57 protein-coding genes (1 of these 57 running past the window's edge) are annotated in these 56,834 nt (G+C 53.4%); 33 read left to right on the top strand and 24 right to left on the bottom strand.

Translation table 11 applies throughout. The features are described from left to right. The 7 genes from N6G83_RS27930 to mdtI form a co-directional block, all read left to right on the top strand. Positions 1-81: the end of a PTS system mannose/fructose/N-acetylgalactosamine-transporter subunit IIB gene (locus N6G83_RS27930; RefSeq protein ID WP_024528742.1), read on the top strand. 405 nt of this gene lie to the left of the window's left edge; 81 of the gene's 486 nt are visible here — the last part of the coding sequence; the start codon falls outside the window, past its left edge; its stop codon occupies positions 79-81. Between the two features lie 32 nt (positions 82-113). After that, the gene (locus N6G83_RS27925; RefSeq protein ID WP_021806649.1) at positions 114-860 is read left to right on the top strand and encodes a PTS mannose/fructose/sorbose/N-acetylgalactosamine transporter subunit IIC; all 747 of its coding nucleotides are present in this window, start codon (positions 114-116) and stop codon (positions 858-860) included. Further along, a complete protein-coding gene (locus N6G83_RS27920; protein ID WP_161629439.1) occupies positions 860-1,720 on the top strand; it encodes a PTS system mannose/fructose/sorbose family transporter subunit IID in 861 nt (286 codons plus the stop codon). The genes N6G83_RS27925 and N6G83_RS27920 overlap by 1 nt, the downstream gene beginning before the upstream one ends. A 10-nt stretch (positions 1,721-1,730) precedes the next feature. After that, positions 1,731-2,855, top strand: a complete 1,125-nt coding sequence (dgaE, locus tag N6G83_RS27915) for a D-glucosaminate-6-phosphate ammonia lyase (protein WP_211136465.1) — start codon at positions 1,731-1,733, stop codon at positions 2,853-2,855. Further along, complete coding sequence (gene dagF, locus N6G83_RS27910) at positions 2,842-3,588, top strand: 2-dehydro-3-deoxy-phosphogluconate aldolase (protein ID WP_074028728.1); 747 nt, start codon at positions 2,842-2,844, stop codon at positions 3,586-3,588. Before dgaE ends, dagF begins: the two co-directional genes overlap by 14 nt. Positions 3,589-4,141: 553 nt before the next feature. Continuing rightward, entirely contained in the window at positions 4,142-4,510 is a 369-nt protein-coding gene (mdtJ, locus tag N6G83_RS27905) for a multidrug/spermidine efflux SMR transporter subunit MdtJ (RefSeq protein ID WP_024528744.1), read from the top strand. After that, positions 4,497-4,826, top strand: coding sequence for a multidrug/spermidine efflux SMR transporter subunit MdtI (gene mdtI / locus N6G83_RS27900; RefSeq protein WP_024528745.1), 330 nt, complete (start codon positions 4,497-4,499; stop codon positions 4,824-4,826). The genes mdtJ and mdtI overlap by 14 nt, the downstream gene beginning before the upstream one ends. 63 nt (positions 4,827-4,889) lie before the next feature. On the opposite strand, the gene N6G83_RS27895 is transcribed toward mdtI, so the two are convergent. Continuing rightward, entirely contained in the window at positions 4,890-5,234 is a 345-nt protein-coding gene (locus N6G83_RS27895) for a RidA family protein (protein WP_021181167.1), read from the bottom strand. A 135-nt stretch (positions 5,235-5,369) separates the two neighbouring features. Between N6G83_RS27895 and N6G83_RS27890 the strand changes: the two genes are divergently transcribed. From N6G83_RS27890 to rnd, 5 genes are all read left to right on the top strand, one after another. Next, positions 5,370-7,271 (top strand): ATP-dependent DNA helicase, encoded by a 1,902-nt coding sequence (locus tag N6G83_RS27890; RefSeq protein WP_024528746.1) that lies wholly within the window; start codon positions 5,370-5,372, stop codon positions 7,269-7,271. 72 nt (positions 7,272-7,343) lie between these two features. Then, positions 7,344-8,045, top strand: a complete 702-nt coding sequence (gene tsaB / locus N6G83_RS27885) for a tRNA (adenosine(37)-N6)-threonylcarbamoyltransferase complex dimerization subunit type 1 TsaB (RefSeq protein ID WP_211136670.1) — start codon at positions 7,344-7,346, stop codon at positions 8,043-8,045. Between the two features lie 105 nt (positions 8,046-8,150). Further along, the gene (locus N6G83_RS27880) at positions 8,151-8,741 is read left to right on the top strand and encodes a Slp family lipoprotein (RefSeq protein WP_024528748.1); all 591 of its coding nucleotides are present in this window, start codon (positions 8,151-8,153) and stop codon (positions 8,739-8,741) included. A 230-nt stretch (positions 8,742-8,971) separates the two neighbouring features. Further along, complete coding sequence (gene fadD, locus N6G83_RS27875; protein WP_024528749.1) at positions 8,972-10,660, top strand: long-chain-fatty-acid--CoA ligase FadD; 1,689 nt, start codon at positions 8,972-8,974, stop codon at positions 10,658-10,660. 90 nt (positions 10,661-10,750) lie between these two features. Next, positions 10,751-11,872 (top strand): ribonuclease D, encoded by a 1,122-nt coding sequence (rnd, locus tag N6G83_RS27870; protein ID WP_037434853.1) that lies wholly within the window; start codon positions 10,751-10,753, stop codon positions 11,870-11,872. Positions 11,873-12,106: 234 nt separating this feature from the next. On the opposite strand, the gene minE is transcribed toward rnd, so the two are convergent. The 3 genes from minE to minC are packed head-to-tail and all read right to left on the bottom strand — an operon-like array spanning position 12,107 to position 13,910. Next, positions 12,107-12,376: a cell division topological specificity factor MinE gene (minE, locus tag N6G83_RS27865; protein ID WP_021181173.1), complete on the bottom strand. Its 270-nt coding sequence runs from the start codon at positions 12,374-12,376 to the stop codon at positions 12,107-12,109. Between the two features lie 3 nt (positions 12,377-12,379). Then, positions 12,380-13,192 carry a septum site-determining protein MinD gene (gene minD, locus N6G83_RS27860; protein WP_065685655.1) on the bottom strand — a complete coding sequence of 271 codons (813 nt, stop codon included), beginning with the start codon at positions 13,190-13,192 and terminating at the stop codon, positions 12,380-12,382. A gap of 25 nt (positions 13,193-13,217) precedes the next feature. Further along, positions 13,218-13,910, bottom strand: coding sequence for a septum site-determining protein MinC (gene minC, locus N6G83_RS27855; RefSeq protein WP_024528751.1), 693 nt, complete (start codon positions 13,908-13,910; stop codon positions 13,218-13,220). 135 nt (positions 13,911-14,045) lie between these two features. Between minC and N6G83_RS27850 the strand changes: the two genes are divergently transcribed. The 4 genes from N6G83_RS27850 to N6G83_RS27835 all read left to right on the top strand — a co-directional run bounded on the left by N6G83_RS27850 (position 14,046) and on the right by N6G83_RS27835 (position 16,846). Next, complete coding sequence (locus N6G83_RS27850; protein WP_021806638.1) at positions 14,046-14,318, top strand: YcgL domain-containing protein; 273 nt, start codon at positions 14,046-14,048, stop codon at positions 14,316-14,318. Between the two features lie 87 nt (positions 14,319-14,405). Next, positions 14,406-15,440: a lytic transglycosylase domain-containing protein gene (locus N6G83_RS27845; RefSeq protein WP_024528752.1), complete on the top strand. Its 1,035-nt coding sequence runs from the start codon at positions 14,406-14,408 to the stop codon at positions 15,438-15,440. Between the two features lie 90 nt (positions 15,441-15,530). Continuing rightward, positions 15,531-16,187 carry a fumarylacetoacetate hydrolase family protein gene (locus tag N6G83_RS27840; protein WP_024528753.1) on the top strand — a complete coding sequence of 219 codons (657 nt, stop codon included), beginning with the start codon at positions 15,531-15,533 and terminating at the stop codon, positions 16,185-16,187. Positions 16,188-16,399: 212 nt separating this feature from the next. Further along, positions 16,400-16,846, top strand: a complete 447-nt coding sequence (locus N6G83_RS27835) for a YcgN family cysteine cluster protein (protein ID WP_021181179.1) — start codon at positions 16,400-16,402, stop codon at positions 16,844-16,846. A 207-nt stretch (positions 16,847-17,053) separates the two neighbouring features. Here the strand turns inward: N6G83_RS27835 and N6G83_RS27830 are convergent, their stop codons facing one another. The 4 genes from N6G83_RS27830 to nhaB all read right to left on the bottom strand — a co-directional run bounded on the left by N6G83_RS27830 (position 17,054) and on the right by nhaB (position 21,427). Continuing rightward, positions 17,054-17,491, bottom strand: coding sequence for a universal stress protein (locus tag N6G83_RS27830; RefSeq protein WP_024528755.1), 438 nt, complete (start codon positions 17,489-17,491; stop codon positions 17,054-17,056). A gap of 139 nt (positions 17,492-17,630) precedes the next feature. Then, on the bottom strand, positions 17,631-18,530 hold the full coding sequence (locus N6G83_RS27825; protein WP_024528756.1) for a Kdo hydroxylase family protein: 900 nt from the start codon (positions 18,528-18,530) through the stop codon (positions 17,631-17,633). Positions 18,531-19,199: 669 nt separating this feature from the next. Further along, positions 19,200-19,730 carry a disulfide bond formation protein DsbB gene (gene dsbB / locus N6G83_RS27820; protein ID WP_024528757.1) on the bottom strand — a complete coding sequence of 177 codons (531 nt, stop codon included), beginning with the start codon at positions 19,728-19,730 and terminating at the stop codon, positions 19,200-19,202. A gap of 122 nt (positions 19,731-19,852) precedes the next feature. After that, a complete protein-coding gene (nhaB, locus tag N6G83_RS27815; RefSeq protein ID WP_024528758.1) occupies positions 19,853-21,427 on the bottom strand; it encodes a sodium/proton antiporter NhaB in 1,575 nt (524 codons plus the stop codon). A 243-nt stretch (positions 21,428-21,670) separates the two neighbouring features. Between nhaB and fadR the strand changes: the two genes are divergently transcribed. Further along, positions 21,671-22,390, top strand: coding sequence for a fatty acid metabolism transcriptional regulator FadR (gene fadR / locus N6G83_RS27810; RefSeq protein WP_021181184.1), 720 nt, complete (start codon positions 21,671-21,673; stop codon positions 22,388-22,390). 67 nt (positions 22,391-22,457) lie between these two features. Here fadR and N6G83_RS27805 read toward each other — a convergent pair whose 3' ends face one another. Next, the gene (locus N6G83_RS27805) at positions 22,458-23,993 is read right to left on the bottom strand and encodes a SpoVR family protein (RefSeq protein WP_260524065.1); all 1,536 of its coding nucleotides are present in this window, start codon (positions 23,991-23,993) and stop codon (positions 22,458-22,460) included. A gap of 526 nt (positions 23,994-24,519) precedes the next feature. On the opposite strand from N6G83_RS27805, the gene N6G83_RS27800 reads away from it, so the two are divergent. Together N6G83_RS27800 and dadX are read left to right on the top strand one after the other, a co-directional pair. Then, positions 24,520-25,824 carry a D-amino acid dehydrogenase gene (locus N6G83_RS27800; protein ID WP_024528760.1) on the top strand — a complete coding sequence of 435 codons (1,305 nt, stop codon included), beginning with the start codon at positions 24,520-24,522 and terminating at the stop codon, positions 25,822-25,824. Positions 25,825-25,847: 23 nt separating this feature from the next. After that, positions 25,848-26,924 (top strand): catabolic alanine racemase DadX, encoded by a 1,077-nt coding sequence (dadX, locus tag N6G83_RS27795; protein WP_211136746.1) that lies wholly within the window; start codon positions 25,848-25,850, stop codon positions 26,922-26,924. A gap of 2 nt (positions 26,925-26,926) precedes the next feature. Here the strand turns inward: dadX and N6G83_RS27790 are convergent, their stop codons facing one another. The 3 genes from N6G83_RS27790 to N6G83_RS27780 form a co-directional block, all read right to left on the bottom strand. Then, positions 26,927-28,120, bottom strand: coding sequence for a multidrug effflux MFS transporter (locus tag N6G83_RS27790; RefSeq protein WP_074029261.1), 1,194 nt, complete (start codon positions 28,118-28,120; stop codon positions 26,927-26,929). Between the two features lie 122 nt (positions 28,121-28,242). Next, on the bottom strand, positions 28,243-28,803 hold the full coding sequence (locus N6G83_RS27785) for a 3'-5' exonuclease (RefSeq protein WP_211136745.1): 561 nt from the start codon (positions 28,801-28,803) through the stop codon (positions 28,243-28,245). A 295-nt stretch (positions 28,804-29,098) separates the two neighbouring features. Beyond that, positions 29,099-29,581 (bottom strand): hypothetical protein, encoded by a 483-nt coding sequence (locus N6G83_RS27780; protein ID WP_074029259.1) that lies wholly within the window; start codon positions 29,579-29,581, stop codon positions 29,099-29,101. Positions 29,582-29,905: 324 nt separating this feature from the next. On the opposite strand from N6G83_RS27780, the gene N6G83_RS27775 reads away from it, so the two are divergent. Then, positions 29,906-32,023, top strand: coding sequence for a TonB-dependent siderophore receptor (locus tag N6G83_RS27775; RefSeq protein ID WP_260524064.1), 2,118 nt, complete (start codon positions 29,906-29,908; stop codon positions 32,021-32,023). A 45-nt stretch (positions 32,024-32,068) separates the two neighbouring features. Here the strand turns inward: N6G83_RS27775 and N6G83_RS27770 are convergent, their stop codons facing one another. Next, positions 32,069-32,245: a GhoT/OrtT family toxin gene (locus N6G83_RS27770; RefSeq protein ID WP_024528765.1), complete on the bottom strand. Its 177-nt coding sequence runs from the start codon at positions 32,243-32,245 to the stop codon at positions 32,069-32,071. Positions 32,246-32,604: 359 nt separating this feature from the next. On the opposite strand from N6G83_RS27770, the gene cspA reads away from it, so the two are divergent. The 5 genes from cspA to N6G83_RS27745 all read left to right on the top strand — a co-directional run bounded on the left by cspA (position 32,605) and on the right by N6G83_RS27745 (position 35,810). Further along, the gene (gene cspA, locus N6G83_RS27765; protein ID WP_024485401.1) at positions 32,605-32,817 is read left to right on the top strand and encodes an RNA chaperone/antiterminator CspA; all 213 of its coding nucleotides are present in this window, start codon (positions 32,605-32,607) and stop codon (positions 32,815-32,817) included. 411 nt (positions 32,818-33,228) lie between these two features. Next, positions 33,229-33,789, top strand: a complete 561-nt coding sequence (locus N6G83_RS27760) for a fasciclin domain-containing protein (protein ID WP_024528766.1) — start codon at positions 33,229-33,231, stop codon at positions 33,787-33,789. 60 nt (positions 33,790-33,849) lie between these two features. Beyond that, positions 33,850-34,404 carry a sigma-70 family RNA polymerase sigma factor gene (locus N6G83_RS27755; protein WP_024528767.1) on the top strand — a complete coding sequence of 185 codons (555 nt, stop codon included), beginning with the start codon at positions 33,850-33,852 and terminating at the stop codon, positions 34,402-34,404. Next, positions 34,401-35,063: an anti-sigma factor domain-containing protein gene (locus tag N6G83_RS27750; protein ID WP_199061777.1), complete on the top strand. Its 663-nt coding sequence runs from the start codon at positions 34,401-34,403 to the stop codon at positions 35,061-35,063. The genes N6G83_RS27755 and N6G83_RS27750 overlap by 4 nt, the downstream gene beginning before the upstream one ends. Before the next feature lie 312 nt (positions 35,064-35,375). Continuing rightward, positions 35,376-35,810: a DUF2570 family protein gene (locus N6G83_RS27745; RefSeq protein WP_074029253.1), complete on the top strand. Its 435-nt coding sequence runs from the start codon at positions 35,376-35,378 to the stop codon at positions 35,808-35,810. Positions 35,811-36,038: 228 nt separating this feature from the next. On the opposite strand, the gene N6G83_RS27740 is transcribed toward N6G83_RS27745, so the two are convergent. Further along, positions 36,039-37,307 carry a YeaH/YhbH family protein gene (locus tag N6G83_RS27740; RefSeq protein WP_024485395.1) on the bottom strand — a complete coding sequence of 423 codons (1,269 nt, stop codon included), beginning with the start codon at positions 37,305-37,307 and terminating at the stop codon, positions 36,039-36,041. 103 nt (positions 37,308-37,410) lie between these two features. Next, positions 37,411-39,345, bottom strand: a complete 1,935-nt coding sequence (gene yeaG / locus N6G83_RS27735; protein WP_021806619.1) for a protein kinase YeaG — start codon at positions 39,343-39,345, stop codon at positions 37,411-37,413. A gap of 493 nt (positions 39,346-39,838) precedes the next feature. Between yeaG and N6G83_RS27730 the strand changes: the two genes are divergently transcribed. Then, a complete protein-coding gene (locus tag N6G83_RS27730) occupies positions 39,839-40,543 on the top strand; it encodes a MipA/OmpV family protein (protein ID WP_074029389.1) in 705 nt (234 codons plus the stop codon). Between the two features lie 123 nt (positions 40,544-40,666). Here the strand turns inward: N6G83_RS27730 and N6G83_RS27725 are convergent, their stop codons facing one another. Further along, positions 40,667-41,542, bottom strand: coding sequence for a D-hexose-6-phosphate mutarotase (locus N6G83_RS27725; RefSeq protein WP_211136616.1), 876 nt, complete (start codon positions 41,540-41,542; stop codon positions 40,667-40,669). Positions 41,543-41,625: 83 nt separating this feature from the next. Next, complete coding sequence (gene gapA / locus N6G83_RS27720; RefSeq protein WP_021181204.1) at positions 41,626-42,621, bottom strand: glyceraldehyde-3-phosphate dehydrogenase; 996 nt, start codon at positions 42,619-42,621, stop codon at positions 41,626-41,628. A gap of 347 nt (positions 42,622-42,968) precedes the next feature. On the opposite strand from gapA, the gene msrB reads away from it, so the two are divergent. Together msrB and N6G83_RS27710 are read left to right on the top strand one after the other, a co-directional pair. After that, positions 42,969-43,382 (top strand): peptide-methionine (R)-S-oxide reductase MsrB, encoded by a 414-nt coding sequence (gene msrB, locus N6G83_RS27715; RefSeq protein ID WP_074029247.1) that lies wholly within the window; start codon positions 42,969-42,971, stop codon positions 43,380-43,382. A 64-nt stretch (positions 43,383-43,446) separates the two neighbouring features. After that, positions 43,447-43,719: a YeaC family protein gene (locus tag N6G83_RS27710; RefSeq protein WP_021181206.1), complete on the top strand. Its 273-nt coding sequence runs from the start codon at positions 43,447-43,449 to the stop codon at positions 43,717-43,719. A gap of 41 nt (positions 43,720-43,760) precedes the next feature. Here the strand turns inward: N6G83_RS27710 and N6G83_RS27705 are convergent, their stop codons facing one another. From N6G83_RS27705 to sppA, 4 genes are all read right to left on the bottom strand, one after another. Continuing rightward, positions 43,761-45,041, bottom strand: a complete 1,281-nt coding sequence (locus N6G83_RS27705) for a glycoside hydrolase family 18 protein (RefSeq protein ID WP_024528775.1) — start codon at positions 45,039-45,041, stop codon at positions 43,761-43,763. A gap of 241 nt (positions 45,042-45,282) precedes the next feature. Then, positions 45,283-45,915, bottom strand: coding sequence for a bifunctional nicotinamidase/pyrazinamidase (gene pncA, locus N6G83_RS27700; RefSeq protein WP_024528776.1), 633 nt, complete (start codon positions 45,913-45,915; stop codon positions 45,283-45,285). Between the two features lie 17 nt (positions 45,916-45,932). Then, entirely contained in the window at positions 45,933-46,949 is a 1,017-nt protein-coding gene (ansA, locus tag N6G83_RS27695) for an asparaginase (RefSeq protein WP_024528777.1), read from the bottom strand. A gap of 92 nt (positions 46,950-47,041) precedes the next feature. Then, positions 47,042-48,895 carry a signal peptide peptidase SppA gene (gene sppA, locus N6G83_RS27690; protein WP_211136615.1) on the bottom strand — a complete coding sequence of 618 codons (1,854 nt, stop codon included), beginning with the start codon at positions 48,893-48,895 and terminating at the stop codon, positions 47,042-47,044. A gap of 193 nt (positions 48,896-49,088) precedes the next feature. On the opposite strand from sppA, the gene N6G83_RS27685 reads away from it, so the two are divergent. From N6G83_RS27685 to N6G83_RS27665, 5 genes are all read left to right on the top strand, one after another. Next, positions 49,089-49,640, top strand: a complete 552-nt coding sequence (locus N6G83_RS27685) for an NAD(P)H nitroreductase (RefSeq protein WP_024528779.1) — start codon at positions 49,089-49,091, stop codon at positions 49,638-49,640. A 172-nt stretch (positions 49,641-49,812) separates the two neighbouring features. Beyond that, positions 49,813-50,856 (top strand): selenide, water dikinase SelD, encoded by a 1,044-nt coding sequence (gene selD, locus N6G83_RS27680; RefSeq protein WP_211136614.1) that lies wholly within the window; start codon positions 49,813-49,815, stop codon positions 50,854-50,856. Continuing rightward, positions 50,856-51,974 carry a tRNA 2-selenouridine(34) synthase MnmH gene (gene mnmH, locus N6G83_RS27675; protein WP_024528780.1) on the top strand — a complete coding sequence of 373 codons (1,119 nt, stop codon included), beginning with the start codon at positions 50,856-50,858 and terminating at the stop codon, positions 51,972-51,974. The genes selD and mnmH overlap by 1 nt, the downstream gene beginning before the upstream one ends. Continuing rightward, a complete protein-coding gene (locus N6G83_RS27670) occupies positions 51,974-53,899 on the top strand; it encodes a DNA topoisomerase III (RefSeq protein WP_211136613.1) in 1,926 nt (641 codons plus the stop codon). Before mnmH ends, N6G83_RS27670 begins: the two co-directional genes overlap by 1 nt. After that, the gene (locus N6G83_RS27665) at positions 53,896-54,177 is read left to right on the top strand and encodes a DUF1496 domain-containing protein (RefSeq protein WP_024528782.1); all 282 of its coding nucleotides are present in this window, start codon (positions 53,896-53,898) and stop codon (positions 54,175-54,177) included. Before N6G83_RS27670 ends, N6G83_RS27665 begins: the two co-directional genes overlap by 4 nt. A gap of 72 nt (positions 54,178-54,249) precedes the next feature. Here the strand turns inward: N6G83_RS27665 and N6G83_RS27660 are convergent, their stop codons facing one another. From N6G83_RS27660 to N6G83_RS27650, 3 genes are all read right to left on the bottom strand, one after another. Further along, complete coding sequence (locus tag N6G83_RS27660) at positions 54,250-54,669, bottom strand: pyrimidine (deoxy)nucleoside triphosphate diphosphatase (protein ID WP_074029235.1); 420 nt, start codon at positions 54,667-54,669, stop codon at positions 54,250-54,252. A gap of 44 nt (positions 54,670-54,713) precedes the next feature. Continuing rightward, the gene (gene xthA, locus N6G83_RS27655) at positions 54,714-55,517 is read right to left on the bottom strand and encodes an exodeoxyribonuclease III (RefSeq protein ID WP_211136612.1); all 804 of its coding nucleotides are present in this window, start codon (positions 55,515-55,517) and stop codon (positions 54,714-54,716) included. Between the two features lie 102 nt (positions 55,518-55,619). Beyond that, entirely contained in the window at positions 55,620-56,192 is a 573-nt protein-coding gene (locus N6G83_RS27650) for a TIGR00730 family Rossman fold protein (protein ID WP_024486669.1), read from the bottom strand. Positions 56,193-56,834 lie beyond the last annotated feature (642 nt).

The following is a 56,834-nucleotide window of genomic DNA, read 5'->3' as shown; positions in this document are numbered from 1 at the left end:
CAACGCGGCGTGACGGTATTTTTCCAGACCATCCCGGAAGACAAGCCGCAGGCACTGGCAGATATTTTGAAGAAGTTCTGATATTCGGCATCTGATCGATTAGGAGCAATAACATGGATAACTTGACCGTTGCCATCTGTATGGGGCTGTATTACTGGTTTGCCCGCCTGCGCTTGGGCTACACCCTCTCGGGGATGTTGGTTCAACCCATCGCCATCGCGGTCTTCGTCGGCTTCCTGCTTGGAGATATGAAAACGGCGATGATTATCGGTGCCGGGATGCAGCTGGTGTATCTGGGCGTCACCTCTACGCCGGGCGGCAACGTCCCTTCAGATCCGGCGCTGGCGGCCTGTATCGCGCTGCCGATTGCCGTGAAAGCGGGAATGGATCCCAATCTGGCGATCGCGTTGGCAATCCCGTTTGGGGTGATCGGCGTGTTCGTTGACCAGTTACGACGTACCGTGAACGCCGTCTGGGTGCATATGGCCGATAAGCACGCGGAAGAGGCCAATATCAGCGGGATCATGCGCTGTGCCTTCCTGTATCCGGCACTGCTTGGCCTGGTGATCCGCTTCCCGGTGGTGTTTGCCGCCAACTATTTCGGCCAGGGCGTGGTCGAGAAATTCCTGGCGCTGATGCCACACTGGCTGACCCACTCGTTCGAAATCATGGGCGGCATCCTGCCAGCGCTGGGCTTTGCGATCACCATCATGGTGATCGGCAAGAAAAGCCTGCTGCCTTACTTTATTGCCGGATTCTTCGCGGTGTTGTATCTCAAGGTCGACATCATGGCGATGGCCATCTTCGGTACCTGCGCGGCATTCCTGGTTAAAAACATGGCCAAAGGTGAAGGAGCCTGATCATGAGCAGCGATATCATGCAACACGAGCTGGTGGAAAGAGCACGGCAAACCAACGTGCTGACCAAGCGGGACATCACCAAGGCCTGGTTTATTTACTGGCTGGGAGCCGAAGTCTCCAACTCTTACGAGCGTTTACAGAGCCTGATTTTCTGCGCCTCAATGACGCCGATTATCAAAAAGCTCTATCCGCAGAAAGAAGAGCAGGTTGAGGCGCTGAAACGCCACCTGAACTTCTTCAACAGCGAACAGACTTTCGGGGCAGTGATCCAGGGCGTAGCCATTGCCATGGAGGAGCAGAAGACCCGTGGCGAGCCGATTTCCGATTCGTCCATCACCGGGATTAAAACCGGCCTGATGGGGCCGCTGGCCGGGATTGGTGACTCGGTGGTCTGGGCGGCGATCATGCCGCTGTTGATCGCCATCTTCATACCTTTCGCGGCTAACGGCAGCGCCATGGGCGGCATCATGCCGGTGGTGTTGTATACCGTGATCACCATGGCGATCAGCTACGGCTTGGCCCACAAAGGTTACACGTTGGGAAGGGAGTCAATCATCGGGCTGTTGCAAGGGGGCAAGATAAAAGAGTTGATCTACGGGGCCAACGTGCTCGGGCTGATCATGATGGGGGCGCTGTCTGCCAGCTACGTCAAGATCACCTCGCCACTGAAAATCAGCGCGTTGGAAGGTTCCGAAGTGGTGGTGCAACAGATCCTGGACTCCATCGCCCCCGGCCTGTTGCCGCTGGCTGCGGTGTTTTCAATCTACTTCTATCTGGTCAAAAAAGGGCCGCGCTATACCACCATTCTGCTTTCGGTGGTGGTACTGAGCGTGGTGTGTTCCCTGCTAGGCATTTTGTAATGGAGCAACGATGAATATTTATCAACGGCTCGGGCTGAAACGGGTGATCAATGCCAGCGGCAAGATGACCATCCTTGGTGTTTCTTCGGTGCCGAAAGACGTGATGACGGCCACGGCCGAGGCGGCGTCAGCCTTTGTGGAGATTGATGCGCTGGTGGATCGCGTTGGCGAACTCATCTCTCAGCATACCGGTGCGCAAGACAGTTATGTGACCTCCTGCGCTTCCGCCGGGGTGGCTATTGCGGTCGCGGCAGCCATCACCCAAGGGGAGCCGGAGCGGGTGGCGCAGATGCCGTGCAGTGAAGGTTTGGCGAATGAAATCGTCATGCTGCGTGGCCACAATATTGACTACGGCGCGCCGATCACCACCGCTATCCGGCTAGGAGGAGGTAAGGTGGTAGAGGTGGGGCAAAGCAATCTGGCTGCCCGCTGGCAACTGGCAAAAGCCATCACGGCGCAGACGGCGGCACTGTTTTACGTCAAGTCGCATCACTGTGTGCAAAAGGGCATGGTTGCGCTGAGCGATTTTGTCGCCGTGGCCCGTGATGCCGGGTTGCCGCTGATTGTTGATGCGGCCGCAGAGGAAGATTTGCGGGCTTATGTGGCAGCCGGGGCCAACATGGTGGTGTATAGCGGAGCTAAAGCGTTGGATGCACCGACCTCTGGTTTTGTTACCGGCGACCGGCAATGGATCGCCTGTTGCAAAGCTCAGCATAACGGCATTGCGCGAGCGATGAAGATCGGTAAAGAGAACATGGTGGGGCTGGTGATGGCGTTGGATCATTATCAGCAGCATCAGCCGGACTGGAGCCGCCAATTACCCGCGCTGCGCGAATTGGCACAGCAGATATCCGCGTTGCCCGGCCTACAGGCGGAGATCGAACAGGATGAAGCCGGGCGAGCGATTTATCGGGTGCGGGTAAGCGTGGACGCCTCCAGATCAGGATTAACCGCCTATCAGGTGGAAGAGCAACTGCGCACTGGCGAGGTGGCGATTTACACCCGTCATTACTGGCTGAATCAAGGCATCTTCAGCTTCGATCCACGGGCGCTGCGCGACGACGATTTTGCATTGATTGTGGCGCGGCTGACGGAAATTGTGCAACAGGCCAGGGGGCAACATGCAACAGCTTGATTTTTACCAGGGGCGAGTGGCCATCAACGTGCTGGCCAAAGATATCCCTAACGCATTACAGGTACACCATGCCGCCGAAGGACATGCCGCTATCGGTGTGATCTCGGCGCAGTTTACCAACGTGGAACAGGGTGTGGCCGAGGTGAAGCGCTGGATGGAGCACATCCCGGCGATTTCCGTTGGTTTGGGGGCGGGGTCAGCGGCACAGTTTTATAAGGCGGCAATGATTGCGGCGGCCACCGCGCCCGCACACGTCAACCAAACTTTCACCGGCTGTGGTTTTGCAGCAGGTGCATTGGCGGCCCGTGGCATCAGCAATACCTGCATTAATGCCTTGATCTCGCCGACTGGCACGCCAGGGAAGGTGATCATTTCCACCGGGGTTCACAGCAGCCAGGGCGAGCCTGCCGTGGTGAGTTGTGACAGCGCGGTGCGTATGATCCTCGATCTGGGGGGGCACGCGGCCAAATTCTTCCCGATGGGCGGCTTATCGTCGCTGGCAGAACTGCGCGCATTGGCGGAAAGTTGCGTGCGCAATGGCATGACCATGATCGAACCCACCGGCGGGATCGATACGCGAAACTTCCTGTCAATACTGGAAACCTGCCTTGACGCCGGAGTCGCCAAGGTAATGCCACATGTTTACAGTTCCATCATCGATCCGCACAGTGGAGAGACCCGTGCCGAAGAGGTCGCGTTGCTGCTGGAAGGCATCAAACAGATCCTGCGCTAAGGTGCGTGGTGCCTGAATCTGCCGAACTTGCCGGCTAGCGAAATTCTCACAAGGCTCAGGTGAAAACCCGAGCCTTTTTTTAATTTTTAAAAACATTAAGGCTCTTATTTATAACTCATTTTTTTTAACTAAATGTGAAAACGGCGGTTTGCTTTCTGATTTTCGCTATGGTAAAACTAATGCAGTTGAAAATTTTACATTCATGAGGATATTGGGCAAATCGCACGGTGTGCGGCTGAAGATAGAGAATAATTATGATGAAACTTAATGGAACGCCTCTCAGAACATCTTGTTGCCAACTTTTCCTTTCTGCCATTCTTGCCAGTGAGCATCACTGGTGCAGCGAGCTATAGCGTCTTTCTCCCTTAACCGGTGCTGATGACTGGGTTCGCATCCCGTCGTTTGGTGTTGCCGGGCAAACTTCTTTAATACGTTTGGGTAGGTTTATCCCCAGAGATTTCTATATCTCAAGCGCCGCCGTGCGCCTGTTTGATGAGATAGATTGGGATAAATACGCCTTAGCGTGCGTGATTCGCCGTTTGGGAGAAAAATTATGATTTATTGGATCTTTTTAGGCTTTGCCATTACCGCCGAAATTATCGGCACCCTGTCCATGAAATACGCTAGCGTCAGCGGCGGCATGACCGGACACATCGTCATGTACGTGATGATCACCTTGTCTTACATCATGCTGTCATTAGCGGTAAAACGCGTGGCCCTGGGCGTTGCTTACGCCTTATGGGAAGGGATCGGTATCCTGTTTATTACCCTGTTTAGCGTGATGCTGTTTGATGAGCCAATCTCTGCGCTGAAAGTGCTGGGTCTGGTGGCGTTGATTGCCGGGATCCTGCTGGTGAAATCTGGCACCCGCAAGCCACGAAAACAGGTCAGCCCGCGAGGTGACAACCATGCAACAGCTTGAGTTGTACCATATTGGGTTTCTGGCTTTGGCCATCGTACTGGAGATTGTGGCCAACATCTTTCTGAAGATGTCTAACGGTTTTAGCAAAATTTGGCTGGGGCTGCTGTCTCTGGTATCGGTATTAGGGGCGTTCAGCGCGCTGGCGCAGGCGGTAAAGGGGATCGATCTTTCGGTGGCTTATGCATTGTGGGGCGGTTTCGGTATCGCGGCCACTATCGCCGCCGGTTGGATCCTGTTCGGTCAACGGCTTAATGCCAAAGGCTGGATGGGGTTGGCCCTGTTACTGACGGGGATGGTCATTATCAAACTGGCTTAACAGCCAAATAAAAAACCGCAGGTATCTACTCTTGGTTTAAGGGTATGACCTGCGGTTTTTGTTTTACAGCGCCGCGATGATCTTGATTTCAACTTTGTATTTAGGATTCATCAGACGCGCTTCTACGGTACAACGTACCGGCGCGCTGCCTGCAACAACCCAGGCATCCCAGGCGGCATTCATAGCGGCAAAATCATCGCCGTTGGCCAGGAAAATGGTGGCGTCTAAAATCCGGCTCTTGTCCGAACCCACTCGCTCCAACAGCACATCGATAGCGGCCAAGGTGTTGGCGGTTTGCGCCGTAGCGTCATCGTCAAGATTTTCCGGGACGCTGGTGTAATAAACGGTATCGTTGTGGATCACCGCTTCTGACCAGCGCTGTGCCGGATCAATTCGTTCGATATTCATGCAATTATCTCCTTATCATCAACACCATAAGCGTATCACAGCCGGGAGCGGATGTGTGGGAGTGGATAAAGTCGGTGGTAGCAACGTGGCAGGCTTGGCATAATCACCGCTGAATGATACCGGCAGAGAGATAGCGTGGCAGACGATTTCGCACCAGAAGGCGCACTAGCGCAGGCAATTAAAGGGTTCAAACCCCGTGAACCGCAAAGATTGATGGCAGAGGCGGTAACGGAAGCCATCAATTTCAAACAGGAACTGGTCGTCGAGGCAGGAACCGGCACCGGTAAAACCTACGCCTATCTGGCACCGGCGCTGCGATCAAAGCGCAAGGTGATCATTTCCACCGGCTCCAAGGCCTTGCAGGATCAGCTTTACGCCCGCGATCTGCCCACCGTGGCCAAGGCATTAAAATATAAAGGCAAGCTGGCGCTGCTGAAGGGGCGTTCCAACTATCTGTGCCTGGAACGTCTGGAGCAGCAATCCATGGCCGGTGGCGAACTGGCTGGCCAGACGCTGATCGATCTGGTACGGCTGCGCAGTTGGTCAACCCTGACGGAAGAAGGGGATATCAGCTCGTGCAGCGATGTGGCGGAAGACAGCTTTGTCTGGCCATTGGTGACCAGCACCAACGATAACTGTCTGGGCAGCGATTGCCCACTATATAAAGAGTGCTTCGTGGTCAAGGCCCGACGCCGGGCAATGGATGCCGATGTGGTGGTGGTTAACCATCATCTGTTTCTGGCGGATATGGTGGTCAAGGAGGGCGGTTTTGCCGAACTGATCCCGGAAGCGGACGTGATGATCTTCGACGAAGCGCATCAGATCCCGGATATCGCCAGCCAATACTTCGGCAAGCAGCTGACCAGCCGCCAACTGATGGATCTGGCCAAAGACATTACCATTGCCTACCGCACCGAGGTACGCGATAGCGCACAGTTGCAAAAGAGCGCCGATCGCCTTAGCCAGAGTACGCAGGATTTCCGTTTAGCGCTGGGGGAACCGGGTTTTCGCGGTAACCTTCGTGAGGTGCTTTCTCAACCTAACGTCCAGCGCGCCTTGCTGCTACTCGATGATGCGTTGGAACTGTGTTACGACGTGGTCAAGCTTTCCCTTGGCCGTTCGGCGTTGCTGGATGCCGCCTTCGAGCGTGCTACGCAGTTCCGCACCCGTCTTAAGCGGCTCAAAGAGGTTAACGAACCCGGCTTCAGCTATTGGTATGAATGTAACTCACGCAGTTTTGTGTTGGCGCTGACGCCATTGACGGTATCAGACCGCTTCCGCGAGATGCTGGATGAAAAGCCGGGCAGTTGGATTTTCACCTCGGCAACGCTGTCGGTGAATGAGCAAATGGGTCACTTTACCGACCGCTTGGGGCTGAATAAGGCCAAAACACTATTGTTACCCAGCCCGTTTGACTATGCCAATCAGGCGCTGCTATGCGTACCACGTTTCCTGCCTTCGCCGAATCAACCTGGTGGCGCACGTCAGCTGGCCCGAATGCTGCGGCCAATGATTGAGGCCAACCGGGGCCGCTGTTTCTTCCTCTGCACTTCGCATCAGATGATGCGTGAGCTGGCCGAAGAGTTCCGCGCCACCTTGACGCTGCCGGTGCTGTTGCAAGGAGAAACCAGCAAGGGTCAGCTATTGGCGCAGTTTGTCGAAGCGGGCAACGCGTTACTGGTGGCAACCAGCAGCTTCTGGGAAGGGGTGGACGTGCGCGGTGATGCGCTCTCCTGCGTGATTATCGATAAGCTGCCGTTTACCTCGCCGGACGACCCTTTGCTGAAGGCGCGCATTGAAGATTGCCGTTTACGCGGTGGTGATCCGTTCAACGACGTGCAACTGCCGGATGCGGTGATTACGCTCAAGCAGGGGGTTGGCCGTCTGATCCGCGATACTGACGATCGGGGCGTGCTGGTGATTTGTGATAACCGCCTGGTGATGCGCCCTTATGGTGAGGTGTTCCTCAACAGCCTGCCGCCAACGCCGCGTACCCGCGATCTGGCGCAGGCTATTGCTTTCCTCAAGGGTGAATAGGCGCGACTTCCGGGGTGTGCTACAATGCGCGCCCTGTATGAAACCACTGATATTTCCCGCCTGAGGTTTGGCATGTCCACGCGAATTTTAGCGATCGATACGGCGACGGAAGCATGTTCTGTCGCTATCTGGAATCAAGGCGAAGTTCACGCCCTGTTTGAACTGTGCCCACGCGAGCACACCCAGCGCATTTTGCCGCTGGTGCAGCAGGTGCTGGCCGAATCTGGATTATCCCTTTCACAACTCGATGCCTTGGCCTTTGGCCGTGGCCCCGGTAGCTTTACCGGCGTGCGTATCGGTATTGGTATTGCCCAAGGGTTGGCGCTTGGCGCCGAGCTGCCGATGCTCGGGATTTCCACGTTGCAAACCATGGCGCAAGGTGCCTGGCGCATGACCGGCGCACAACGAGTGTTGGCGGCAATCGATGCCCGCATGGGCGAGGTCTATTGGGGCCAGTTTGAACGTCAGCTTGATGGCCAGTGGCTGGAAAGCGAAGGGGAAGCGGTGCTGTCTCCACAGCAGGCTCTGGAGCGTGCGCAGCATTTGCAAGGCGATTGGGAGCATGTGGGTACCGGCTGGCAAACCTACCCGGATTTGGTTGCCGGTTCCTCGCTGCACGTTACCGACGGGCAAATGCTGTTGCCGCAGGCCGAAGATATGCTGCCTCTGGCGCTACAGGCTTGGCAACAGGGCCTGGCGGTCAGCGTGGAAAATGCTGAGCCGACCTATTTGCGTAATGAAGTGACATGGAAGAAGCTACCGGGACGCGAATAGTTTCCTATAGTTAATCTACAGTTGTCGCCGATAGAAAACAGCTCCGCCTGCAACTTGCGCTAAGGTGTGTTGTCGAAGTTACAGCTAAATCAGGAGATTGCGATGATGTTAACCCGTACTTTGAGTAAAAAGCTGTTAACGCTGGCAATCGCAGGCAGCGTGTTGGCGCTCTCTGGCTGTGTGACTATTCCGGATGCCATCCAAGGCACCAGCCCCACGCCGGTCGATCAACTGTCGATGGTGCAAAACGCGCCGAAACAGTTTACCGGTGCAGAAGCACGCTTCGGCGGTACCGTCGTTGCGGTGGCTAATGAACGTGGGCGTACCATTCTGGAGATTGCGGCGGTGCCGCTGGATTCTGGCGCTCGCCCGATATTGGGGGAACCTTCGCAAGGCCGTTTGCTGGCTTCGATTAACGGTTTCCTCGATCCGGTCGACTTCAGAGGGCAACTGGTCACCGTGGTTGGGCCGATCACCGGCCTACGGGACGGCAAGATTGGCATGACGCCTTACCGCTTTGTCACCATGGATGCGACCGGCTTCAAGCGTTGGCGCATTGCCCAGCAGATTGTGATGCCACCACAGCCTATGGGGCCGTGGGGCTGGCATAATGGCCCGTGGGGCCCAGGCTGGGGCGGGGGGTATGGCTGGTATAATCCAGGTCCGGCGCAGGTACAAACATTCGTTACGGAGTAAGGGCGCAGGTTTCAGGTCTCGGCAAGTAGGATAGTTTTTACACTTTAGGGCGGCTTAATGGCCGCCTTAACTTTTTTTGTTGTGCGGTTGCGTCGGCAATTAGTGACGCACATCGCAACCTGAATATTGTTTAAAACCCAAACTGGTACGCTGAGTTAAAATATTGTTAAAGTTTGGCTGCAATTTTGGGGGCTGCGATGATAATTAGTAATGATTTCAGGAGTAATAGCTTGGAAAAGGTCTGGTTAAAACGTTACCCGGCGGATGTTCCGGCAGAAATCGATGCCGATCAATACACATCCCTGATCGAAATGTTTGAGAATGCGGTTGCCCGTTATGCGGATCAACCCGCCTTTATCAACATGGGTGAGGTGATGACCTTCCGCAAGCTGGAAGAGCGTAGCCGAGCGTTTGCTGCCTACCTGCAAAATGAGTTGGGGCTGAAAAAAGGCGACCGTGTGGCACTGATGATGCCCAACCTGTTGCAGTATCCGATCGCCCTGTTCGGCATCTTGCGGGCGGGGATGGTGGTGGTCAACGTCAACCCGCTGTATACCCCCCGTGAGTTGGAACATCAGTTGAACGACAGCGGTGCCAGCGCGATTGTCATCGTCTCCAACTTTGCCCACACCTTGGAAAAGGTGGTGTTCAAAACGCAGGTTAAACACGTTATTCTGACCCGTATGGGCGATCAGCTCTCCGCAGCCAAGGGGACGCTGGTCAACTTTGTGGTGAAGTACATCAAGCGGCTGGTGCCCAAGTATGACCTGCCGGATGCCATCTCGTTTCGTAGCGCGTTGCAGCGTGGACGCCGTCTGCAATACGTGAAGCCAGATATTATCAATACCGATCTGGCGTTCCTGCAGTATACCGGCGGCACTACCGGCGTGGCGAAAGGCGCGATGCTGACCCACCGCAACATGCAGGCCAACCTGGTACAGGCCAAGGCGGCTTATGTGCCGTTACTGCGTGAAGGGCAAGAGTTGGTGGTCACCGCCTTGCCGCTGTATCACATCTTTGCGTTGACGGTGAACTGCCTACTGTTTATCGAGTTAGGTGGCCGTAGTCTGCTGATCACCAACCCACGTGATATTCCGGGCTTGGTGAAGGAACTGGCAAAATACCCGTTCAGCGCCATGACTGGGGTAAATACCCTGTTTAATGCGCTATTGAACAATGAAGATTTCCAGAAACTCGACTTTTCCACGTTGCGGCTTTCTGTCGGCGGAGGGATGTCGGTGCAGAGATCGGTGGCGGAAAAGTGGGAAAAGCTGACCGGGCATCATTTGCTGGAAGGTTATGGGCTGACGGAGTGTTCTCCGCTGGTTGCTGGCAACCCGCATGACTTGAAGCATTACAGCGGTAGCATCGGCCTGCCGGTGCCATCTACGGATATCCGGTTGGTGGATGATGACGGCAAAGATGTACCGCTCGGTCAACCCGGTGAACTTTGGGTTAAAGGGCCGCAAGTTATGTTAGGCTATTGGCAACGCCCTGAGGCGACGGACGAAGTGTTGCGCGATGGTTGGTTGGCGACTGGGGATGTCGTTACCGTGGATGATGAGGGCTTTATCCGCATCGTTGACCGTAAGAAAGATATGATCCTGGTTTCTGGTTTTAACGTCTATCCGAACGAGATCGAAGAGGTCGTCAGTCAGCATCCGAAAGTGTTGGAATGTGCGGCCATCGGGGTGCCCAGCGATGCCTCGGGTGAGGCGGTGAAGATTTGTGTGGTGAAGAAAGATGGTTCACTCACCAAAGAAGAGTTGCTAACCCATTGCCGTCGGCACCTGACAGGGTATAAAGTGCCAAAAATTGTTGAGTTCCGTGACGAACTGCCGAAGTCGAACGTCGGCAAGATCTTACGACGGGAACTGCGTGACGAACAGAAAAAGCCCAAGGCTGCCGATGCCGCCTAGGCCAATCGTTACTGCTCCTTTTCAACAGCGCCGGTGAATAGCCGGCGTTGTTGTGTTTGAATCATGAAAAACCACCAAGAGAATGATGTTTTGAATTATCAGTTGATCACTACCGACGCCGGATTGCAGCAGGTCTGCGAGCAGGCAAGAAACTACGCCCAGGTGGCGCTGGATACCGAGTTTGTCCGCACGCGTACCTATTATCCGCAGTTAGGCCTGATCCAGCTATACGATGGTGAACAACTTTCCCTGATCGATCCGCTTCCCATCAAGCAGTGGCAACCCTTTATCGACCTGCTGGCCGATACCGCCGTAGTGAAATTTCTACACGCTGGTAGCGAGGATCTGGAGGTGTTTCTGAACGCCTTCAAGACGCTGCCGACACCGATGGTCGACACCCAAATCCTGGCGGCCTTCAGCGGCCATACGCTGTCCTGTGGCTTTGCCAAGCTGGTGACGGAGTATATGCAGGTCGATCTCGATAAGAGTGAATCGCGTACCGACTGGCTGGCACGACCACTGACCGAGCGCCAATGCGTTTATGCCGCGGCTGATGTGTTCTATCTGTTGCCGATGGCCAAGCAACTGGTGCAGGAGACCGAGGAGGCGGGTTGGACCGCTGCAGCCGATAACGAGTGCTGCTTGCTCTGCCAACGGCGCAGTGAGGCGCTAGCGCCGGAATTGGCCTATCGTGAAATCACCAATGCCTGGCAGTTACGTCCGCGCCAGTTGGCTTGCCTGCAAAAACTGGCTGAATGGCGTTTGCGTCAGGCGCGCGAACGCGATCTGGCGGTGAACTTTGTAGTGCGTGAAGAGAACCTATGGGCCGTGGCGCGCTATATGCCGGGCTCGCTCGGTGAACTGGAGGCGCTGGGGTTGAGTGGCCCGGAGATCCGCTATCATGGCAAAACCCTGGTGGCGCTGGTGGCGCAAGCGAATGCTCTGGATGAATCAGCCTTGCCGGCACCGTTGAGCAACCTGGTCGATCATCCTGGCTATAAGAAAGTGTTCAAGGAGATTAAGGCTGCCATTACGTTGGTGAGTGAGCAGAGTGGCCTTAGCGTCGAACTGCTGGCTTCGCGGCGGCAGATTAACCAGTTGCTGAATTGGCACTGGAAATTGAAAGAGAGTGACTCGCTGCCTGAGTTAATCAGTGGCTGGCGTGGCGAGCTATTAGCCGCGCCGTTGCAGGCGATCCTACAGGATTATTAATCGTTAAATATCAGGCGGGGCAGTTTAAAACAAACTGTTCCGTTTCATCTCGCTAAAAATAAAGCGAAGAAAATCTTGATCGCCAGCATTCACCATAAAGAAAGTGGTGTCAAAAAGAACTGAGAGTTGTCTCAATAGCGCGGAGTTTTTATTTTTACGAGCGCGTTTATAACTGGACGAATATACAGTGACCTCCTGTATAAAAATATACAGGAGGCACTCATTGCATCGCAATCATTTAGGCGTTTCTTCCGATTCCGGTAGCGTCACGTTAAGTTCAAGTACCGAAATATCGTCCCCTTTCTGCTCGAATTGCACGTGCAGCATTTCGGGGTCGATCTGAATGTATTTACAAATTACCGCAAGAATATCGCGCTTTAAATCGGGCAGATAGTGGGGTTCGCTGTCCCCACGACGACGTTCTGCGACGATAATCTGCAGCCGTTCCTTGGCTACACTGGCTGTTGATTTTTTGCGGGACAGAAAGAAGTCTAACAGAGCCATGGTTTATCCCCCAAAAAGGCGTTTCAGGAAGCCCTTTTTCTCTTCTTCGATGAAGCGGAACGGGCGTTCTTCCCCTAACAGGCGGTGAACGGTATCGTCATAGGCCTTACCGGCATCGGACTCACTATCAAGAATAACAGGTTCGCCCTGGTTAGAGGCACGTAATACCGACTGATCTTCCGGGATCACGCCAAGCAGTGGAATACGCAGGATTTCCAGCACGTCTTCCATGCTCAACATGTCGCCACGGCTGACGCGGCCCGGGTTGTAACGGGTTAGCAGCAGATGTTCCTTGATCGGGGATTCCCCTCTCTCGGCACGGCGTGATTTGGAAGCCAGAATGCCCAGGATACGGTCGGAGTCACGTACTGAAGACACTTCCGGGTTGGTGGTGATGATGGCTTCATCGGCAAAATACAGCGCCATCAAGGCACCGGATTCGATCCCTGCAGGTGAGTCACAAACCACAAATTCGAAGGCCATCTCGTCGAGATCGCTGAGGATTTTTTCCACGCCTTCACGAGTCAGTGCGTCTTTGTCACGGGTTTGCGAAGCGGGCAGAATATAGAGGTTGTCGGTGCGCTTGTCTTTGATTAACGCCTGGTTCAGCGTGGCGTCACCTTGGATAACGTTCACGAAATCGTAAACTACCCTGCGTTCACATCCCATGATGAGGTCAAGATTACGCAGACCGATATCAAAGTCGATCACCACGGTTTTCTTGCCATTCTGGGCCAAGCCGGTCGCAATGGCCGCACTTGATGTGGTCTTGCCAACGCCCCCTTTACCCGATGTAACAACAATAATGCGTGCCATGAAATGGATTCCTTGTCAAAAGGGCTTAATTTAAAGGTTGTATGGTTAAAGCATTATCCAACAGGCTGAGCCTTGCTGCCTGCCCGAGGTACTCGGACGGGATCTGATCGCTCAACCAGTACTGCCCTGCGATAGAGACTAGCTCAGCACCCAGGTGCGTGCAAAAAATCTGACACTGGGTATCGCCAGAGGCGCCAGCCAGTGCACGGCCACGCATGCTACCGTAAATATGAATATTGCCGTCGGCAATCAGTTCGGCACCGGCGCTGACGCTGTTGGTGACGATCAAATCGCTGTTACGGGCGTAAATCTGTTGACCTGAACGGACAGGAGTACTGATGATGCGTGTTTTGGCTGGGGCATTATCAGGCACTGGTGCGATCACCGGAGCCTGCGGGGCCGCCTTCTGGCCTTTACCTTCATTGAGCAGTGGCAAACCGGCGCGGGCGATGGACCGTTTCTGCCGCTCATCTTTGCAACCGCTGATGCCGACCACGCGCAGCCCAGCCGCAGTGACAGCCCGTTGAATTTCTTTCCAGTCTGCGTCGCCGTTCAGCGTAGCAACATTAATAACAACAGGGGCATTTTTGAGAAAAGCTGGCGCTTGTTCCACCTTTTCTTGCAGTGCCTGGCGTATTACCTCGGGTTCGCAATTATGTAAATGAACCACCGATAGGGTAAAACTGCTGCCTTTTAGCTCAATTGGCGATTGTGACATCTATCCTGACTCAGTCTCAGCAACTTAAATCCCCGGAATACCACTCGGGGTGCGATATTCCGAAGTACTATAAGCATGTTATAGTCAGAGTTATATCCAGGCAAGACGCTGCCTCAATTAAATAGAGTTTTAAAAATGTTTTGTGTCATCTATAGAAGTGCCAAGCGCGATCAGACTTATCTTTATGTCGAAAAAAAAGACGATTTCTCTCGGGTGCCGGAAGATCTGATGAAAAGTTTTGGCACTCCGCAGTATGCCATGATGCTGTCGCTCGACGGGCGTAAGAAATTGGCCTCAGCGGATATCGAGAAGGTGAAAGAAGCCCTAAAACAGGAAGGGTTTTATCTGCAGTTCCCACCGCCGGTGGAAAACCTATTAAACCTTCATTTGTCTGACGCCAACAAATAATCTGGCGTCGATTTTCAACCCTGTGTTAACGCCAGCTTTTAAGCATCATCTGCATCTGGCGGCAGGTCGTCACAGGTAGGGAAAATCATGAAGAAGATGTCGATGATGCTAACGCTGCTCCTTTTGGCTGGCTGCGTTAAACAGGTGGGGGCGGCTCCTGCGTCTGCACCTGTTGCACCGCCTGCCGGGAGTACGCTGGCGGAAACCGGGCGTGATCCCGCGGAGTTCCCGGCCTATGTGGAACAACTGAAGCGGCGGGCCATCAAGCAGGGTATCCCAGCGGCTACCGTTGAGAACGCGTTTGCCAACGCGCATTTTGTCGATCGGGTGATTAATGCCGATCGTAATCAGTTGGAAAAGAAAATTACGCTGGATGATTACCTCAGCCGAGTGTTGCCCACGTGGAAGATCCAGCGGGGCCGCGAGATGCGTCAGCAATATCAGCCACGGCTGGCACGAGTGACGGCACGTTATGGCGTCCCGGAGCAATATATTGTCGCGCTATGGGGTATGGAAAGCGCCTTTGGCAAGATACAGGGTAAGGAAGACGTTGTTTCTGCGTTGGCGACGCTGGCGTTTGAAGGCCGCCGTGAAGCGTTCTTTACCAAACAGTTGATGGCAGCCTTACAGATTATTGAGCAGGGCCACGTTGATGCGGGCAACCTGAAAGGGTCTTGGGCGGGGGCGATGGGGCAGAGCCAGTTTATGCCGACCTCGTTTTTGACCTATGCCGCAGATGGGGACGGTGACGGTAAAATCGATATCTGGAATAATCTCGACGATGTGTTTGCCTCCACCGCCAACTACCTGGCTACCGAAGGCTGGCAGCCTGGGGTTGGTTGGGGCCGTGAAGTCAAACTGCCCGCGCAATTCAATGCTGAACAACTAGGGTTGAAAGATTCCCAGGGGCATCGCGAGGAACAGTGGGCGGCTAAAGGGGTGGTGTTAGCGGATGGATCACCTTTACCAGCCTCAGGCTTGCGTAGCTGGGTGATTGCTCCAGATGATATGCAAGGACGCGCATTCCTGGTTTATGATAACTTCCGTACTCTCATGCACTGGAATCGTTCGTATTATTTCGCGATCAGCGTGGGAATGATGGCCGACGGTATCGGTCAATAGGTCGGTAACTACCAGGTGCCTGGCATGGCACCCCGTACGTATCATGGGCTGAGATTATCTGGCCCTTACACTGTGGTTGGGAGAGGCGGTATGTATCAACATAGAGACTGGCAAGGAGCGTTGCTTGATTTCCCGGTAAGCAAAGTGGTTTGCGTAGGCAGCAACTACAGCGATCACATCAAGGAGATGGGGAGTGTCACCCCGCCTGAGCCGGTGTTGTTTATCAAACCTGAAACGGCATTGTGTGATATTCGTCAACCGGTAGCGATCCCCAAGGGGCTGGGGTCGATTCATCATGAAGTCGAGTTGGCGGTGCTGATTGGCACCCCGTTAAAGCAGGCCAATGAAGATCGTGTGGCCCGTGCCATTGCGGGCTATGGCGTGGCGCTGGATTTGACCTTGCGCGATCTGCAGGCCGGCTTCAAGAAGGCGGGGCAACCTTGGGAAAAAGCCAAGGGGTTTGATGGCTCTTGCCCAATCTCCGGCTTTATTCCTGTGGCTGAATTTGGCGATCCGCAAAATACCGAGTTGTCTTTGTCGATCAATGACGAACTGCGCCAGCAGGGCAATACCCGCGATATGATCAATCCTATCTTGCCGCTGATCGCCTATATGAGCCGTTTCTTTACGCTGCGTGCGGGCGACATCATTCTGACCGGTACTCCTCAAGGGGTCGGGCCAATGGTTTCCGGCGATATGCTGAAAATTTCGCTTAACGGTAAAACCCTCAGTACCCGAGTGATTTAATCCCGCTCTGTCTTTCTGCCTGTCGGGCTTTCTGGGTGCTGCAGGCAGAAACCTCTTTGGTGCCTTACACTGTAATTATCCATGTTGGATGTCGTTGCAGCTGGCAGGGGCAGCCGGGGAAACATTTCCTTTTGCGCTGAGTGTCTATATAGTGTGCCCCCTTGAACCTGCTTGCAGGTGGTTTGTTCATTTACCTATTTTCGGAAGTCGATATGTCACAACTCCCTTTTTGGCAACAGAAGACGCTGGACGAAATGTCTGAGGCAGAGTGGGAATCGCTGTGCGACGGATGTGGGCAATGCTGTCTGAACAAGCTGATCGATGAAGATACCGATGAGATTTACTTCACCAACGTGGCCTGCGATCAGCTCAATATCAAATCCTGCCAATGCCGCAACTACGAGCGCCGCTTTGAGCTGGAAGAAGACTGCATCAAGCTGACGCGCGAAAACCTCACCACGTTCGACTGGCTGCCGCCAACCTGCGCCTATCGCCTTATTGGCGAGGGTAAACCCTTGTTCGACTGGCACCCGTTGGTCAGCGGATCAAAAGCGGCAATGCACGGTGAGCGCATTACCGTACGCCATATCGCGGTGCGTGAAAGCGAAGTCGTGGATTGGCAGGACCATATTCTTAACAAACCTAGCTGGGCTAGGTGAGTAATGGTATGTCGAAATAAACTAACTAGCTGTATCGAATAGTGTTACAAGTGAGAGTAGAACGCCGACACGCCGTGAACCTGTCCACGGGGGGCTTGGGGGGGCGAATCGCGCATCCCTGCGCTCAACGGGCGGCTAACCTGCAATGACGCCCATCTGTCTCAAGCTTGTGGTGTCGCGGTATTAAAAGCGGTCTGGGCAGTAGGCTTATCGCACCACCAAGACCGAGGTTTTGGCATACCTGACGACCGATGATGCCGTTGTGCCAAGCAAGAAGGTAGTGATACTTGGCCTGCGCGAACCGACAACGATCAGATCGGCGCTGATCTCATCTGCAAAATTTAAAATCCGATCCCGTGGCGCGCCGATCTCTACCGAACAGTGCACTCGACCTTCCGGGATATCAAACGCCGTAACGGCTTTCTTTAACTCCGCTAGCGCAATTTGTATCCGCTCATCATCGCTGGGCAGCAACCGCTCGGGGTGCGACAGACCATACTCATAATATGAGAGCATGGGGGAAAGTACGGCGAGGAAATGGATATGCGGGTAGTCGATGCTTGCCAGTGAATTAATAGTGGGAATGACTTTCTGTGTTAACTCGATTTCTGCCAAATCAATGGGCGCTAAGATAGTCTTGTACATACAACCTCCATAATGAGTAGGTGATGTGCATACTACTGCGTGATTAATCTACCAAATTTGCTGCAACATTGGGGTGACACAGATCGAAGTTATGGCCGATCCACCGAATAACCCGCGGATCGGCTGAAAAGCCAGGTTTCTATATCAATGGCTTGTGTAACATGTCTTGCAAGACGTTCAACGGGGCATGGTGCGGGTTTTTCATGGCGCTCACTGGTAAAATAAAGGTTTGTTCCAGCATATATTGCCCGGCCATGGCGGCATGCGGGGTTTGATCGGAAAAACAGATCCAGCTGCTTCCAGGGGGGAATTCAACCGCCTGCTGGGGGCCGCTTTCCTGATAGTCTTTATCTGCCTTCATCGCATCGTGCATTTGCAGCATCAGGTGATCGTAGTGGCTACGTCGTGTTTTGGTAATGCCAACTTTATTTTGCAACCAACTGGAGAAGGGCGAATAACGTTTCAGGCGTGGCAGAAAACGTTGTGCCAATTCCGGGAACGGCTCCCCAACGCGCCACTGGCGGCTTTCACCATGAGGGTTGATGTTGGTGAATATGCGTAAAATACGGTTGCCATAATTGGGGCGCGAAGGGAACGCATCCACATGCAGGCGGCGGTCGTCCTTGCGCCATGAGGTCGTGGCTGTCCAGGCGGATATCGGATGCAGGCGCAGGCTGTTGGTGGGCATTTGCACTGCGTGCCGATATTCGGGCAGGACGGAATTGACTAAATGCTGGCAGGCTTGATAGTGCCGAGCCAGTAATTTATGTACCGCTTCGCGTTTGGCCTCAAGCGCAACCCCCGTCAGCTTTTGCTGTTCTGGCTGGTAGCTAATATTTTTGCGTTTAGGATCGACCAACTCTGGGGTGAGTAAGGTTTTTTCCGCGTCGGTCAGATTAAAGGCCAGATGAGGGAAATAGAGCACCTTGCCGCTTTCCAATTCGGCTACTGCATCCAGATTGGCACAGGAGGTGGCATTCCAGTCTAAATAGGGCAGCGTTGTGATGGCCGATTGCAGATTGATTTTATTTTCTGACATAGTGTTCCCTTGCTCAAAATACCCTGTCTATCTTATTGGCTGCGACTGTTCAGTGGGTGAGCGCCTGCGGCATGGTAGACGTAGGCGTTTATCATGCAGAGCATAGCCGAAATAGCCCCCTAATCGGGCAGCCAAGTTAAACGAAAGTTAAACGAGAGGGTAAATAAATCAGGGCGGATGAGGGGAGTGGCTTATATATGTCATCATTTTATTAATATCCGCCCTAAAGTATTAATATGGTGAATGAAAACGGCCAATCAGTGATTAAGTGTAGTCAATATATCTGTGCTTGAAAGGGCGGAATTGTCAAAGATTGGGCGAGATATCGGCGGGGAGCCACAACAAAACTTAATGTTATGTAAATTACGCCGTAATCGCCTGGGGGATGCTTCTTTTTAAACAAAATCTTAGGTAGCTTGTCGGCACCTCCGCCCTGTGATGAGAATGTGATGATGAAGATGGTGCGCCTGTTTGCCGTGGCTGGAGTACTGATTGTGCTCGTGTATTACTTTACCCATACTTGAAGTTGTTTGCTTACCACACGCGATACGATTGATGATCCTAACGGGTGCAGCGTCATGCAGTTCCCTATGCTGTGAGCCCGGAGATAGGTTGTCAGCGGCCATAAAAAACGGCGCCCTCAGGCGCCGTTTTTGCGATGTTAAACCGTTAGCGGCCAAACAGATCGCGTTTACGTTGGCGGACAAATTGGCTGAGCAGAACCACAATCCCGATCAGCAAATAGGCAGCAAAAATCCCCACCAGCCACTGTGGCATTTCCAACGACAGGAACTGCCACTGACGCACCGAGCAGTCACCCGAAGCGTGGAACACCGCCGGTGCCCATTTGTCTAGCGGCAGCCAGGATGGGAAGCTGACAAAGAAATCACAGGTATTAAACGGCGATGGATGCAGCTGGATCATCGTGTGTTTCCAGGCTAACTGCAGGCCTTCCCAGGCGCTGTAAATCCACAGCAGGATCGCCACATAGCGTAGCGGCGACTTTGGTGCCAATGCACCAAGCAGCGACGCTCCCAAAATCCCGAACAGCGCGACACGTTCGTAGATACACATTACGCAAGGCTGTAGCAGCATCACGTGCTGAAAATAGAGGGCCGCCAACTCCAGTACCAATGCAGTCAGAGCCATCAACAGCCAAGCACCGCGCCCCTGTGAGCAGCGGTTAAAGAATTGCAACATATCTATATTCTTCCATGCAGTAAGCAATTGAACCGGCAGTGTAAACCAATTCATCCCCGCTGCCAGCTATCTAACGACGATTCAGTGAAAAATATCGTCGCTTGCAGGGTCGGTCATAGCGGCTAATGTGCAGCGATTGGGGCCGTCGCGTCAAGTGGTAGCGGCGTTAACCAGTGCCATTGGGTAAACAGGTCCGTTAACGGTGCCAGGGTATGCTGCACACACAGCAGGCCAACCAGAGTCAACACCAACGTGTAAGGCAACGCCATCCAGACCATGCGGCCATAAGACAGGCGTACCAACGGCGCCAGGGCAGAAGTCAACAGGAACAGGAAAGCAGCCTGCCCGTTGGGTGTAGCCACCGATGGCAGATTGGTACCGGTGTTAATCGCTACCGCCAACAGTTCGAACTGTTGCAGTGAAATCGCTCCATCCGCCAGTGCCGCCCGCGCTTCGTTAATGTATACCGTACCGACAAAAACGTTATCAGAAACGGAAGAGAGCAGGCCGTTGAACAGATAAAACAGGGAAAGCTGTGAGCTCGGCGGTGCCTGTAACACATAGTGGATCACCGGAGTAAACAGCTGCTGTTCAATGATCACCGCCACGACGGTGAAGAACACCGTCAGCAACGCGGTAAAAGGCAGGGCTTCCTGAAAAGCTTTGCCGATCGCATGCTCATCGGTTACGCCGCACAGCGAGGTCGCCAAAATGATCACTGAAAGGCCAATCAGGCCCACTTCCGCCAGGTGGAAGGCCAAGGCAATGACCAGCCAGAGGCCGATTAACGCCTGTACCACCAACTTCATCTTTTCCTGGCGGCTACGCTTGGCCGTTGCCTGGCGATCGAACTCTTTCAGTACGCTACGCACCTGTTCCGGCAGTTTGGTGCCGTAGCCAAATACCGCAAAACGTTCAACCAGCAGGCAAACCAACAGACCGCAAACGAACACCGGCAGCGTGACGGGGGTCATGCGCAGGAAAAATTCGCCGAAGCCCCATCCGGCACTTTTGGCGATGATCAGGTTCTGCGGCTCGCCCACCATGGTCATCACGCCCCCGAGCGCGGTGCCTACGCCTGCATGCATCAGCAGGCTGCGCAGAAATCCTCGGAACTGTTCTAGCGTCTGTTTATGGTCAGCATCTTCCAGGCGGCTATCGTCACTAATATCGGTCTTCTGATTGGAGGCAACGTTATGGTAGATCGAATAAAAACCCGTGCCGACGCTAATCACTACCGCCACCACGGTCAGAGCATCCAGGAAGGCAGAGAGCAGTGCCGCGGCAACGCAGAAGGATAGCGATAGCAGCATCTTTGAGCGGATGTTCAGCAGCAGTTTGGTAAACACAAACAGCAACAACTGCTTCATAAAGTAGATGCCTGCCACCATAAACACCAGCAGCAATAACACCTCAAGATTACTGGCAATTTCCGCGCTCACGTGTGCGGGGCTGGTCATGCCGACCAACACTGCCTCAATGGCCAGTAGTCCACCGGGCTGTAACGGGTAGCATTTCAGAGCCATCGCCAGAGTAAATATAAACTCGATAACCAGTAACCAGCCTGCCACGAAAGGGCTGACCAGAAAAAACACCAAGGGATTGATCACCAGAAAACTGATGATGGCCAGTTTGTACCAGTCGGGGGACGCCCCGAGAAAGTTCTTTACCAAAGCCGAGCGTATTGTCATATCCATGCTTGTTTTTGCGAAACCTTAAAGTGAGTTGGCTCGTCATACCCTAACAACGGCAGTGGGCCTGATGCAAATTAGGATGTCCCAATAGACTGAAATTTCGGCGAAGTGGTTTTTTTCATCTTTTTGCCAGCTTATGCACACTTTCGTTTATTGTTTTTGGCTCGCGCTATGTGATGCCCCGGCGATCTGGTATGATCTGCCGATTACAATTACTGATTATCGTCGTTACGGAACATCAAACACATGGTTATAAAGGCGCAGAGTCCTGCCGGTTTCGCGGAAGAGTATATTATTGAAAGTATTTGGAATAACCGCTTCCCTCCCGGCTCTATTTTGCCCGCGGAACGTGAGCTTTCAGAACTGATTGGCGTCACGCGCACCACATTACGTGAGGTTCTACAGCGATTGGCCCGTGATGGCTGGCTGACTATTCAGCACGGTAAACCGACCAAGGTGAACAATTTCTGGGAAACCTCCGGCCTTAATATTCTGGAAACCCTGGCCCGGCTCGATCACAACAGCGTACCGCAGCTGATCGATAATCTACTGTCGGTACGGACCAATATTGCCTCGATCTTTATTCGTGCGGCGGTGCGTAACCACCCGGAGCAGGCGCAGGAAGTGTTGGCTAAAGCGGCGCTGGTTGACGATCAGGCGGATGCCTTCAACCAGCTCGACTATGAAATTTTCCGTGGTTTGGCCTTTGCTTCGGGCAACCCGATTTATGGTTTGATCCTCAATGGCTTGAAAGGGCTATATACCCGCGTTGGTCGTTATTACTTCTCCAACCCGGAAGCGCGCAAACTCGCACTGACCTTCTACAACAAGCTGTCTAGCCTGTGTCATGAGAAGATGTACGATCAGGTGATGGATTGCGTGCGTAACTACGGTAAAGAGAGCGGGGCTATTTGGCAGAGCATGCAGGGCACTATGCCAAGCGATTTGACCGAAGCGCGTCGTTAATTCGCGTCATTCACGAAATCAGATAGTTGAAGGGGCGCTGCATGCGCCCCTTTGTCATATTGCTACTTTATAATGCGTTGGGTCTTGGTGGGCAGCGGTCCAGCAATTCTACGCTGCCATCTTCGTTTTGCTGCTCCAGAATAATGTCGAACCCCCACAGACGATGAAGGTGTTTCATCACTTCTCTGCGGCTTTTATCTAATGGCGCCCGGTCCTGCGGAATGTAGCGCAGCGTTAATGAACGATCGCCACGCAGATCTACATTCCAGATCTGAATATTGGGCTCGTGGTTACTCAGGTTGTACTGAGCCGACAACTCCTGACGTATCGCCCGGTAGCCCGCTTCGTTGTGGATCGCTGAAATCTCCAGGTAATTGTTGCGGTCGTCATCCAGCACGGTAAACAAGCGGAAATCACGCATCACCTTCGGTGACAGGAACAGGCTGATAAAGCTCTCATCCTTGAAGTCACGCATGGCGAAGTGCAGGGTATCCAACCAGTCTTTGCCGGCGATATCCGGGAACCAATAGCGATCTTCTTCGGTCGGCGACTGACAGATCCGCTTGATGTCCTGGAACATGGCAAAGCCCAGCGCGTACGGGTTGATGCCGCTGTAGTATTGGCTGTTGTACGGTGGCTGGTAGACCACATTGGTATGGCTGTGCAAGAACTCGAGCATAAAGCGATCCGTCACGCGCCCTTCGTCATACAGGTGGTTAAGGATGCTGTAGTGCCAGAAGGTGGCCCAGCCCTCGTTCATCACCTGCGTTTGTTTTTGCGGGTAGAAATACTGGCTTACCTTGCGCACGATACGCAGCACTTCACGCTGCCAGGATTCCAGCAGCGGGGCGTTCTTCTCCATAAAGTAGAGAATGTTTTCCTGCGGCTCCCGTGGAAAACGCACGGCCTGTTCCGGCAGGGCTTCGCGATCGACTCGCGGCAGGGTTTTCCACAGCGAGTTGACCTGGCTTTGCAGATACTCCTCACGGCTCTTTTGGCGGGCTTTTTCTTCCACCAGCGAGATTTTTTGTGGCCGTTTGTAGCGATCGACCCCGTAATTCATCAGCGCATGGCAAGAGTCCAGCAGCTTTTCTACTTCTTCCACGCCATAGCGTTCCTCACACTCACTGATGTAATGGCGGGCAAACAGCAGATAATCGACGATCGAACTGGCGTCGGTCCAACTGCGGAATAGATAGTTATTTTTGAAAAACGAGTTGTGCCCATAGCAGGCATGAGCCATAACCAGTGCCTGCATGGTGATGGTGTTTTCTTCCATCAGATAGGCAATACACGGGTTGGAGTTGATCACGATCTCATAGGCCAACCCCTGCTGGCCATGTTTATAGCGCTGCTCGGTTTCGATGAACTTTTTACCGAATGACCAGTGGGTATAGTTGATCGGCATCCCGACGCTGGAATAGGCATCCATCATCTGCTCGGAGGTGATGACCTCGATCTGATGCGGATAGGTGTCGAGCCGGTAATGTTTGGCAACCCGGTCAATCTGTTCCAGATATACCTGCAACAGGTCGAATGTCCAGTCCGGTCCATCGCTCAGACGTTTATCTTCCTTAACCTTTTTCTGTGTCGAAGTAGTCATCAGCGCACCCTCGTTATGAACGGCGTCGGCTCTTTTGGCAGACCCTTTAACAATGATAGTCCAAGTCGTAATAAATCGTTTGAAATCATCTGTGCTGGGCATTGATAACCACTTGCGGCAGCTTCGCTCAAACCGGCTTTGCGGCCTGTGGCGGCACTCAATCAGGCATTCGAACCGTGAAGCAGAGGAAACTGATGTGCAATGGAGGTGGTTGGAATTATTAGCCTGAAATATTTAATTAAACAGATTTATATTCTTAATGTTGCGAGTCGTCATTCCAGGTGCCACTGGAGATTTTCGCCGATGTCTTGTGGGGATGCAGAGCCTGTTTTATCGTCAAAATGCGCTTTAACAGTATCTTATCGTTATTTTTTGACCGCTATTGCCAAAGACGGGCGCATCGACGATAAAATAATTGTGAATGTTGTCACGATTAATAAACGAGTTGTTGAGTAGTTTTTTCCACTGAGTTAATTTCCTGTTATTGGTAGATTGTGCTTTATCGATCCTTGGGCTGGAGTCAGCGATGAGAGTGGTTATTTTAGGTAGCGGAGTGGTAGGGGTTGCCAGTGCGTGGTACTTGGCAAAAGCGGGCCATGAGGTGACGGTGATCGACCGTCAACCCGGGCCAGCCTTGGAAACCAGTGCGGCCAATGCCGGGCAAATATCTCCGGGTTACGCCGCACCTTGGGCAGCACCTGGGGTACCGTTGAAGGCGATTAAATGGATGTTCCAACGTCACGCGCCGTTGGCAGTTCGCCTAGACGGCAGCAGTTTCCAACTGCGTTGGATGTGGCAGATGCTGAAAAACTGCGATACCGCCCACTATATGACCAACAAAGGCCGTATGGTGCGTCTGGCGGAATACAGCCGCGACTGCATTAAAGCTCTGCGTCAGGAAACCGGTATCCAGTACGAAGGCCGTCAAGGTGGCACACTGCAACTGTTCCGCACCCAGCAGCAGTTTGACAGCGCGGCCAAGGACATTGCCGTGCTGGAAGATGCCGGGGTGCCTTACAAACTGCTGGAGGCCAGCCAGTTGGCGACGGTCGAACCGGCGTTGTCGCAGGTTGCTCACAAGCTTACTGGCGGCTTACAACTCCCGAATGATGAAACCGGGGACTGCCAACTGTTCACCCAGCAGTTGGCCAAGCTGGCTCAGCAGGCTGGAGTCAACTTCCTGTTTAACCGCAACGTTGAACGTTTGCTGGTGGAAGGAGATAAAATTACCGGCGTGCAGTGTGATGGTGAAATCATGACTGCCGATAGCTATGTTGTGGCGTTCGGCGCCTATTCTACCGCGCTACTGCGCGATCTGGTGTCCATTCCGGTTTATCCGTTGAAAGGTTACTCATTAACCATCCCGATCGCCGATGAAGCGGCCGCGCCATTCTCTACCGTGCTGGACGAAACCTATAAAATTGCCATTACTCGCTTCGATAAGCGCATCCGTGTGGGCGGTATGGCGGAAATTGTTGGCTTCAATACCCAGTTGGAGCAGAAGCGGCGTGAAACGCTGGAAATGGTGGTACGCGATCTGTACCCGAACGGTGGACGGGTTGAAGAGGCCACATTCTGGACGGGGCTGCGCCCGATGACGCCAGATGGCACGCCTATCGTGGGGCGCACCCCGCTGAAAAATCTCTATTTAAATACCGGCCATGGCACCTTGGGTTGGACGATGGCCTGCGGCTCCGGGCAGTTGCTTGCCGACTTGATCTCTGGTATCACCCCGGCCATTGCTTCAGACGATCTGGCGGTGGCGCGTTACCGCGCAGACTTTCGGCAGGGACCTGTTGTTCCCTTGAATGACGTGCACCCGGCACGCTGAACCCCAATCTGATAGGAGAGCCCATGCCTCGCCCGATTACCGCTACGCTGCATTTGGCCGCGTTGACCAATAACCTGCAGGTAGTTCGTCGTTTTGCTCCGTCGGCTAAAATCTGGGCCGTTGTTAAGGCCAATGCTTATGGCCACGGTTTGCAGCATGTCTGGCGCAGCCTGGGCGAGAATAGCGATGGTTTTGCCATGCTCGATCTGGCCGAGGCAGTGTTACTACGCGAATCTGGCTGGCAGGGGCCGATTCTGTTGCTGGAGGGTTTTTTCCAGCCCGCCGACCTGATGCTGATCGATCGTTACCGGTTAACCACTGCGGTGAACAGCGACTGGCAACTACAGGCGATTGCCGAAGCGCGTTTACAGGCCCCACTGGATGTTTATCTCAAGTTGAACAGTGGTATGAACCGCCTAGGGTTTGCCCCAGAGCGCTTGCACAGCGCATGGTTAACCGCAAAGGAGCTGCGTAATATTGGTTCGATAACGCTGATGAGCCACTTTGCCACCGCCGACGGTGCTGAAGGCGTAACGGAGCAAATGGCCGTGATTGACCGCGCCACTGCTGCGGTTGATCTGCCGCGTTGTCTGGCCAACTCGGCGGCCACCTTGTGGCACCCGCAGACGCAGGGGGAATGGGTGAGGCCGGGGGTTATACTTTATGGCGCATCGCCCAGCGGCAACTGGCAGGACATCGCCGACACCGGTTTGCAACCGGCGATGACGCTGAGCAGCAAAATCATTGGCATCCAACAGCTGCAAGCGGGAGATCGGGTGGGGTATGGCTGGCGTTATGCTGCCAGTGGAGCACAGCGTATCGGCGTCGTAGCCTGTGGTTACGCGGACGGCTATCCTCGCCATGCTCCTACCGGCACTCCGGTTTGGGTGGACGGTATTCTGACGCATACGGTAGGTTCAGTTTCCATGGATATGATGACGGTGGATTTGACGCCGTGCCCGCAGGCAACCATTGGCACTGACGTCGAACTGTGGGGGAGGAAATTGCCCGTCGATGATGTGGCTGCCGCAGCCGGAACCTTGGGTTACGAGCTGCTGACAGCCTTGGCGGCACGAGTGCCTATTGTTATTGAGAAATAGCTTCAGGCGATCTTTTTCAACTGCCCTTTGATTTGCTTGCTGCGCTGCCGTGCGTGTAGCGCCAGCAGGCAACCTACCAACATCACTAACGCCAGCGACAGTTTGGGCTGCAGCGGTAACGCCATGGCGATCAGGCCCAATGCGGCACCTCCTGCCATCTGAATAAAGCCTACCAGTGCTGAAGCCACACCTGCTTCGTTAGAGTAAGGCTCTAACGCATAGCTGGTTGACGGCCCCATGACAAAAGCCAATCCGGCGCAGGCGCAGGCCACGGGCAGGATATAAGCCAACCAATGGCTTTGTGCAGCTTCACCCAGCAGTGCCACGCCCAACACTAAAGCTAGACAGCCTAACCCCATCAGTATGCCGCCGGTCGCCAGACAGAAAGGGCGGCCAATCTTGTGAATGATGCGGTTGGCGACAAAGCTGACCAGCATGATCCAGAAACCGTTGGCACCAAATACCAAAGAGAACTGCAACGGTGTTAACCCGGCGGTACCCATCAGCACGTTAGGTGCTAATGACACATAGGTCAGCGCCATCCCCATCGCCCCGGCATTAACTATGGCAAAGGTAATAAAACGGCGATCGCCAAGAATGCGCAGATACTGTCTTACAGGCAGCCCTTTGACTGCTACGGTAGTGGCGGGGCGGGTTTCTGGTAGGAAGAAGATGACCAGCAATAACACCGCCGCGGCGTAACCGACCAGGAACCAGAATGGGGCGCGCCAGCCGAAAGCTTCTGCCAGCAAGCCACCTAGCAGCGGGGCCAGTGCAGGAATGATATTCAACGTGCCGTTGAGGAAACCGAAAGCTCGTGCGGCGTCATCGCCATTCATCCGATCGCGCACGCCACTGAATGCGACAACGGCGGTGCAGCAAACGGCTACGCCTTGGATCAGGCGCGAAGCGACAAAAATTTCCGCCGTTGTCGCCAGCGCGGCCATGGCTGCGCCCACCATGTAAATGAGGATCCCGGCGATGGCCACCGGCTTACGGCCGTAATTATCTACCAGCGGACCGGCGATCACCTGACCAAGACCCAATACCAGAATAAACAGCGAAATAGTGGATTGGATCAAGGCTTCACTGCTGTTAAGGCCTAGGGCAATGGCAGGAATGGTGGGCAGATAGAGATCGATTCCCAGAGGGCCGAGCAACACCAGGCTAAGCAGGAGAAAGAGAAATTTTTGCATAACAAAAATGGCACATCCGAATGACAAAGAGGACTAGAGTAGAGATCCCAACCGCAAATGGGAAGCGATAACGTATTGATGACAGGCAGGAAACCGTTTGCGCTTGATTTTCCCTGGCGCGATCATTTTGCCGCGGGCTGGCGGTAATAAAGCGCTGAAATGGTATCCGCAACGTAGCGTGCCTGGTGTTTGGCATCATCCAGCGCCCGGTGTGGTGTGCCTTCAAACGGACGCTGTTTCTTGGGATTGAAACCATGCAGCTCTGCCAGAGTAATGATAGTGCGGGCATCTTGGGTATCCCAGAACTTCCAGGGGCAAGGCATTGCCAACTGGTAGTAGGCATGTTCCAGGATCGAACAGTCAAACTCTTTGCCATTACCCCAGACTTTCACCGTGTCGGTGCTGTGCATATGAATAAAACGGCTCAGGTTGGTCAAGACCCGCTTGAGACTTTCGCTGCCTCCGAAGGCCAGTTTACGAGCTTCGTCTGACTGTTTTGCCCACCAGGTCACGGTATCCAGACTGATTGTCCGGCCCGGTTGTTCCTGCTGGCTGTTTACTGCCGCTTCAAATTCTGCCCCTAACTCACCGGTCTTGGGGTTAAAAAACACGCCGGCAACCACCAGGATCACCGCGCTCGGGGTAATATCCAGCGTTTCAATATCTAGCATCAAATGGTTCATGGGGTCTCCAGGCTGAACAAGATCGTGATGGTACTGCATACAGTCTGGCAGAATATCCAGTTACTTTGAAATAGGCGAAAACGGTCTGTTCACGGTATGATGACTTTAGTCATGTTGCAGAGTTGGTAGCTAGCGTTGAGAACACTTATTTTTATTCTATGTATGATCGGCTATCTGCTGGTATTAGGCTATTTTGGCGTTTACGTTACCGATAAAATCTGCGAAAACGCCCAAAACTTAAGTAAACTCTGCCGCATGGTGGATATCTCTGAACCTCACATCCCGCAGCCACCCGTCACCCCAGATAGTCGCGGGTGAGTAATAGTGTCAATATCGCCGCTATCCCGACTAACACAGCCCATTGGCGCCAACCAAAGCGCGCCAACCATTCCTGTTGCACCTTGTTAGCGTTGAATTGCCTGACGGACAGAGTACCAGCCAGCAACAGCGTCATGACGACCCAAACCAGGCTCAGGCTGGTGACGGAGAACTCAGTGTGCAAAATATTGGCGTAATACAGGCGCATGACCATAAAGTAGATCAGCAATACCCAACTGAAGCCGCTGCGTTTCTTCAGGATCTGACTGAGCAGAAAAGCGATAAACAGGCTATGAGCCATGGAGATTAACGGTGATTCAAAGGGGTGGCGAACGCAAGTGTTGTAAACCGCCAGATAGAGATTAAAGACCAGTAACACATACACCGTATAAACATACCAGCCATAGACCACTTTCAGTCTTCTGGAGGGGGCTGAAATGGGATTTACTGTTTGAGTCATGCACTCTCCTTGAGTTATCCAGATTTATAGCACTTAACAGCTAAATGAAAACTAAACGCCTCAACAGCATAACCTGCTGAGAAAAAGGTTTTTTCTATGATGAAGCCCCATTTATAAGCCAATAAACCCGCCTGAAACGCCCATCACCAGAGTGCATTTTGCTACTTGAATTCATTGTTGGTAAAGATAATAATTATCATTGTTATTAGTATTTGTTATTTAACAACATCAGAGCACCGTAACCTCTGTACATCAAACTGGCCAGCGTTGCCGGCGCGGTAAGTTTTCGGTGCAATTTCAATGGATCCCATGGGGAATACAGGTATGCCTGCGTTTTTTCCTGCCAGTCGCTCTTATCTTTACTGCTCGTTAGCGATTTTCCTGCCACTGACCTCTTTTGCTGAAGATACCCTCGTGGTAACGGCCAAACCCGCCGATACGGCGGAAACGGCGACGCATGGCTATGAGGCCAGTACCAGCCAGGGGGCCACTAAAACGGATCGGCCTCTGGTACTCACTGCACAATCCGTCTCCGTAGTAACACGTCAACAGATGAGCGACCAAGGGGCTTTGACGGTTAACGATGCGCTGAAATATACCCCAGGCGTTTTTACTAACTTCTCTGGTGGCGCGACGCGTTACGATACTATTGCTCTGCGCGGATTTCACGGTGGCGACGTCAATAACACCTTCCTGAACGGCTTACGCCTGCTTAGCGACGGCGGCAGTTATAACGCTTTGCAGATCGACCCTTGGTTCCTGGAACGCATCGACGTGATTAAGGGCCCGTCCTCCGTGATGTATGGGCAAAGTATCCCTGGCGGGTTGGTGGCGATGACCAGCAAACGGCCGCAGTTTGCGAGTGAAAATCACGTCAATGTGATGGCCGGGAACAACAATACCAAAGGCGGTGCGTTTGATTCGACTGGGGCATTGAACGATCAGTGGGCATACCGTTTGACCGGCATTACCCGCACCAGCGACACCATGTATGACCATCAGCGTGAAGAGCGCTATGCGATTTCGCCTTCGTTGCTGTGGCAACCGGATGAAAATACCTCTTTGCTGCTGCAGGCCAATCTGCAAAAAGACCCTTCCGGTGGCTACCACAGCGCGGTGCCGTCAGACGGCAGTATTTATACCACCAGTGGGGACAAGCTGGGCCGGGGATTTTTTGACGGCGAAAGCAGCCGCAATGTGTTCAAACGTTGGCAGCAAATCTACAGTTATGACTTCTCACATAGTTTTAATGACGTCTGGTCATTCCGTCAAAATGCCAGCTACACCCACTCCAACGTGGAGCTGGAGCAGGTTTACCAGATTGGCTGGAACGCCGACCGCAGCGAGTTGAACCGTTGGTACAGCGGCTCCAATACGTCATTGGATGCTTATGCGGTGGATAACCAACTGGCGGCGGAATTCGTAACTGGCGCGTTGGAACATAAGGTGATGCTGGGGCTGGATTATCAGCGTTTTACCAATAACCTGTGGGAAGAGTCTGGTTCGGCCACGCCGTTGAATCCGTTCACCGGCGTCTCCGGCGGGCCAGGTATCACTATTCTCAGTCATACCGATTCTAAACGGCGTTATGAGCAGACCGGAGTCTATCTGCAGGATGAAGTCAGCCTCTACAACTGGTATCTCAATCTTTCCGGGCGCGTTGACCGTTTGGAAACCAGGAATACCGTGCTGAATACCGATTCTACCGATGCCCGTACTGACGACCACTTTACGGGCCGCGCCTCTCTGCTGTACCACTTTGACAGCGGTTTCTCGCCGTATATGAGCTACAGCTCTGCGGTGACGCCAGCGGTCCTGGCCGATAAAGAGGGGCATCTGCTCAAACCGACCACCAGCGAGCAATATGAGGCTGGGCTGAAGTATCAACCTCCTGGCAGCAGCTCGATCTATAGCATTGCCCTCTATGACCTGACGCAGAATGACGTAGCCAACCGCGTGGTGAAGGATAGCTACTATGTGCCTGCCGGTAAGGTACATTCACAAGGGATTGAACTGGAGGCCCGTAGCCAGGTGAGCGAGCGCCTGAACGTCATTGCGGGTTACAGCTATAACCAAGTGAAATTCAAAGACGCCGTTGACGGTAACGATGGCAATACGCCATACCTGGCACCTAATCAGATGGCCTCTTTATGGGGGCAGTATCAGGCGGGGCTGGGTATCAATCTGGGGGCTGGCGTACGTTATATTGGCAAACAGTGGGCGGATAATGAGAATACCCTGCGTATTCCTTCGGTCACGCTGCTGGATGCTTCGGTGCGCATGGATCTGGCCAGCGTAAAACCGTCGTTGAAAGGGGCTTATGTGCAGTTGAACGCCAATAACATGACAGACCGGGAATATGTTGCTGGCTGCTATGGCACTGGCTACTGCTATTGGGGAGCGGGGCGTTCGGTTATCGCTACTGTGGGCTATGACTTTTAACGGCTAAACCATACTCATCCCGCTGAACGTTAGCGGGATGAGGCGCTAAAACAGCGAAAACAGCAGCACCACGGGCAGGCTGAGTGGCCAGGTCAGGCCGATGATCAGCGCGCTAAGCAGGCGGATGGGGAGGGTATCGCGGCTGACCAGAAAAGTGATAATCATCGAAACCAACAGGCCAATAAAATAAACGTATTGCGTGACTTCCCACAGCGATAACATGAAAACCATCCCGGTAATTTTTACCGCTCATTCTAGGCGGCTCCCCACAAGTAATCAATGTGTTAATGTGGTGTAAAAGGGTGGGAAGGGCGGCTTGTCGCACGGGAGAAAGAGCGCCTTATCGAAATTAATTATAAATAGCCCTTGCTAATAACTCTGGGTTATGAGTAAATAGCGTCATCGGTTTGAAGTACAGACCTTATGAAAGCAGTTTTAGTAAAGTAGTTCTCAGTATTAGCGATATCCGACAGATACCTCTTCTTCCGCGAATTTCCTTCTAGTGCCCCCATAAGTTTCCACTGAATTGCAGACCTCATTCGCCATTATGGCGGCCTAAAAAAACAATGAAGGAAGTATCTATGTCTAATAAAATGACTGGTTTAGTAAAATGGTTTGACGCTGGTAAAGGTTTTGGTTTCATTTCTCCTGCTGATGGCAGCAAAGACGTGTTCGTACACTTCTCTGCAATCCAGGGTAATGATTACAAGACGCTTGATGAAGGCCAGCAGGTTGAATTCAGCATCGAAAATGGCGCCAAAGGCCCATCAGCGGTTAACGTTACAGCAATGTAATGTGACTCGGTAGTGTGGTTGAAACTTGCAATAGCGATGATGGTTTAGGCCGGAGCAGACAAGCGAATTAACACTACCACATCAATCCCGGCCTGGTGCCGGGGTTGAATATATCCTCCTTGCCATGAGGGTAGACAGAAAAGCCAATTTCACCAAAGTTTGCTTTTCTGTTGTGAAAAGGCCGTGCTTAGGCCGTGCAATGCTGGAGTGTTCGATGGACGCTTGCGCCGCATCATGACAGCCGGGAAAGCGACCGGCACTACTTTTAACCCTGGCGTTTACGCCGGGGTTTTTTACATCCATTTTCCCCGCACGAAAAATATTTCCAGATTACTGCATCCAATATTCTCGTTCACTACGTATATGGCTATGTGAGGACATCTTCCCACATCACCCTTCGAGGATATGACCATGAAAAAGCTTCTCTGTACTGCCCTGTGTTCATCACTGTTGCTCAGTAGCGTCTCAATGGCTGCCATGATGTCCGATACGGTAATGGTGGGCGGTGCCGCCATGTACCCCAGCAAAAATATTGTCGAGAATGCCCTCAACTCCAAAGATCACACTACACTGGTCGCTGCGGTAAAGGCTGCTGGCCTGGTTGATACTCTGCAAGGCGCCGGTCCGTTTACGGTGTTTGCTCCGACCAATGAAGCCTTTGCCAAACTGCCAGCCGGAACGGTCGATACCTTGCTCAAACCTGAGAACAAGGCGGCACTGACCGGAGTGCTGACCTACCATGTGGTTGCTGGCCGCTATGATATGAAACAGTTGGAGAAGAAAATCAAGGAAGGGCACGGCACAGCCGAGCTAAAAACGGTGAATGGCCAACCGCTGTGGATTATGAATAACGGCCCCCACAATATTCAGCTCAAAGATGGTCAAGGTCATATTGCCAACATCAGCACCTATGATGTTTATCAGAAAAATGGCGTGATCAACGTTATCGATAGCGTACTGTTGCCAAAATAAATCCCGTCTATACTAGGTGCAGGCTGCCAAAAGGCTGCCCGCACCTTGATAGGACAGGACATGACCAAAGCACTTCCCGAACAGCATGTCGAATTGATGCAGGCCGTTGCGCTTGGCGACCGCAACGCGTTTGAACAACTCTATCGGCAAACCTCGCCCCGATTGTTTGCCGTTGCTCTGCGTTTACTGCGTCGCCAGTCCTGGGCCGAAGAGGTGTTACACGAAAGCTTTATCAGCGTATGGAATCGCGCTGCCAGCTATGACCCCAATCTCAGCTCCCCTTTGACCTGGCTGACGCACATTGTGCGCAACAAGGCTATTGATTGGCTGCGCGGTGCCGGTGGCCGGGCGGGTCAAACGGAAGAGGAGTGGCTGGATGACCTGGGGGCGAGCACGGAAGAACCTGTCAGTCAGTTGCTGCTGGGTGAGGAGGCTGGAAAACTGGCCGAGTGCCTGAACCATCTGAACGTTGAACAACGGCAGAGCATTGTGTTGGCTTACTACCAAGGCATGTCTCATGGTGAGGTTTCGGCACATCTGCAACAACCGCTTGGCACGATCAAAAGCTGGATCCGCCGGGCGTTGGATCATTTGAAAAACTGTGTGGGCCTATGAAAAGCAAAGGTGAGTATGACTCGGCTTTAGCAGCGGAATATGCCTTGGGCACGTTGCGCGGGCCCGCGCGGTTGAAATTTGAACAGCGTATCCAGCGGGAGCCGACGCTGGCCGCCTTGGTTGCACGTTGGCAAACGCTGCTGGCTCCGTTGGATCTGGCGCTGACCCCAGTATTGCCACCAGAACGCGTGTGGAAAAAAATCCAGCTTAGTTTGCCCATTGAGGTAGTACCGCGACGTAAACGCTGGGATTATCTTGGTTGGGCGCTGGCAGCCGGTTTGGCCGCGTTGTTGCTGGTGCCGCGCTTTATCACACAGCCGCCGGATTTTGCTCCGGCAGTGGTGCTCAATGCGGGTCAGCAGGGCACAGGGCAATGGATTGTCAGCATGGACAGTGGCAAACGCCATCTGAGACTGACCCCGCTTAACCCGCAAACGCTAGCCGTAGCCAATAGCCTGCAACTGTGGGCGATCCCGCCGGGTGAAAAGCCGCGTTCCTTAGGGTTGGTTGCCGCAGAGAAGCCGACCGAGCTGGCAGTGAACTCGATGACGCTGGCGCAGGGCATGACCATTGCCATCAGCCTCGAGCCTGCGGGTGGCTCACCTACAGGGCTTCCTACCGGTCCGGTGCTGTACAGCGGCCAGTTAACTTCGCTCTGATCTGATTGATATTCCTGCCGATGATTTTTCACTGACGGTGACAATAATCGGTGGGTTTTTCTCATCGCGAATGCCAACTATTAGCAGATGGTGAGTTGTGGCATGGCTGGTACAACCCCTTCGAGTATCCCCAATCCTTCTTCTTAGCGATACTGTTCATCCAAGCAGTGGCTTGGATTGGTCAGGGGTTTCTCAAATGCAGACAAGTGAACAAAATGCTGGCGGTCGCTCTCTTTACTGGAAATTTGCCAAGGCTCAAGAGCTGCGGGATTTGGTGAATCGCCAGTTGGCCGAGTGCGAGGTATCTCTATCATGAACCTGGCAGGGCTAATCCAGTTTTCCAAAGGCCATTGGCAGCTACTGATGATCTTAGGTTTCGCAGCCCTGTTGTTTGGCATGAGTCAGCGTATTGATGCGTTGAATGCCGACATAGGCCAGTACCGGAAAGATAATGAGGAGTTGGGCAGTGCATTGAATAGAAGAGATGAAACCATCAATGCGCTGAAAGGTGCAGCGGATGCCGATCGTCGTGCTACCGAACAACAGCTCCAGATTGAACAGCAAAAGAGAGTGAAAGCCGATGCTGAAAATAGAACGTTACGCAAAGCGCTGGAGGATAACGACTGCGGTCATCAGCGGTTGCCTGCTGATGCTCTCGATATCCTGCGCGGAGCAACCAAAACCGGTGCCACCGGCTCCACAACTGATCTACGTATACCCGCCAGCGGCATTGCTACAGCAGTGTGAGAAGACACCGTTTACCGGGGAGACTTTCGGGGATGCTGTCATGGCCTTGCAGGTGAGCCAGAATGAGCTTGATATCTGTGCCTCACGTATCGAAGCGTTGATCAAATGGCAGTGCTGCTGAATTTATAGCGGTTGAGCATGTTAGAACTTGGCGGAAGGGTGAGGATGCCGTGCCACTGGGAGCTAAAACGGCCAGCTAACTCTCGTTGCTGGCCGTTTTCTATTAGATCACGCGGTCTGCTTGTGGAACAGTTCCCTGAACACCGGATAGATATCATCCGGCTCGCGGATATGCTGCATGGCAAAGTTTTCAAACGTCGCCTGCAGATGCTCATATTCACGCCACAGCGTCTGGTGAGCACGGCGGGTAATTTCGATATAGCTGTAGTAACGCACCATCGGCAGAATGTTTTTTGACAACAGTTCATGGCACAGTGGTGAATCATCAGCCCAGTTATCCCCGTCCGAAGCCTGAGCGGCATAGATATTCCACTGTGCAGGATCGTAACGCTCCTCGACCACTTCGTTCATCAGCTTCAGGGCGCTGGAAACGATGGTGCCGCCGGTTTCCTGTGAGTAGAAGAACTCCTGCTCATCCACTTCCTTCGCCTGGGTATGGTGACGAATATAGACCACCTCAACGTTTTTATAGGTTCGGCTGAGGAACAGATACAGCAGAATATAAAAGCGTTTGGCCATATCTTTGGTTGCCTGATCCATTGAGCCAGAAACATCCATCAGGCAGAACATGACCGCTTGGCTTGAGGGTTCAGGCCGACGTTCGTAGTTCTTGTAGCGCAGGTCGAAGGTGTCGATAAACGGCACGCTGTCGATTTTCTTGCGCAACTCGGCAATCTCCTTACGCATGCGCTCTTCTTCCAGCAGTTGCACCGGTTCGGTGTTTTCCAACTGGGCAAGGCTGTCTTCAAGCTCATGCAGAGCACGTCGTTTACCGGCGGTCATGGCGGTTCGTCGCGCCAGCGAGTTTTGCAGCGAACGCACCACGCTGATATTAGCCGGCACGCCGTTGGCGGTGTAGCCAGCACGGTGGGTTTTGTATTCGGTCAGCTGTTTGTACTGATTTTTCTTCAGGTTGGGCAGCGCCAGATCCTCGAACAACAGGTCGAGATACTCATCTTTGGAGATCTGGAAGACAAACTCATCCTGGCCATCCCCATCCTGGCTGGCATTGCCTTGGCCGCCGCCACCTCCGCCGCCGCCTTGTGGGCGTTCAACGCGGTCATTTTGTACGAAGTGATCGTTACCTGGATGAACGCGATGGCGTTTACCGCCACGCCCTTGATGGAACATTGGCTCGTTGATATCGCCACCGGGGATCGAAACCGATTCCCCGCTGTCCACGTCGGTGACCGAACGCTTGTTGATGGCTTCGGCAATCGACTGTTTGATTTGCGACTTATAGCGACGCAAGAAGCGCTGGCGGTTCACCATGCTCTTGTTTTTGCCATTCAGCCGTCGGTCAATGAAATACGCCATACATCCCCCAAACAACGTTGCCAACTTTCTCTACCTTGGGGATTTCAGGCGACAACCCGAAATCCCCAGGTATAGGCTATCTATGACGTCAGCGGTCGTCGGTTTATGAAGATTTTCTCACCCGCAGATACCATTCGCACAGTAGACGAACCTGCTTGCGGGTGTAACCTTTCTCCATCATCCGGTCAACGAAGTCATCGTGTTTTTTCTGCTCATCCGTTGAGGTTTTAGCATTAAAGGAAATGACAGGCAGCAGCTCTTCGGTGTTCGAGAACATTTTCTTCTCGATGACCGTACGCAGCTTCTCGTAACTGGTCCAGTTCGGGTTCCGGCCGCTGTTATTGGCACGGGCACGCAGGACAAAGTTGACGATTTCGTTGCGGAAATCTTTCGGGTTGCTGATACCCGCTGGTTTCTCGATTTTCTCCAGTTCAGCATTCAATGACTCACGGTCAAACAGCTGGCCGGTATCCGGATCACGGTACTCCTGATCTTGGATCCAGAAGTCTGCATAGGTCACGTAGCGGTCAAAAATATTCTGGCCGTATTCCGAGTAGGATTCCAGATAGGCGGTCTGGATCTCTTTGCCGATAAACTCGGCGTATTTCGGGATCAGGTAGCCTTTCAGGTGCTCCAGGTATTTCTCCGCCAGATCCTGCGGGAACTGCTCACGTTCGATCTGCTGTTCCAGTATATAGAACAGGTGTACCGGGTTAGCCGCGACTTCGGCATGGTCAAAGTTGAACACCCGAGACAGAATTTTGAAGGCGAAACGGGTCGAAAGGCCGTTCATACCTTCATCCACCCCGGCATAGTCACGATATTCCTGATACGACTTGGCCTTCGGATCGGTGTCTTTCAGGCTTTCACCATCGTAGACACGCATCTTCGAATAGATGCTGGAGTTGTCTGGCTCTTTCATACGCGACAGTACGGTAAAGCGAGCCAGCGTTTCCAACGTGCCAGGGGCGCAAGGCGCGTGGGTTAGTTCGCTGTTATCCAGCAGTTTGTCGTAGATTTTAATCTCTTCCGACACCCGCAGGCAGTAAGGCACCTTGACGATGTAAACACGGTCGAGGAAGGCCTCGTTATTTTTGTTGTTGCGGAAGGTCACCCATTCCGATTCGTTAGAGTGCGCCAGGATAATACCGCTGAACGGCAGGGCAGAGATCCCCTCGGTACCGTTGTAGTTACCCTCCTGGGTGGCGGTCAACAGAGGATGTAGCACCTTGATCGGCGCTTTGAACATCTCTACGAACTCCATGATCCCCTGGTTGGCACGGCACAGTGCGCCGGAGTAGCCATAGGCATCCGGATCGTTCTGCGCATGGTTTTCCAACTTACGGATATCCACTTTACCGACCAACGCAGAAATATCCTGGTTGTTCTCGTCGCCCGGTTCGGTTTTGGCGATGGCAATTTGTTCAAGTATTGAAGGACGAACCTTCACCACTTTGAATTTGGTGATGTCACCGCCGAACTCATGCAGGCGTTTCGCGGCCCACGGCGACATAATGGTGCCAAGATAGCGCGTCGGGATGTTGTATTCTTTTTCCAGAATAGTGGCATCCTCCTGCGGGTTGAACAGGCACAGCGGATGGTCGTTGACCGGGCTGCGCTCGCCGTTGGCGCTCAGGGTGTAAATCGGCACACGCTGCATCAAGGCTTTCAGCCGTTCTGCCAGCGAGGATTTACCGCCACCCACCGGGCCCAACAGATAAAGGATTTGTTTCTTCTCTTCGAGGCCCTGGGCAGCGTGTTTCAGGTAAGAAACTATCTGTTCGATAGCTTCTTCCATGCCGTAGAACTCCTCGAATGCCGGATAGCGTGCGATCACGCGGTTGGAGAACAGGCGAGACATACGCGACTCAAGCGCGGTATCGACCATGACTGGTTCACCGATAGCCATGAGTAGACGTTCTGCCGCATTGGCATAGGCACTGCGATCTTGCCGGCAGATGGAAAGAAATTCCTGCAGTGTGAACTCTTCGTCCTTGGCAGCTTCGTAGCGCTGGCGATAGTGGTCAAATATGTTCATGGCGATGCCCGTCCTTTCGTTATTAGCACAGGTTAAAAAAGGAGCTGGTGTTGGTATTCTGGCTCCCGAAAGCGTGAAGCTATGACTGAGTACAGCAACCCGTATGCCAACTTGGTGCGCTTATTCTCGCGAGTTGCGCTGTATTGCCACTGGGCTCAGCCTAAATTCACCTTCTGATTTTAAGCTTAGTTGCATACTGGAAAATTTCCTGCAAGAGAAAGGGTCTTTTTTAAGTCATTTCAATGACTCAGTTATGGCGAGGGGCGGCAAATGCCTTGTCTGGCGCGGGTTGCGGCAAAAAACGTCATCTTTTTGCCATCAATAATTCATCTTTGGGTTCTAAGTTATTCGATCTTGGTTGTTTTCTATTGTAAAGATCCGGCAGGCTCCTCGGTTTTCACATAAACTATAGCGGTTAATTACATCTTGTTATCTATGGAAAAAGCCAGTGAAGATATCTAAACTCAAAACGCTAGCAATTATCGCTTCCGCAATGGTTTGTGCGCACAGTGCTCAGGCAGGAAGCTGGTCACTCGGTGCTTCAGCGCTGGTCAGCCCCGATCCTTATCGTGGTTATCAGGATCGTGTCTATCCCGTTCCTATCATCAATTACGATGGCGATGATTTTTACTTCCATACGCTGTTGGCCGGTTACAACCTGTGGAAAGATCAGCAAAATCAGCTGAGCCTGATCGCCTATTACTCACCGTTGCACTATAAGCCAGGCGACAGTGACGACGATCGCATGAAGCAGTTGGACAAGCGCCGTAGCACCATGATGGCCGGTGTGGCCTTTACACATAGGGCTGATTGGGGAACGATCCGTACGGCCTTCTCTGGCGATACGCTGAACAACAGTAACGGCCTGGTGGGCGATATTGCCTATCTCTATAAGTTCCAGGTGGACTCCTGGAGTTTTGCTCCGGGCATCGGGGTAAACTGGAACAGCTCAAACCAGAACAAATACTACTATGGCATCAATGGCGATGAGTCACGCCGTAGTACCTTCAATACATACAAGCCGAGCGATAGCTGGTCGCCATACGTCGAATTGACCACCAACTATAATATCAACGCCAACTGGAATGCCTTCTTCACGGGGCGTTATACGCGCCTGGACAGCGAAGTTAAAGACAGCCCAATGGTTGATAAATCTTATACCGGCATGCTGTGGACGGGTGTGACATACACCTTCTAAGCGTACGGTGCATTATCTTGGTGCAGTGAGTGCATCGAAAAGGGGCGGAAACGCTCCTTTTGCACATCTGTGGTGCGGTCGATGATGACGAGAAGAGGGGCGAAATGACTCGCCCCAGTTTGATCAGCTATTTTTAATGCTGCGGATTTTCATCGCCAAGCGGGCAGGTTGCTCCCCAGAAGCGATCAGCGGCTTGCTCACGCGCCCGGTTTCCACACAAACCATGGTTTTGTAACCGTCGTTTGGCATGTCGCCCATGCTGCAGGAAAGCTCGACGCCTGGGTTCCAGGCGATCACATCGCTCATATGGTGATGATTGACCTCGATAGTCCTTTGCAATACCGGATCTTTGATCAGGCTGCAAGGCGTTGCCTGGGTGTAGATGCGATCGGTTTGCCCGGTAAACTCCAGCTCGCCAACCTGACGTGCCTCGATCCCCTTCGCCACCTTATCGATATAATGCTCGCCCAAACCGGCAACTTTCACCTTGTCGATGTCGCCGATCTGGAAATAGCTGTGCAGAGCAGCGGTAGCCTGGTAATCACCGTGTGATTCCAGCTCCATCTCGCACTCTTCACCCAGCTTGAAGCGGGCGATCAGGGTGAAAGCATGTGGCCACAATTTGCGGGTTTGTTCGTTGTCTTGCAGCGTGAAGGTCAGGATCACGCCGTTTTCGTCTTCATCGTGCGCGGTGAGCTGCCATGGCTGATTACGGGCAAAACCGTGGGATGGACTACCTGCCGGGCCAAACCACGGCCAGCAGATCGGGACGCCGCCGCGGATCGCCACGCCATTTTTGAATGGCGTATTGTTGCTCAGCCAAAACACCGGCTTATCACCGCTTGGTTGCCAGGCCAGCAGATGGGCCCCTTGCAGAGTAATGGCCGCACGGACTTTCGGGTGAGAAACCACCACCACTGGCAGTTCGTCCAGTTGGCGTTGGCTGATAAAAGGGGTGATTTGTTCGCTAACGGGTAGGGTGAAGATTTTTTCGTTCATGTTGTTGCCTTCTTTTCGCCGCAAAAACAAATAAAAAGGGCGACACAAGTGTCGCCCTTGATAATCAACTGCGCATCAAGCCATTACTTGGAGATGTGAGCGATCAGGTCCAGTACTTTGTTTGAGTAGCCAGTTTCGTTATCGTACCAAGAAACCAGTTTCACAAAGGTGTCGCTCAGCGCGATACCGGCTTTAGCATCGAACACAGAAGTCAGTTTCTCGCCGTTGAAATCGGTAGAAACCACTTCGTCTTCGGTGTAGCCCAGCACGCCTTTCAGCTCGCCTTCTGAAGCGGCTTTGATAGCAGCACAGATTTCTTTGTAAGAAGCTGGTTTAGCCAGACGAGCAGTCAGGTCAACCACAGATACGTTCGGAGTAGGAACGCGGAACGCCATACCGGTCAGTTTGCCGTTCAGTTCTGGGATTACTTTACCTACTGCTTTAGCAGCACCGGTAGAAGAAGGGATGATGTTCTGGGATGCGCCGCGGCCGCCGCGCCAGTCTTTGTGAGACGGGCCATCAACGGTTTTCTGAGTTGCGGTGGTGGCATGCACAGTGGTCATCAGAGCTTCAACGATGCCGAACTTGTCGTTGATGACTTTGGCCAGTGGTGCCAGGCAGTTGGTGGTACAAGAAGCGTTGGAAACGATTTCTTGGCCAGCGTAAGACTTGTGGTTCACGCCCATAACGAACATAGGGGTGTCATCTTTAGATGGGCCAGTCAGAACAACTTTCTTAGCACCTGCAGCGATGTGTTTACGTGCAGTTTCGTCAGTCAGGAACAGGCCAGTTGCTTCAGCAACGACGTCAACGTTGACTTCGTTCCACTTCAGGTTAGCCGGATCTCTTTCTGAGGTACAACGGATGGTTTTGCCGTTAACAACCAGGTGGCCGTCTTTAACTTCTACAGTACCGTCGAAACGGCCGTGAGTAGAGTCATACTTCAGCATGTAAGCCATGTACTCTGCGTCTAACAGGTCGTTGATTGCAACGATTTCGATGTCAGAACGTTCCTGAGCAGCACGGAAAACAATGCGACCGATACGGCCAAAACCGTTGATACCTACTTTGATAGTCATATATTCCACCAGCTATTTGTTAGTGAATAAAAGGTTGGTTGTAAAATTACAAAAACCTTACCGAGCGTCAAGCGGAATCGTGTCAATTCTTGCTGCAAGTCAAACCAGAAGGCCGGTTTTGCACACAAATCGCACATTCCATTCACGTTTGTCCTCCCATCGATATGGGGGCAAACCGCCAAGTATAAAGTCAGCACGTGCAAGATATGTGATCGAAGTCACATATGGCGGCAGCGTAACCTTTATGCCGTACAGTTTAGGCTAAAAAGGCCTGCAGCGTTGTTAATTTTTTGTTATTATTACTCATTGTTTTCGTTGACATTATCCACATTGCGGGAATAGCACAAATGGCTAAAGAGACAACCCCTAAGACACCGCTCACGGAACTGAATGATATCCAACGTTATGTGACGCAAGAGCGTGGCACCGAAGCCCCCTATAGCGGTAAATTACTGCATAACCAGCGTGAGGGCGTTTACCATTGCCTGTGCTGTAACGCGCCACTGTTCTTCTCCGCCAGCAAGTTTGATTCTGGCTGCGGCTGGCCCAGCTTCTATCAGCCGGTCTCGGACGATGCTATTCGTTATCTTGATGATAATTCACATAATATGCATCGAGTTGAGATCCGCTGTGGTAACTGCGACGCGCATTTGGGACACGTGTTTCCCGATGGTCCGCAGCCGACTGGCGAACGTTACTGTGTCAACTCCGCGTCACTGAATTTCACCGACGACGAGAATGGCGAGCAAACGGCAGGTTAAGCTGTAACTAAACCAACAAAATCGATTCAGCTAATTATTCATCCTTGGGTGAGGACATGCTCTGATGGAAGTAAAAGATCTGATTGCGGCCATGACGCCGGAAATCTACCAGCGGCTGGTTCTGGCTGTGGAACTGGGCAAGTGGCCGGATGGTGTGGCATTGACGCCAGAGCAGAAAGAACACAGCCTGCAGGCGGTGATGCTGTGGCAGTCGATGAACAATGCGGACCCACAGCATATGAGCATTGGCACCGATGGGCAAATCGTGATGAAAAGCAAACAGGAGCTGAAGCAGCAGTTTATGGCCGAGCCGTTGGCCAAGCTGAAGCCGCAGTGACCTGTTGCTGATAGGGCGATGTTGTCATCGCCCTGAAGGTTTTATTGCTTCTTCGGGCTCAAGCCTAAGCTTTCCGCCAGTTGATGGGCCAAGCGGTTGTTATCGTCCGCGCCATACTCCCAGAACATCGCCCCTCCCAATCCTTTGCTCTTGATGTACTCGGCCTTGATGGCTACCGAGCGTGGGTTTTCATAGCTTATTGCGAACAGCGGCTTGCCTGCGGCTGACTTCATCATCAGATAGGGCACCTTGGCCTCGTTATCCCAATGCGCGGTGAAGCGCCGTTGTGGGTCTTTCAGCATCTTGTTCACGATATCGTTGTACTTGATGTAGCTGTCTTTATCCAAATCCACGCCCAGCGACTTGAAGACGTCTTTTTCACGTGTGGTGAAATAGGGCTGGGTGACGGGATGCTTGGCCGCATCTGCCACATCCCAATCAATACCTGGCTCGGTGGCACGTTTAGGTACCCGGCCATAGAAACCGATCCCCAGATTGAGTTGAGCAGGCTTCAGCCCGGCGGCCAGATAGTTGTTAACCACAAAGTCGGCGCTGTACTTGTCGGCGGCGGCCACGGTTGGCCACTCCTTGGAGTCATAGAGATTGGAGTTGAAATACTGGGTACCGTACGCCATGTCGTAGGTCATCAGATTGATGTAATCCAGATAGGGCGCGATAGCCTTAACGTCGACCCATTCCTGCGGACTTTTGACGTTGGCCCCCACGGCGATGGTCAGCAGTTTATCTTTACCCAGCGCCTGATGCAGTTCGCTCAGCAGGGAGGTGAAGTTGGTCCGGTCGGCCGGTTGGCTTTCCACCAATCCCCAGGCACCGTTAACCGGGTATTCCCAATCCAGATCGATACCATCTAGCTGATACTTGGCAATCACTTCCTGCACCGAACGGATAAACACCGCCCGGCTTTCCGGTGTGGCTGCCGCGCCGGAGAACCCACGGGCTCCCCAGCCGCCAACGGACAGCAAAACCTTCAACGCCGGGTTTTGTTGGCGCAATACGGGTAAGCGCTTTAAGTCTGCTTCGACTTTTGGTGAGAGATAGATTTGGTGCAGGTGGGAGGGATCTTTCAGTGCCGGGTTGGTTTCTTCTTTTTCAGCGTTATAAATCAGGCCAAAAGAGTAGTTGAGGTGGGTGATCTGGCTGACGTCCAACTGGTTGATATCACCGCCCGGCCCGGCGGTCACGTCGCCACCGCCGTTAAAGTAGCCAACAGAAAGATAAGGTGCGGCGTGCGCGATGCCTGCGCCAGCAATACCGAGTTGCACCGCTACCAGCAAGGGCAGCAGTTTACGGGTTAAAGCCATGTTGTCTCCTTTGGTCAGCAAGGCCGACCTGAACCGCCTGGGGCGGTATCAATAAAGCCGGGCTCGGTAGGCCCCGGATGCGTATAACTTATTGATGCCAATGCATCAGCGGCCATCACAACAAAAGAGACGAGAGGGGACAAGGTGAGCGCGTAGAAGAATGGTGAGAATGTGAGCAGCGTCGAAAATAAAACGTTTGGCGGGGATATGGGGCGCCAAGGTCAAGCAGCCCCCAAAACCGTTAACGCTGAGTAAACTGTGACAGTGTAACTAATTGTGCGCCAGCCGACTGCATTTCGGCTAACGCCTGTTCGCTGTCGTCGGGACGCAAATTGACACCTCGGCAGCCATCGGTAATGACCTGAGTCTGATAACCCAAACGCAAGGCATCTAACACGCTGAACTTGACACAATAATCGGTGGCTAGCCCCATCACGGCGAGATGAGTGATGCCGCGCTCCTTCAGCCAGCCATCGAGTGCCGTTTGCGCCCGGAGCCCGTTATCAAAAAAAGCACTATAGCTATCGATATCCGGGTTCTCACCCTTACGGAATATCGCTGCGATGTGCTGCTTATCAAGCTGAGGGTGAAGCTCTGCGCCAGGGCTGCCCTGAACGCAGTGCACTGGCCACCAAATCTGGGGCAGCCCTTCAAGTTCCCCAAGCGTGCCAATCTGTGCGTTGGAGTTAATGGCGAAGCTGCGATGATCCATCGGGTGCCAGTCCTGGCTGGCGACCACCGTTTCGTTACGGGCCAGGCTGGCTGCGATAGCCTGATTGGCGACGGCAATGGTGGCATCACCTTCTGCAACGCCTAAAGCGCCGCCGGGGCAAAAGTCGTTTTGCAAATCAATCAGCAGCAGTGCTGTTTTCATCAGAATTCCTACTTCGGTTAGCCCGCAGCGCTCAGTTCGCCACGCAGGTCTTGTTGCATCAGGCTGCGGATCTCTTCTGGGGTTAACGGCTGGCTCAACAGATAATGCAGCTTGGTCAGCGCGGCTTCCACCGTCATATCAAAACCGCTGATCACACCAGCATGGGCCAGGGCATTACCGGTCGCATAGCCCTCCATATTGACCCGTCCAGAGATACATTGTGTCAGGTTGACCACTACGATGCCACGCTCGGAGGCGTCACGCAATTCATCCACCAGTTCGGCCTTTTGCGGCGCGTTACCGACGCCGTAAGAGCGCAGGATCAGTGCTTTGACCGGTTGCAGCAGGAAGTTACGTACCACGGCACCGGAAATCCCCGGATAAATCGTCACCACGCCGATGGGCTGTGGCGTGATGTTATGCACGATCAATTCCCCGTTGCACACTGGAGAGGCGATGCCGGTCTGGCGGCGTATGTGGATACCTGCTTCCAGTAAGGGCGGGAGATTAGGGGAGGCGAAGGCATCAAAGCCGTCGGCATGTGCCTTGGTCGTGCGGTTGCCACGAAACAGCTTGTTGTTGAAGAACAGGCTGACCTCGTTCACTGGATGATTGGCGGCCAGATAGAGGGCATTCAACAGATTGGTTTGGCCGTCGGAGCGCAATTCTGCCAGCGGGATTTGCGATCCGGTGACGATCACCGGCTTATCCAGGTTCTCCAGCATGAAGGACAGGGCTGAAGCGGTAAACGCCATGGTGTCGGTGCCGTGCAGAATAACAAAGCCGTCATAGCGGGTGTAATTCTGTTTGATGTCGTCGGCGATATGCTGCCAGTCTTCGGGGGTCATATCCGAAGAGTCGATCAACGGGGCATATTCATGAATGGTGAAATCCGGCATTTCTGGCCGATGGAACTCGGGCATCAGCGCCAACTGGCGCTGAAGGTGGCCGGAAACCGGGATGTAGCCCTGTTCGGAACGCTGCATACCGATAGTGCCGCCGGTATAGGCGACGTAAATGGATTTCTTTTGCATGGCTTTGATCTTGTGGCTGTCAGATAGGCTGAATTATAGGGAGATGGCAGGAGAAAAAAAGCCCGGCGGATGCCGGGCTAGAGATTTATTTGTTAACGGACCTCTCCGCAAGTCAGGCATATGGCATAACGATGCTGCGGATCGTTCAGGTTATTAAACAGGCCAGGCTGTTCTTTCACCGCCAGCGCCACCGATGCTAACGGAGCGGGCAGCATTGACTGGATCGCCGCAGGCAGCATGGCATGGATAGAAACGCCAAACTGGCTGAGCAGCATATCCGTCATGCTAGGAGCATCGATAAACCAGTTGAGTTGCCACTGTGGCAGCTTGGCCAGCTCTGCCGCTTTCTTCACTGCGTCGTCAAAGTCACCCAGTTGGTCGACCAGGCCATTTTTCTTGGCGTCGCTACCGATCCAGACATGACCCTGAGCAATTTGATCGACCTGCTCCGGCGTCATTTTCCGAGAGGTTGCCACCAGGTTGATGAAGTTCTTGTAACCGTTCTCGATGTTTAACTGCATCATCTGTGAGAACTCTGGTGGCAGGGCTTTGGTCACGGCTAGATCGGCCAGTGGCGACGTCGCGACGCCGTCAGTATGTACTCCAACGCTGTCCAGCGTGTTCTCATAGGTGTTGATCACGCCAAAGATACCAATGGAGCCGGTGAGGGTGCTCGGGCTGGCAATAATATAATCTGCCGGTGTCGACACCCAGTAACCGCCAGACGCGGCCATTCCGCCCATGGAAACTACCACTGGCTTACCTGCGGCGCGAACCGCGGCCAGCTCGGAGCGGATCACTTCTGAAGCGCTGACGCTACCGCCAGGGCTATTGACGCGCAGGATAACGGCTTTGATTTTTGGATCCAGACGTGCCTGACGCAGTTGTGAGGCCGTGGTATCGCCACCGACCGATCCTGGCGTCTGTGGGCCATCCATGATCGCGCCATTGATAAAGATAACGGCGATCTCACCGCCCTGATCCGGTGCCGGTTGCGGCTGGTAATCGTAGATGCTGACCGCATTGAAGTCATTGCTCTGCTTGTCCCAACCGAAGGTTTTCACCAACTGTGTTTCTATCGCAGTACGTGAGGCCAGCTCATCGACCAGTTTGCTGTTCAGCGCGAATTGCGCGGTGTCGCCACCCGCTGCCTTTAAGCCACTGAGAATATCTGCTGCGCCTGGGAACAACTGATCTGGCGTGAGTTGACGATTAGCCGCCACCGTATCCAAGTAGTTTTGCCACAGCCCGCCGACCCAGCGGCTATCGGCTTCCCGCGCTGCCGGTGACATATCGTCACGGATCAGCGGTTCTACGGCAGATTTATAGGTGCCCACGCGGAAAATATTGGTGGTGACCTTCAGCTTTTCCAACAGGGATTTGTAGTAAAGGTTGTTGGTGGCGAAACCATGCAGATCGACGGCACCCTGAGGTGACAGATAGATCTTGTTGGCATAGCTGGCCAGGTAGTATTGCGTCTGGTTATAGCTGTCGCCGATGGCATAGATCGGTTTACCGCTGTCGCGGAACTCGCGCAGTGCCTTACCGATGTATTGCAGGGAGGGTTGATCTGCCCCGGCAAAATCATTCAGCTGCAACACCATGCCGGTGATGTTTTTATCATCTTTGGCTTTGCGAATGGTATCCACCAGGTCAAACAGTGAGTTTTCCTGCAGACGGTTGCTGGAGGCGCCCAACAGTTCGCGGCCCCACTGACGAACCCGGTTGTTCACCGAAGGTTGATCGACCACCACGCCGCTGAGATCGACCAGCAGTGCGCCATGCGGGGTTGCTACCGAAGAGTTGCCTTGGAGTGAGAGATAAATACCGACCCCGACCAGGATCAAGAAAATCAGGAACAAGTTCAGGATAAGTTCCCTGACAAAATTCAGCAGACGCCATGTCCATCTGAAAATACCTGCAATAATTCGCCCCAATGTGCGCATGTGCTCTCCAACAAGAGTCTAGAATGTTCCGCTATCCTAATGAGCGGCCGAAGAAATGTCAGCTTTAAATCACCTGCCATTTATCCCCATGCAGCTTGAATGGCAACGGGTATAGACAGTATTACAGAGGCTGTAACTCTATGTAGAGCTATGTTAACGTGATTTATACGAAAATTGTTATCAGGAGTTAATGATGGATGCACTGGATCTTTTACTCAATCGCCGTTCTGCGTCACGCCTGACCGCCCCGGCACCCACAGGTGAAGTGCGTCAGAATATCATCAACGCCGGGCTGCGCGCACCGGATCACGGGACGTTGCAACCGTGGCGTTTTATCCTGATCGAGGATCAGGGTCTGCAACGCTTCAGTGAATTACTGCAAGCGGCCGCCAGACACGATGAGCTGGATGAGAGTGCAGTAGAAAAGGCCAAACAGGCACCTTTTCGTGCGCCACTGATTATCACGGTGGTTGCTCATTGCAGTGAGCATCCTAAAGTGCCTCGCTGGGAGCAGATTGTCTCTGCCGGCTGCGCGGTGCAGGCGATGCAAATGGCCGCCTTGGCGCAGGGCTTTAATGGCATCTGGCGCAGCGGTGCCTGGACAGAGCATCCGTTGGTGCGCGAAGCCTTCGCCTGCCGCGAGCAGGACGAGATCGTCGGTTTCCTCTATCTGGGCACGCCGCAGTTAAAAGGTTCCACTAAAGTGGTCGCTCCGGACAGTACGCCTTTCGTCCGCTACTTCTAATCCGCCATGCGGGAACTCGCTCGAGAATGCGCGATAACCCGCAGTTTTGTACTGTTTCTGAGCAGGTCGTACGCATAATGCCAACCTGCTCTTATCAATCCCCTCGGCAAGCGCTACCCTATATCCCATTGTGATATCCTTACGTTCGTTTGTTACCCAGAGGGAGTGGACTATGACATCGCCGGCCATTCGTTTGACCCAGTACAGCCACGGCGCTGGCTGCGGCTGTAAAATCTCACCCAAAGTGCTTGAAACGATACTGCATAGTGAGCAGGAAAAGTTTATCGATCCCCATCTGCTGGTGGGTAATGAAACGCGTGATGATGCTGCGGTGTATGACATCGGTAACGGCGTGGGCATTATCAGCACCACTGATTTCTTTATGCCGATCGTCGACGATCCCTTTGATTTTGGCCGTATTGCGGCAGCCAACGCCATCAGCGACGTGTATGCCATGGGCGGTAAACCGATCATGGCCATCGCTATTCTCGGCTGGCCGATTGCCAAGTTGCCCGCAGAGGTTGCCCAACAGGTGATCGACGGTGGCCGCTATGCTTGCCAGCAGGCGGGGATTGCATTGGCGGGTGGCCATTCGATCGATGCTCCTGAGCCGATTTTTGGCTTGGCCGTAACAGGTATCGTCAAAACCGAGCTGGTGAAGAAAAACAGTGCGGCGCAGGTCGGCACCAAGCTATTTCTGACCAAACCACTGGGCATTGGCGTACTGACCACCGCAGAGAAGAAAAGCAAACTGCTGGCCGAACACCAAGGCTTGGCTACTGAGGTCATGTGCCAGTTGAACAAGCCCGGGGCAGACTTTGCCGAAGTGGCAGGCGTAACGGCGATGACCGATGTTACCGGCTTTGGCCTGCTTGGCCACCTTAGCGAGATGTGCCAGGGTTCCGATCTGCAGGCAACCGTATGGTTCGAATGCGTGCCGAAACTGCCGGATGTGGAACGTTATATCAGCGAAGGCTGCGTGCCGGGAGGTACCGGGCGTAACTTTGAAAGCTATGGTCACCTGGTGGGGGCCATGAGCGATCTGCAACGTCAATTGCTGTGCGATCCGCAAACCTCCGGCGGTTTGCTGCTGGCGGTCTTGCCGGAAGCCGAAGCTGAAGTGCAGGCGATAGCGGCTCGCCATGGCATCACGCTGAACGCGATTGGTGAATTGCAGGCCGCACAGGCGGGCAAACCACTGATCGAGGTTGTCTAGTGTCAACGGTGCAGACTCGACAGGATACGCAAGACTACCAGCGCCTTTTTCTACAGGATGTGCCGCTGATTGACGTGCGCGCGCCGATAGAGTTTACGCAGGGAGCATTCCCCTGTTCAGTTAACCTGCCGCTGATGAGCGACAGTGAACGTCAGGCGGTAGGCACCTGCTACAAACAGCAGGGTCAACAAGCTGCAATCGCTCTTGGACACAGCCTGGTCAACGGTAAACTGCGTGAGCAGCGCACGCAGGCCTGGATCGAACAGTGTGCCCGGCAGCCGGAAGGTTATATCTACTGTTTCCGCGGTGGTCTACGTTCGCAATTGGTACAACAGTGGCTGCGAGAGGCCGGTGTTGACTACCCACGCGTGATTGGTGGCTACAAGGCGCTGCGCAATTTTTTGCTTGGTGCGCTTGAGGCTGCTGCTGCGTTGCCTATGCTGATCGTTGGCGGTAATACCGGCTGCGGCAAGACGCTGTTGATTAATGAATTGGCGGCCGGTATCGATCTGGAAGGGATCGCCCATCATCGCGGTTCCTCCTTTGGCCGTACGCTGGTGAAACAGTCCAGCCAAATTGATTTTGAGAATCAGCTGGCAACGTGCATGTTGAAGAAACAGCACGGCGGTTGCCGCCATTGGGTGTTGGAAGATGAAAGTCGGATCATCGGTTCGAATAATCTACCCTTAGGGCTGTTCAATGGTATGCAACAGGCAGCCCTGGTGGTGATTGACGATCCGTTCGACGTGCGCGTGGCACGGCTGCAAGATGAGTACATCGACCGGATGCGCATTGCCTTTGAGCAAGCCTATGGCGAGCAAGACGGCTGGCGGCAATATGATGAATATCTGCATCATGGCCTGTTTGCCATCCGCCGCCGCCTGGGGCTGGAACTGTTCCAGCAGTTGACGCTGCGTCTGGAATCGGCGCTGCAAGTGCAACGGCTCAGTGGTCAAAGCGAAGCGCACCAGCAATGGCTGGTGCCGCTGCTGCAACACTATTACGACCCGATGTATCGCTATCAATTAGAAAAGAAAACCCAACGTGTGATCTTTCGCGGTAATTACGCGCAAGTCAGAGAGTTCCTGATGACGTATAGCCAGAATAACGGTGAATAATGCGACTTTTTATAGCCGAAAAACCGAGTTTGGCCCGCGCCATTGCTGATGTATTACCCAAGCCCCATCGCAGGGGGGACGGCTTTATTGCCTGTGGCAGCAACGATGTGGTGACCTGGTGCGTTGGGCACCTGTTAGAACAGGCCCAGCCGGATGCTTACGATAGCCGTTACGCGCGCTGGTCGTTGGCCGACTTACCGATAATCCCGCAGAAGTGGCTGTTGCAGCCGCGCCCTTCGGTCAGCAAGCAGCTGAACGCGATCAAAAAGCTGTTGGCAGAGGCCGACGAAGTGATCCACGCAGGTGACCCGGATCGGGAAGGGCAGTTGCTGGTGGATGAGGTGCTGGATTATCTGGCACTGACCCAGGAAAAGCGCCAGAACGTGCGGCGTTGTCTGATTAACGATCTCAACCCGCAGGCGGTGGAGCGTGCTGTACAGCGTCTGCGTGATAACCGTGACTTTATCCCGTTGTGCGTTTCCGCGTTAGCGCGTGCGCGTGCCGACTGGCTTTACGGCATCAACATGACCCGGGCTTATACGCTGCTAGGGCGTAACGCGGGCTATGATGGTGTGTTGTCCGTGGGGCGGGTACAGACGCCGGTGTTGGGGCTGGTGGTGCGGCGCGATGAAGAGATCGAAAACTTCGTCCCGAAAGACTTCTTTGAGGTGAAAGCGCATATCGTCACGCCGAAGGAAGAGCGCTTTGTCGCCCTGTGGCAGCCGAGTGAATCCTGCGAACCATACCAGGATGATGAGGGGCGTTTATTACACCGGCCATTGGCCGAACACGTGGTTAAACGCATCGAAGGCGCACCGGCGCTGGTCACCTCGTATAATGATAAACGGGAATCAGACACCGCTCCGTTGCCGTTTTCTCTTTCCACGCTGCAAATTGAGGCGTCAAAACGCTTTAACCTCAGCGCCCAGCAGGTGCTGGACGTTTGCCAACGGTTGTATGAAACACACAAGCTGATCACTTACCCGCGTTCTGACTGCCGTTATCTGCCAGAGGAACATTTTGCCGGACGCCATGCGGTATTGAATGCCATCAGCGTACATCAGCCGGATCTTTATCCACAGCCGATTATCGATAGCGAGCGCCGTAACCGTTGTTGGGACGATAAAAAGGTCGATGCTCACCACGCGATTATTCCCACTGCGCGTGCCAGCAAGGCCAGCCTGAGCCAGGACGAACTGAATGTTTATGGCTTGGTGGCCCGGCAGTATCTGATGCAGTTCTGCCCGGATGCAATGTTCCGCAAATGCGTCATCGAGCTGGATATCGCCGGCGGCAAGTTTATCGCCAAGGCGCGTTTCCTGGCTGAGGCGGGCTGGCGTACCCTGTTGGGTAGTAAAGAGCGTGATGAGGAAAACGAAGGTGCACCGCTGCCTGTTGTCGCCAAAGACGATGAGTTGCTGTGCGAGCGTGGTGAAGTGGTTGAACGCCAGACTCAACCGCCACGGCCCTTTACCGATGCCAGCCTATTGTCGGCCATGACCGGGATTGCGCGTTTTGTGCAGGATAAAGCGTTAAAGAAAATCCTGCGAGCGACCGATGGTTTAGGAACAGAGGCAACGCGCGCAGGTATTATCGAGCTGCTCTTCAAGCGGGCGTTTCTCTACAAGAAAGGGCGCTATATTCATTCCAGCGAAACCGGGCGGGCACTGATCCATTCATTGCCGGACCTGGCTGCACGCCCTGACATGACGGCGCAGTGGGAGTCTACGTTGACGCAAATCAGCGAAAAATCCTGCCGTTATCAGGACTTTATGCAACCGCTGGAGGGCACACTGCAACAGCTGATCTATCAGGCTAAGCAGAGCCGGGCTAGTATAGCGTTTCGTGGCTTGTCGCCTGCACCGTCAGCCGGGGCGAAAAAGCGTAAAAAAAGTGCCGGTAAGGCACGGGAGAAAAGTGAATGAGCCGCATACCCTTGTTGATTGGTTGTTTGGCATTGTTTTCCACCGGCGTATTGGCCAATCGCGGCAACGTCGATGTCGTCGTGCCGGTTTCCCCTGAAATATGGGGTACCGCACGTACTACGACAACGCCGCCGCCCTGCAACCGTTGCTGCATTTATCAGAATCAAAACTATTCTGAAGGTGCGCTGCTGAAAGTGGGCGACGAGATGATGCAGTGCGCGCGCGACCCTAACGTCACGGGCACCAATCCGTTAATCTGGATCCGCCTCAAGCGGTGATTTTAACTGCCTGATTTCTGTACTCACCTTAACCGTGCCGCCAATTGATTTCAATTCCTGACAACGGCGCTATTACAGCGCCTTACCACTGTGGGAGAGGGGTGGGGTGAAGCGGATATAGCTTTCCAACAGGGGAATATCGGCGGGGGCTAGCGGGTAATCTCTGGCTTGCTCGGGCGTAACCCAAGCAAATGCGCTATGGCAATGTAGCTGTAATTCCCCGCTGAAGGAGACAACCTGCCAAGCATGTAGCCGAATAATCCTCTCCTTTTGCGGCCACTGATTGCTGGCCACAAAACTCCCCACTTTGGCGATAATGCCCAACTCTTCCCTCAGTTCACGGGTGAGCGCCTGGGGCTGGCTCTCAGCCATTTCGACCTTACCGCCGGGAAACTCCCATAGGCCAGCCTGATCGCTGCTGTTGTCGCGCTGGGCGAGCAGGATCTTGCCATCTTGTTCGATAATGGCGGCAACGACATCAATGATTTTCATAGCTTGGATTCAATGTTGCCCCGACCTGCATCGGGGCTGGGAGATTACAGTGCGAACTCGGCCCAGACAGGAGCATGGTCTGAAGGTTTCTCCATGGCACGGATCTGATAATCAATGCCGGTGGCGGTACAACGCCCAGCCAATGAGGTACTAGCCAGCAACAGATCGATGCGCAGACCACGGTTTTCATCAAAACCGCGCGAACGATAGTCAAACCACGAGAACTCATCGTTACGCTCAGGGTTGGCATGACGGTAGGTATCTACCAGACCCCAGTCCAGCAGGCGGCCCATCCATTCACGCTCTTCAGGCAGGAAGGAGCATTTTCCGGTGCGCAACCAACGTTTGCGGCTCTCTTCACCAATACCGATGTCCAGATCGCTTGGGCTGATGTTCATATCGCCCATGATCAACACCTGCGACTCCGCAGGCAGCTGTTGCAGATAATTTTGCAGATCTTGATAAAAGCGGGTTTTGGCTGGGAATTTGATAGGGTGGTCGCGGCTTTCTCCCTGCGGGAAGTAACCATTAATCACCGTCAATGTACCTTGTGGTGTCGCAAGGTCGGCCATGATGATACGACGCTGTGCATCTTCTTCATCAGTAGGAAAACCGCGGCGTACGGCAAGAGGTTCATCTTTAGTCAGCAACGCCACGCCGTAATGGCCTTTCTGCCCATGATAGAACACGTGATAGCCGTGTTGGCTAACGTCTTCCAGCGGGAACATATCGTCGTGAACTTTGGTTTCCTGCAGGCCGATCACATCCGGCTGATGCTGCTCGATAATTGCTGCCAGTTGATGCGGACGTGCACGCAGTCCATTGATATTAAAAGAAACAAACTTCATGAGCGCTGCCGTTTTTATCCGAAAAAATGTGTTCAGATAGTAGCAGAGTTTGGCCGAAAATGTAACGCGGACCAGCGGCGGTTTGCCGCTGGTAGCCAGGGATTATTTCGCCCAGCGGTCGTAATTCTGCGGCTGATAGTCATCAAACAGCTGGATTAAGGCTGCCGGAGAATCGCTGATATGCAAGGTCTTGAGATAATCATGCCGCATAAAGCCTTGATCGGCGACATGCTGTAAAAACTGGCTTAGCGGGTGGTAAAAACCGTTAACATCCAGCAGCCCGACCGGCTTGCTGTGGTAACCGATCTGCCCCCAGGTCCAGATTTCGAACAGCTCTTCCAGCGTACCGATGCCGCCAGGCAGGGCAATAAAGCCGTCGGCCAGTTCGGCCATCCGCGCCTTACGGGTGTGCATGTCGGGGACGATTTCCAACTCGGTCAGGCCACGGTGCGCCGTTTCGGCCTCGACCAGCCGTTGGGGAATGATGCCTATTGCTTCACCACCAGCCTCTAGTACCGCGTCTGCTACCACACCCATTAATCCTTTTTTACCACCGCCATACACCAGACGCCGCCCTTGGGTGGCAAGCAGGTGACCTAGTTGGCGGGCATGTTCGACATAGGCTGGATTATTGCCCTCGCTGGCACCACAAAAGATACAAATGTTGTTACGCATGACTTTCCCTTGCTGCTTTTAACGAAGCCAGTGGTATAGCGAATTGTGGGATTTAGTTCAAGGGGAATTGGTATTGCGATGGAGCTGGGAAGGATGACTTCTTACAGTCGAAACTCGTTGTCTGAGTAATGGTGCTTTATACCGCTACACCTAAGCTTGAGGCAGGTGGGAGTCATAGCAGGTTAGCCGTCCGTTGAGCGCATGGATGCACGATTGCGAGCCCCCAGGGACGGGTTTACGGCGTGTCGGCGTTCTGTATGACTTCCACCTGTAGCACAATAAGGAGCAGCTATTTGGTTCGGTGGTGCATGATGATACGACGAAAATATTAAGTCTGTGAGGGGGGATACAAGGATGGTGGTGGGGAGGATGACTTCGTATAGATGAGGCTAGTTGTCTGAGTAATAGTGCTTTATACCGCGACACCTAAGCCTGAGGCAGGTGGGAGTCATTGCAGGTTAGCCGACCGTTGAGCGCATGGATGCGCGATTGCGAGCCCCCAGGGACGGGTTTACGGCGTGTCGGCGTTCTGTATGACTTCCACCTGTAGCACAATAAGGAGCAGCTATTTGGTTCGGTGGTGCATGATGATACGACGAAAATATTTAGTCTGTGAGGGGGGATACAAGGATGGTGGTGAGG

The sequence above is a fragment of the Serratia sp. PL7 genome (assembly GCF_945957435.1).
This window is presented reverse-complemented; position numbering and strand designations above follow the sequence as displayed.

Bases quoted from the DNA above. Each gene is read 5' to 3' on its own strand.
- N6G83_RS27755 (WP_024528767.1), top strand. From the start codon at position 33,850: ATGACCAAAGCACTTCCCGAACAGCATGTCGAATTGATGCAGGCCGTT.
- selD (WP_211136614.1), top strand. From the start codon at position 49,813: ATGACATCGCCGGCCATTCGTTTGACCCAGTACAGCCACGGCGCTGGC.
- N6G83_RS27790 (WP_074029261.1), bottom strand. From the start codon at position 28,120: ATGCAAAAATTTCTCTTTCTCCTGCTTAGCCTGGTGTTGCTCGGCCCT.
- dsbB (WP_024528757.1), bottom strand. From the start codon at position 19,730: ATGTTGCAATTCTTTAACCGCTGCTCACAGGGGCGCGGTGCTTGGCTG.
- N6G83_RS27805 (WP_260524065.1), bottom strand. From the start codon at position 23,993: ATGACTACTTCGACACAGAAAAAGGTTAAGGAAGATAAACGTCTGAGC.
- nhaB (WP_024528758.1), bottom strand. From the start codon at position 21,427: ATGGATATGACAATACGCTCGGCTTTGGTAAAGAACTTTCTCGGGGCG.
- N6G83_RS27775 (WP_260524064.1), top strand. From the start codon at position 29,906: ATGCCTGCGTTTTTTCCTGCCAGTCGCTCTTATCTTTACTGCTCGTTA.
- N6G83_RS27705 (WP_024528775.1), bottom strand. From the start codon at position 45,041: ATGGCTTTAACCCGTAAACTGCTGCCCTTGCTGGTAGCGGTGCAACTC.
- N6G83_RS27710 (WP_021181206.1), top strand. From the start codon at position 43,447: ATGGAAGTAAAAGATCTGATTGCGGCCATGACGCCGGAAATCTACCAG.
- mdtJ (WP_024528744.1), top strand. From the start codon at position 4,142: ATGATTTATTGGATCTTTTTAGGCTTTGCCATTACCGCCGAAATTATC.
- N6G83_RS27770 (WP_024528765.1), bottom strand. From the start codon at position 32,245: ATGTTATCGCTGTGGGAAGTCACGCAATACGTTTATTTTATTGGCCTG.
- yeaG (WP_021806619.1), bottom strand. From the start codon at position 39,345: ATGAACATATTTGACCACTATCGCCAGCGCTACGAAGCTGCCAAGGAC.
- tsaB (WP_211136670.1), top strand. From the start codon at position 7,344: ATGTCCACGCGAATTTTAGCGATCGATACGGCGACGGAAGCATGTTCT.
- sppA (WP_211136615.1), bottom strand. From the start codon at position 48,895: ATGCGCACATTGGGGCGAATTATTGCAGGTATTTTCAGATGGACATGG.
- N6G83_RS27830 (WP_024528755.1), bottom strand. From the start codon at position 17,491: ATGTACAAGACTATCTTAGCGCCCATTGATTTGGCAGAAATCGAGTTA.
- N6G83_RS27730 (WP_074029389.1), top strand. From the start codon at position 39,839: ATGGTTTGTGCGCACAGTGCTCAGGCAGGAAGCTGGTCACTCGGTGCT.
- N6G83_RS27835 (WP_021181179.1), top strand. From the start codon at position 16,400: ATGTCACAACTCCCTTTTTGGCAACAGAAGACGCTGGACGAAATGTCT.
- dagF (WP_074028728.1), top strand. From the start codon at position 2,842: ATGCAACAGCTTGATTTTTACCAGGGGCGAGTGGCCATCAACGTGCTG.
- N6G83_RS27760 (WP_024528766.1), top strand. From the start codon at position 33,229: ATGAAAAAGCTTCTCTGTACTGCCCTGTGTTCATCACTGTTGCTCAGT.
- N6G83_RS27665 (WP_024528782.1), top strand. From the start codon at position 53,896: ATGAGCCGCATACCCTTGTTGATTGGTTGTTTGGCATTGTTTTCCACC.
- mdtI (WP_024528745.1), top strand. From the start codon at position 4,497: ATGCAACAGCTTGAGTTGTACCATATTGGGTTTCTGGCTTTGGCCATC.
- ansA (WP_024528777.1), bottom strand. From the start codon at position 46,949: ATGCAAAAGAAATCCATTTACGTCGCCTATACCGGCGGCACTATCGGT.
- N6G83_RS27845 (WP_024528752.1), top strand. From the start codon at position 14,406: ATGAAGAAGATGTCGATGATGCTAACGCTGCTCCTTTTGGCTGGCTGC.
- N6G83_RS27745 (WP_074029253.1), top strand. From the start codon at position 35,376: ATGAACCTGGCAGGGCTAATCCAGTTTTCCAAAGGCCATTGGCAGCTA.
- N6G83_RS27840 (WP_024528753.1), top strand. From the start codon at position 15,531: ATGTATCAACATAGAGACTGGCAAGGAGCGTTGCTTGATTTCCCGGTA.
- N6G83_RS27800 (WP_024528760.1), top strand. From the start codon at position 24,520: ATGAGAGTGGTTATTTTAGGTAGCGGAGTGGTAGGGGTTGCCAGTGCG.
- dgaE (WP_211136465.1), top strand. From the start codon at position 1,731: ATGAATATTTATCAACGGCTCGGGCTGAAACGGGTGATCAATGCCAGC.
- N6G83_RS27670 (WP_211136613.1), top strand. From the start codon at position 51,974: ATGCGACTTTTTATAGCCGAAAAACCGAGTTTGGCCCGCGCCATTGCT.
- N6G83_RS27650 (WP_024486669.1), bottom strand. From the start codon at position 56,192: ATGCGTAACAACATTTGTATCTTTTGTGGTGCCAGCGAGGGCAATAAT.
- fadR (WP_021181184.1), top strand. From the start codon at position 21,671: ATGGTTATAAAGGCGCAGAGTCCTGCCGGTTTCGCGGAAGAGTATATT.
- N6G83_RS27895 (WP_021181167.1), bottom strand. From the start codon at position 5,234: ATGAATATCGAACGAATTGATCCGGCACAGCGCTGGTCAGAAGCGGTG.
- pncA (WP_024528776.1), bottom strand. From the start codon at position 45,915: ATGAAAACAGCACTGCTGCTGATTGATTTGCAAAACGACTTTTGCCCC.
- dadX (WP_211136746.1), top strand. From the start codon at position 25,848: ATGCCTCGCCCGATTACCGCTACGCTGCATTTGGCCGCGTTGACCAAT.
- N6G83_RS27880 (WP_024528748.1), top strand. From the start codon at position 8,151: ATGTTAACCCGTACTTTGAGTAAAAAGCTGTTAACGCTGGCAATCGCA.
- N6G83_RS27740 (WP_024485395.1), bottom strand. From the start codon at position 37,307: ATGGCGTATTTCATTGACCGACGGCTGAATGGCAAAAACAAGAGCATG.
- N6G83_RS27750 (WP_199061777.1), top strand. From the start codon at position 34,401: ATGAAAAGCAAAGGTGAGTATGACTCGGCTTTAGCAGCGGAATATGCC.
- minE (WP_021181173.1), bottom strand. From the start codon at position 12,376: ATGGCTCTGTTAGACTTCTTTCTGTCCCGCAAAAAATCAACAGCCAGT.
- N6G83_RS27785 (WP_211136745.1), bottom strand. From the start codon at position 28,803: ATGAACCATTTGATGCTAGATATTGAAACGCTGGATATTACCCCGAGC.
- N6G83_RS27725 (WP_211136616.1), bottom strand. From the start codon at position 41,542: ATGAACGAAAAAATCTTCACCCTACCCGTTAGCGAACAAATCACCCCT.
- minC (WP_024528751.1), bottom strand. From the start codon at position 13,910: ATGTCACAATCGCCAATTGAGCTAAAAGGCAGCAGTTTTACCCTATCG.
- xthA (WP_211136612.1), bottom strand. From the start codon at position 55,517: ATGAAGTTTGTTTCTTTTAATATCAATGGACTGCGTGCACGTCCGCAT.
- gapA (WP_021181204.1), bottom strand. From the start codon at position 42,621: ATGACTATCAAAGTAGGTATCAACGGTTTTGGCCGTATCGGTCGCATT.
- N6G83_RS27850 (WP_021806638.1), top strand. From the start codon at position 14,046: ATGTTTTGTGTCATCTATAGAAGTGCCAAGCGCGATCAGACTTATCTT.
- N6G83_RS27925 (WP_021806649.1), top strand. From the start codon at position 114: ATGGATAACTTGACCGTTGCCATCTGTATGGGGCTGTATTACTGGTTT.
- msrB (WP_074029247.1), top strand. From the start codon at position 42,969: ATGGCTAAAGAGACAACCCCTAAGACACCGCTCACGGAACTGAATGAT.
- N6G83_RS27825 (WP_024528756.1), bottom strand. From the start codon at position 18,530: ATGTCAGAAAATAAAATCAATCTGCAATCGGCCATCACAACGCTGCCC.
- minD (WP_065685655.1), bottom strand. From the start codon at position 13,192: ATGGCACGCATTATTGTTGTTACATCGGGTAAAGGGGGCGTTGGCAAG.
- N6G83_RS27660 (WP_074029235.1), bottom strand. From the start codon at position 54,669: ATGAAAATCATTGATGTCGTTGCCGCCATTATCGAACAAGATGGCAAG.
- cspA (WP_024485401.1), top strand. From the start codon at position 32,605: ATGTCTAATAAAATGACTGGTTTAGTAAAATGGTTTGACGCTGGTAAA.
- N6G83_RS27685 (WP_024528779.1), top strand. From the start codon at position 49,089: ATGGATGCACTGGATCTTTTACTCAATCGCCGTTCTGCGTCACGCCTG.
- N6G83_RS27780 (WP_074029259.1), bottom strand. From the start codon at position 29,581: ATGACTCAAACAGTAAATCCCATTTCAGCCCCCTCCAGAAGACTGAAA.